The organism is Hydrogenophaga sp., assembly GCF_041913525.1.
Lineage (GTDB): Bacteria > Pseudomonadota > Gammaproteobacteria > Burkholderiales > Burkholderiaceae_C > Hydrogenophaga.
Genome location: NZ_JAYSFD010000005.1, coordinates 113,695 through 170,171, shown reverse-complemented (window position 1 = coordinate 170,171; position 56,477 = coordinate 113,695). Strand labels below are relative to the sequence as shown.

General features: G+C 65.6%; 50 protein-coding genes (2 of these 50 only partly in view). 10 read left to right on the top strand and 40 right to left on the bottom strand.

Annotated elements, in window-relative coordinates; all coding sequences use genetic code 11:
* From ACE3RQ_RS08720 to ACE3RQ_RS08710, 3 genes are all read right to left on the bottom strand, one after another.
* Positions 1-46, bottom strand: partial view of a flavodoxin domain-containing protein gene (locus ACE3RQ_RS08720; RefSeq protein ID WP_374521579.1) — the start only. 431 nt of this gene lie to the left of the window's left edge; 46 of the gene's 477 nt are visible here — the first part of the coding sequence; it begins with the start codon at positions 44-46; its stop codon lies beyond the left edge, outside the window.
* 119 nt (positions 47-165) lie between these two features.
* Entirely contained in the window at positions 166-849 is a 684-nt protein-coding gene (locus ACE3RQ_RS08715) for a ParA family protein (RefSeq protein ID WP_374521578.1), read from the bottom strand.
* 15 nt (positions 850-864) lie between these two features.
* Positions 865-1,878, bottom strand: coding sequence for an NAD-dependent epimerase/dehydratase family protein (locus ACE3RQ_RS08710; RefSeq protein ID WP_374521577.1), 1,014 nt, complete (start codon positions 1,876-1,878; stop codon positions 865-867).
* 182 nt (positions 1,879-2,060) lie between these two features.
* Between ACE3RQ_RS08710 and ACE3RQ_RS08705 the strand changes: the two genes are divergently transcribed.
* Positions 2,061-2,504: a polymer-forming cytoskeletal protein gene (locus ACE3RQ_RS08705; protein ID WP_374521576.1), complete on the top strand. Its 444-nt coding sequence runs from the start codon at positions 2,061-2,063 to the stop codon at positions 2,502-2,504.
* The gene (locus ACE3RQ_RS08700; RefSeq protein ID WP_374521575.1) at positions 2,501-3,589 is read left to right on the top strand and encodes a hypothetical protein; all 1,089 of its coding nucleotides are present in this window, start codon (positions 2,501-2,503) and stop codon (positions 3,587-3,589) included. The genes ACE3RQ_RS08705 and ACE3RQ_RS08700 overlap by 4 nt, the downstream gene beginning before the upstream one ends.
* Before the next feature lie 212 nt (positions 3,590-3,801).
* Here the strand turns inward: ACE3RQ_RS08700 and ACE3RQ_RS08695 are convergent, their stop codons facing one another.
* Complete coding sequence (locus ACE3RQ_RS08695) at positions 3,802-4,449, bottom strand: hypothetical protein (RefSeq protein WP_374521574.1); 648 nt, start codon at positions 4,447-4,449, stop codon at positions 3,802-3,804.
* A 168-nt stretch (positions 4,450-4,617) separates the two neighbouring features.
* On the opposite strand from ACE3RQ_RS08695, the gene ACE3RQ_RS08690 reads away from it, so the two are divergent.
* From ACE3RQ_RS08690 to ACE3RQ_RS08670, 5 genes are all read left to right on the top strand, one after another.
* Positions 4,618-5,178 (top strand): transcription termination/antitermination NusG family protein, encoded by a 561-nt coding sequence (locus ACE3RQ_RS08690; protein ID WP_374521573.1) that lies wholly within the window; start codon positions 4,618-4,620, stop codon positions 5,176-5,178.
* A gap of 104 nt (positions 5,179-5,282) precedes the next feature.
* The gene (locus tag ACE3RQ_RS08685) at positions 5,283-6,428 is read left to right on the top strand and encodes a polysaccharide biosynthesis/export family protein (RefSeq protein ID WP_374521572.1); all 1,146 of its coding nucleotides are present in this window, start codon (positions 5,283-5,285) and stop codon (positions 6,426-6,428) included.
* The gene (locus ACE3RQ_RS08680; protein ID WP_374521571.1) at positions 6,425-6,868 is read left to right on the top strand and encodes a low molecular weight protein-tyrosine-phosphatase; all 444 of its coding nucleotides are present in this window, start codon (positions 6,425-6,427) and stop codon (positions 6,866-6,868) included. The genes ACE3RQ_RS08685 and ACE3RQ_RS08680 overlap by 4 nt, the downstream gene beginning before the upstream one ends.
* Before the next feature lie 88 nt (positions 6,869-6,956).
* On the top strand, positions 6,957-9,242 hold the full coding sequence (locus tag ACE3RQ_RS08675; protein ID WP_374521570.1) for a polysaccharide biosynthesis tyrosine autokinase: 2,286 nt from the start codon (positions 6,957-6,959) through the stop codon (positions 9,240-9,242).
* Between the two features lie 191 nt (positions 9,243-9,433).
* Positions 9,434-10,651, top strand: coding sequence for a glycosyltransferase (locus ACE3RQ_RS08670; RefSeq protein WP_374521569.1), 1,218 nt, complete (start codon positions 9,434-9,436; stop codon positions 10,649-10,651).
* Positions 10,652-10,716: 65 nt separating this feature from the next.
* Here the strand turns inward: ACE3RQ_RS08670 and ACE3RQ_RS08665 are convergent, their stop codons facing one another.
* From ACE3RQ_RS08665 to ACE3RQ_RS08490, 36 genes are all read right to left on the bottom strand, one after another.
* Entirely contained in the window at positions 10,717-11,265 is a 549-nt protein-coding gene (locus ACE3RQ_RS08665) for an NUDIX domain-containing protein (RefSeq protein WP_374521568.1), read from the bottom strand.
* Positions 11,266-11,369: 104 nt separating this feature from the next.
* The gene (locus ACE3RQ_RS08660; protein WP_374521567.1) at positions 11,370-12,146 is read right to left on the bottom strand and encodes a YdcF family protein; all 777 of its coding nucleotides are present in this window, start codon (positions 12,144-12,146) and stop codon (positions 11,370-11,372) included.
* A 45-nt stretch (positions 12,147-12,191) separates the two neighbouring features.
* The gene (locus ACE3RQ_RS08655) at positions 12,192-13,085 is read right to left on the bottom strand and encodes an NYN domain-containing protein (protein ID WP_374521566.1); all 894 of its coding nucleotides are present in this window, start codon (positions 13,083-13,085) and stop codon (positions 12,192-12,194) included.
* A 100-nt stretch (positions 13,086-13,185) separates the two neighbouring features.
* Complete coding sequence (locus ACE3RQ_RS08650) at positions 13,186-13,944, bottom strand: glycosyltransferase family 2 protein (RefSeq protein WP_374521565.1); 759 nt, start codon at positions 13,942-13,944, stop codon at positions 13,186-13,188.
* Positions 13,945-14,379: 435 nt separating this feature from the next.
* On the bottom strand, positions 14,380-15,276 hold the full coding sequence (locus tag ACE3RQ_RS08645; protein WP_374521564.1) for a glycosyltransferase family 2 protein: 897 nt from the start codon (positions 15,274-15,276) through the stop codon (positions 14,380-14,382).
* The gene (locus ACE3RQ_RS08640; RefSeq protein WP_374521563.1) at positions 15,273-15,908 is read right to left on the bottom strand and encodes a class I SAM-dependent methyltransferase; all 636 of its coding nucleotides are present in this window, start codon (positions 15,906-15,908) and stop codon (positions 15,273-15,275) included. The genes ACE3RQ_RS08645 and ACE3RQ_RS08640 overlap by 4 nt, the downstream gene beginning before the upstream one ends.
* On the bottom strand, positions 15,905-16,243 hold the full coding sequence (locus ACE3RQ_RS08635) for a putative colanic acid biosynthesis acetyltransferase (RefSeq protein ID WP_374521562.1): 339 nt from the start codon (positions 16,241-16,243) through the stop codon (positions 15,905-15,907). Before ACE3RQ_RS08635 ends, ACE3RQ_RS08640 begins: the two co-directional genes overlap by 4 nt.
* A gap of 221 nt (positions 16,244-16,464) precedes the next feature.
* A complete protein-coding gene (locus tag ACE3RQ_RS08630; protein WP_374521561.1) occupies positions 16,465-17,646 on the bottom strand; it encodes a glycosyltransferase in 1,182 nt (393 codons plus the stop codon).
* A 41-nt stretch (positions 17,647-17,687) separates the two neighbouring features.
* Positions 17,688-18,956: a hypothetical protein gene (locus ACE3RQ_RS08625; RefSeq protein WP_374521560.1), complete on the bottom strand. Its 1,269-nt coding sequence runs from the start codon at positions 18,954-18,956 to the stop codon at positions 17,688-17,690.
* Positions 18,957-19,371: 415 nt separating this feature from the next.
* A complete protein-coding gene (locus ACE3RQ_RS08620; protein WP_374521559.1) occupies positions 19,372-20,379 on the bottom strand; it encodes a glycosyltransferase in 1,008 nt (335 codons plus the stop codon).
* Complete coding sequence (locus ACE3RQ_RS08615; protein ID WP_374521558.1) at positions 20,379-21,281, bottom strand: alpha-1,2-fucosyltransferase; 903 nt, start codon at positions 21,279-21,281, stop codon at positions 20,379-20,381. The genes ACE3RQ_RS08620 and ACE3RQ_RS08615 overlap by 1 nt, the downstream gene beginning before the upstream one ends.
* Before the next feature lie 100 nt (positions 21,282-21,381).
* Complete coding sequence (locus ACE3RQ_RS08610) at positions 21,382-22,170, bottom strand: DUF268 domain-containing protein (protein WP_374521557.1); 789 nt, start codon at positions 22,168-22,170, stop codon at positions 21,382-21,384.
* Positions 22,167-23,501 carry a lipopolysaccharide biosynthesis protein gene (locus tag ACE3RQ_RS08605; protein WP_374521556.1) on the bottom strand — a complete coding sequence of 445 codons (1,335 nt, stop codon included), beginning with the start codon at positions 23,499-23,501 and terminating at the stop codon, positions 22,167-22,169. The genes ACE3RQ_RS08610 and ACE3RQ_RS08605 overlap by 4 nt, the downstream gene beginning before the upstream one ends.
* Before the next feature lie 206 nt (positions 23,502-23,707).
* A complete protein-coding gene (locus ACE3RQ_RS08600; RefSeq protein ID WP_374521555.1) occupies positions 23,708-24,877 on the bottom strand; it encodes a nucleotide sugar dehydrogenase in 1,170 nt (389 codons plus the stop codon).
* Complete coding sequence (gmd, locus tag ACE3RQ_RS08595; RefSeq protein WP_374521554.1) at positions 24,874-26,007, bottom strand: GDP-mannose 4,6-dehydratase; 1,134 nt, start codon at positions 26,005-26,007, stop codon at positions 24,874-24,876. Before gmd ends, ACE3RQ_RS08600 begins: the two co-directional genes overlap by 4 nt.
* Positions 26,004-26,984: a GDP-L-fucose synthase family protein gene (locus tag ACE3RQ_RS08590; RefSeq protein ID WP_374521553.1), complete on the bottom strand. Its 981-nt coding sequence runs from the start codon at positions 26,982-26,984 to the stop codon at positions 26,004-26,006. The genes gmd and ACE3RQ_RS08590 overlap by 4 nt, the downstream gene beginning before the upstream one ends.
* 301 nt (positions 26,985-27,285) lie before the next feature.
* On the bottom strand, positions 27,286-28,065 hold the full coding sequence (locus tag ACE3RQ_RS08585; RefSeq protein ID WP_374521552.1) for an MORN repeat-containing protein: 780 nt from the start codon (positions 28,063-28,065) through the stop codon (positions 27,286-27,288).
* Positions 28,062-30,242 (bottom strand): YjbH domain-containing protein, encoded by a 2,181-nt coding sequence (locus ACE3RQ_RS08580; protein ID WP_374521551.1) that lies wholly within the window; start codon positions 30,240-30,242, stop codon positions 28,062-28,064. Before ACE3RQ_RS08580 ends, ACE3RQ_RS08585 begins: the two co-directional genes overlap by 4 nt.
* A 272-nt stretch (positions 30,243-30,514) precedes the next feature.
* On the bottom strand, positions 30,515-30,982 hold the full coding sequence (locus tag ACE3RQ_RS08575; RefSeq protein WP_374521550.1) for a hypothetical protein: 468 nt from the start codon (positions 30,980-30,982) through the stop codon (positions 30,515-30,517).
* A gap of 131 nt (positions 30,983-31,113) precedes the next feature.
* Positions 31,114-32,184 (bottom strand): NAD-dependent epimerase/dehydratase family protein, encoded by a 1,071-nt coding sequence (locus ACE3RQ_RS08570; RefSeq protein ID WP_374521549.1) that lies wholly within the window; start codon positions 32,182-32,184, stop codon positions 31,114-31,116.
* A gap of 30 nt (positions 32,185-32,214) precedes the next feature.
* Positions 32,215-33,078: a hypothetical protein gene (locus ACE3RQ_RS08565; RefSeq protein WP_374521548.1), complete on the bottom strand. Its 864-nt coding sequence runs from the start codon at positions 33,076-33,078 to the stop codon at positions 32,215-32,217.
* Positions 33,075-33,902 carry a glycosyltransferase gene (locus tag ACE3RQ_RS08560; RefSeq protein ID WP_374521547.1) on the bottom strand — a complete coding sequence of 276 codons (828 nt, stop codon included), beginning with the start codon at positions 33,900-33,902 and terminating at the stop codon, positions 33,075-33,077. Before ACE3RQ_RS08560 ends, ACE3RQ_RS08565 begins: the two co-directional genes overlap by 4 nt.
* A 6-nt stretch (positions 33,903-33,908) precedes the next feature.
* A complete protein-coding gene (locus tag ACE3RQ_RS08555) occupies positions 33,909-34,919 on the bottom strand; it encodes an NAD-dependent epimerase/dehydratase family protein (RefSeq protein ID WP_374521546.1) in 1,011 nt (336 codons plus the stop codon).
* A gap of 25 nt (positions 34,920-34,944) precedes the next feature.
* Positions 34,945-35,697, bottom strand: coding sequence for an undecaprenyl diphosphate synthase family protein (locus ACE3RQ_RS08550; protein WP_374521545.1), 753 nt, complete (start codon positions 35,695-35,697; stop codon positions 34,945-34,947).
* A 240-nt stretch (positions 35,698-35,937) separates the two neighbouring features.
* Positions 35,938-37,593, bottom strand: a complete 1,656-nt coding sequence (locus ACE3RQ_RS08545; protein ID WP_374521544.1) for a ShlB/FhaC/HecB family hemolysin secretion/activation protein — start codon at positions 37,591-37,593, stop codon at positions 35,938-35,940.
* A 50-nt stretch (positions 37,594-37,643) separates the two neighbouring features.
* Positions 37,644-38,399, bottom strand: a complete 756-nt coding sequence (locus ACE3RQ_RS08540; protein WP_374521543.1) for a type II secretion system protein — start codon at positions 38,397-38,399, stop codon at positions 37,644-37,646.
* Positions 38,400-39,860: a tetratricopeptide repeat protein gene (locus ACE3RQ_RS08535; protein ID WP_374521542.1), complete on the bottom strand. Its 1,461-nt coding sequence runs from the start codon at positions 39,858-39,860 to the stop codon at positions 38,400-38,402.
* Positions 39,857-40,690, bottom strand: coding sequence for an ExeA family protein (locus tag ACE3RQ_RS08530; RefSeq protein ID WP_374521541.1), 834 nt, complete (start codon positions 40,688-40,690; stop codon positions 39,857-39,859). The genes ACE3RQ_RS08535 and ACE3RQ_RS08530 overlap by 4 nt, the downstream gene beginning before the upstream one ends.
* Before the next feature lie 13 nt (positions 40,691-40,703).
* Positions 40,704-42,170, bottom strand: a complete 1,467-nt coding sequence (locus tag ACE3RQ_RS08525; protein WP_374521540.1) for a hypothetical protein — start codon at positions 42,168-42,170, stop codon at positions 40,704-40,706.
* 56 nt (positions 42,171-42,226) lie between these two features.
* The gene (locus tag ACE3RQ_RS08520; RefSeq protein WP_374521539.1) at positions 42,227-42,655 is read right to left on the bottom strand and encodes a hypothetical protein; all 429 of its coding nucleotides are present in this window, start codon (positions 42,653-42,655) and stop codon (positions 42,227-42,229) included.
* Entirely contained in the window at positions 42,652-43,086 is a 435-nt protein-coding gene (locus ACE3RQ_RS08515) for a hypothetical protein (RefSeq protein ID WP_374521538.1), read from the bottom strand. The genes ACE3RQ_RS08520 and ACE3RQ_RS08515 overlap by 4 nt, the downstream gene beginning before the upstream one ends.
* An 11-nt stretch (positions 43,087-43,097) precedes the next feature.
* Positions 43,098-44,672: a hypothetical protein gene (locus ACE3RQ_RS08510; protein WP_374521537.1), complete on the bottom strand. Its 1,575-nt coding sequence runs from the start codon at positions 44,670-44,672 to the stop codon at positions 43,098-43,100.
* Positions 44,669-45,880, bottom strand: a complete 1,212-nt coding sequence (locus ACE3RQ_RS08505; RefSeq protein ID WP_374521536.1) for a type II secretion system F family protein — start codon at positions 45,878-45,880, stop codon at positions 44,669-44,671. The genes ACE3RQ_RS08510 and ACE3RQ_RS08505 overlap by 4 nt, the downstream gene beginning before the upstream one ends.
* Positions 45,877-47,544, bottom strand: a complete 1,668-nt coding sequence (locus ACE3RQ_RS08500) for a GspE/PulE family protein (RefSeq protein ID WP_374521535.1) — start codon at positions 47,542-47,544, stop codon at positions 45,877-45,879. Before ACE3RQ_RS08500 ends, ACE3RQ_RS08505 begins: the two co-directional genes overlap by 4 nt.
* A gap of 2 nt (positions 47,545-47,546) precedes the next feature.
* Entirely contained in the window at positions 47,547-49,085 is a 1,539-nt protein-coding gene (locus ACE3RQ_RS08495) for a hypothetical protein (RefSeq protein WP_374521534.1), read from the bottom strand.
* A 61-nt stretch (positions 49,086-49,146) separates the two neighbouring features.
* Positions 49,147-50,010, bottom strand: a complete 864-nt coding sequence (locus tag ACE3RQ_RS08490; protein ID WP_374521533.1) for a type II secretion system protein — start codon at positions 50,008-50,010, stop codon at positions 49,147-49,149.
* A 197-nt stretch (positions 50,011-50,207) separates the two neighbouring features.
* On the opposite strand from ACE3RQ_RS08490, the gene ACE3RQ_RS08485 reads away from it, so the two are divergent.
* From ACE3RQ_RS08485 to ACE3RQ_RS08475, 3 genes are all read left to right on the top strand, one after another.
* On the top strand, positions 50,208-50,867 hold the full coding sequence (locus tag ACE3RQ_RS08485; RefSeq protein ID WP_374521532.1) for a hypothetical protein: 660 nt from the start codon (positions 50,208-50,210) through the stop codon (positions 50,865-50,867).
* A gap of 108 nt (positions 50,868-50,975) precedes the next feature.
* The gene (locus ACE3RQ_RS08480) at positions 50,976-51,881 is read left to right on the top strand and encodes a SapC family protein (protein WP_374521531.1); all 906 of its coding nucleotides are present in this window, start codon (positions 50,976-50,978) and stop codon (positions 51,879-51,881) included.
* A 93-nt stretch (positions 51,882-51,974) separates the two neighbouring features.
* On the top strand, positions 51,975-56,477 hold the start of the coding sequence (locus ACE3RQ_RS08475; protein ID WP_374521530.1) for a leukotoxin LktA family filamentous adhesin. It continues 18,252 nt past the right edge of the window; 4,503 of the gene's 22,755 nt are visible here — the first part of the coding sequence; the start codon lies at positions 51,975-51,977; the stop codon falls past the right edge of the window.

The window sequence follows — 56,477 nt, the reverse complement described above, 5'->3', positions numbered from 1 at the left end:
CGTAGGTGGTGCCCACAAGAATGAGCAAGCGGGTGGGAGAGGGCATGGTGGGGAGAAGCTCGGGTGCGGGGTGAAGCCTTCAGCAGCGCGTGAGGGTAGCGCCAGTGCGAAAGGGCATGCCGTGGTGTGGTCAAGCGGCCAGGACGCTGCCGCACGGCTACCCGGTCACATCGCGACGGACGCGGACGCCGCCGCCGCCCTGCGGGCCACCTGGGCAGGGGGGCTTTGCCACACCATGTCCAGCCATTGCAGCAAAGGCAGCCACTCGTTCACGCGCCGGTCTCGCTCTGGCCGCTGGGTGTCGAAAAGGCCCATTCCCGCCTCAATGAGTTCCGGGTAGACGGGGTCTTCGGTGATCACGCTCAGCACCGGAAAGGGCGCCTGCAGGGCGGACAGGCGCCGCCGGCCGCTGTCACCAGGGGGCCAGCGCATGCCCACCAGCGCCACCGGGCAGCGCCCGGCGATCACCTTGTGGTGCCGCTCGAGCAAGGCCAGCAGCACCTTGGTGGATTCCAGGTCGAACAGCGAAGGCCCCACCGGCACCACCACCGCATCGGCGTACATCAGCAGCTTGGCCAGGGTGTAGTGGTCCAGGCCACTGGGGGTGTCCAGCACCGCATGCGCCGTGCTGGGTGGGGCGGGAAAGACTTTGCCCAGGTCGATCACCCAGGGCCGGATGGGTGTGCACTCCATCGGGCGCACCTTCAACCACGAGCGAACCGACTTCTGCTTGTCCAGGTCGCCGATCATCGCGCCCGAGTGGCGGCTGGCATACCAGGACGCCAAGGTCGTGGCCACGGTGCTTTTGCCACAGCCTCCCTTGCTGTTGATCACGGCCACGACTGACATTGATACCCCTTGGATTCAGGTCGCTTGAACTCGAGTCTGGTTCGTGAGGAACCAGGCCCAGGTGGTGTCGCAAATCTCTTGCACGCTTTTTCTGGCCCGCCAGCCCAGCACCTCGTGTGCGTAGCTCATGTCGGCCACCAGGCAAGGCGCAGCGCCGGGCGCCCCGAAGCGGCGGCTCCAGGCCAACTCGCGCAGGGTGGTGTGGCCCATGCGCTTGACCATGTCCAGTTCAGACGTGGCCATGCCCGTGCCGACATTCACCGTGAAGGAATCGCCGTAAGTGTTGGCGGTTTGCAGCCCCGCCACGATGGCAGCCGCAGCGTCTTCCACGTGAATGAAGTCGTGCACCCCCGAGCCGTCTTCGGTGGGCAGGTCGCAGCGAATGCTGGTGGCAAGCCCATCGGTCGCGGTCTTGCACAGCTGGGGCAGGAGTTGCTGCAGCTCTCGTGCATCCAGTGGGCCCAGCAGGCCACTCTCATGACCGCCAGCCAGGCTGAAGAAGCGGTACACGCCCACGCGCCAGGCCGCGTCCAGCAGGGGCAACTCGCGCACCAGTTCCTCAAGAATGATGTGGTGCACACCCCGGGGGCTGGATGGCATGCGAACCGATTGTTCGGTGAGCGGGCGCCGGTCGATGGAGCCCGCGTACACCTCGGCGCTGCTGGCCACGTGCAGTTGGAGAACGCCCTGGTTTTCCATCTCGTTGAGCAGACAGGCCATGGGGTCGAGTGTTTGCGCGATGCGGGTGTCCAGGCTGTCGCCGGGTCTGGCGATCGCCACGCCCGGCTCCAGGTGCACCACCGCGTCAAAGCGCTCTGCACCCAGAACGCGGCGCAGCAGTTCCGGGTCTCCAGACCAGCCTTCCACGAAACGGGTGGGGTGCCCCAGCAGTGTGTTCAGGCCATTGAGGTGGTGACGAGTGCCCTCGTCCCACATGTCCATGGCCACAGGCGTCATCCCCTTTTGGCTCATCAAAAGGCACAGATGACTGCCCAAGAAACCCAAGCCGCCTGTCACAAGGACTTTCATGCCTCAATTATGCTATCTTTGACAGAAATATCAGATTAACTGAAAAAGATATTATTCGTTCGGCGTGACAAGCGGCACATCCGGTGCTGCCCGACGCCAAGCCATGGTCCTCATGCGGGAGCGCCGACATGTTTACAAAGCCGAACTCACGGGACACAGCGGCCGCCGGCCTGAAGGGCGCGATGAGCAGCGCCGCCAGCGGCCCCAAGCTGCAGAACGACGAATCGCTGGGTTATGTGGTGGTGGACTCGAAGGCCACCTTCCGGGGTGAGCTGGTCACTGAGGGAGACATCGTGATTGACGGTGTTTTCGAGGGGGTGATCCAGGGCCGCAAGCTCATCGTCACGGCCAATGGTCGGGTGGCGGGCAAGGTGCGGGTGGACACCGCCAAGGTGTCCGGCATCGTGGAGCCAGAGATTCACTGCCGCGAGGTACTGGAGATCACCAGCACCGGCACCGTCAGGGGCAGCGCGGCGTTTGGTGGCCTGGTGGTCGCCATGGGCGGCAAGCTCTACGGGCAGACCGCCGAGTACGTGCCCGAAGCGGGCGCCGAGGTGCACGGCACGCCGGCCGGGCCACGGCGCGGCCAGCTTCAGGCGGTCGAAGTCAAGACTCTGCAGCCATGAACATGACCGTCAGCGACAACCCCATCCTGCCCAGCCGATCGCGCGCCTACTCGTTGCGCCAGCACATGCGTGCGCGCTGGCGGCACAGTGCCCTGCAGCTCATCGAGCACACCGATCACCCTGAGCGCCGCATGGCCCGCGCTTATGTGGACACGGTCGAGCGGCCCCGGCCGCAGGACTACGCCGCCTGTTTTCAGTGGTCGCTCTTGCCCGAAGCGGCCGGCAGGCCCGACGCCCTGGGCGCGCTGGCCACCGATCTGCTCGTCCGTGCGGCCGAAGCGCCTGGCCTGGACTCGGCCATCAATGGCCCGCGCCTGAGCAACTTCAGCAAAGGCTTCTACGGCGATGAGTCCCTCCAGGCCATGGGCCAGTGGCTGGCCAGCCAGTCAAACGAAGGTCTGGTCTTGTCGCGCGTGGACATCGAGCACTACCCCGCGCAATGCGCCATGGTGCGCCGAGCCCTGCGCTGCCTGTCCCAGCTCGCCCCCGAGGTGCACGACGACCTTACCCAGATCGTGAGCGACGTGGTGCTGTGCGTGGCGCAGGCAGACCCCAGCCTCACGCCTGGCCCGGTGCGCTCGCTGTGCTCTTTCGGGGTCTGGGGGGCGGTGTTCCTGAACGTGCAAGCCCACCAAGACGAACTCGACTACCTGGTGTCTGTGGTGTTTGAGGGAGCGCGGCTAGGCCTTCTGGCCTGGAACACTGACCAACCGACGCCGGGCCTGGCCGCAGACGCCAAGGCGAAAGAGGGTGCTGCGGGCAATGGCCTGACCGAACCCGACCGGCGCGTGCAGGCCGCCTTCGCCACCGCGCGCCTGGCGCTGGTGCTTCAGCGGCTGCAAGAGCGCACCGTGTCGGCATCGGTCGGGCAAACGCCCGGCATCACCCGTCGCCGCACCTTCGCCACGCCCTGGACCTCGCAGCGCCTGCTGGCCGAGCAACAGCAGGCGGTGGAGCGTTTCTGGGCGCTGGGCGCTGCCCTTGAGCAAGACAGCGCCCTGTCCCCCGAGGGGCAGGCCTTGATGCACCACTGCTGCAGCTTCATGGCCGACACCTTTGGCTGGCCCGCCGGCCTCAAGGGCTGACGCCGAGCCCGGCACGATGTGTTGTTTAAATGATAAAAACAATAATTGACACTTTAAACAAATTTTGTGACGATATCTCCGGCGCCCGTGCTTGGGCGCCAACCCCTTGAATCTTTCTTTACCCCGAGAAAGTTAAGCCCCTGATCTTGCGATCAGGGGCTATTTTTTTGTGCGAGTCGGTCTTGCGCGCTGCAAGCCCCGCAGGGGCGAATTCAGCGCAGGGCCTGCAGGCGCGAGACCGCACCGCCCAGCCACTGGCTGGTGCTGCCCAGGTATTGGCGCTCTTGGTTCACCCAGTCGGCAATGGTGGCGCGGCTCAGGCACTCGCCTTGCTGGTCGGTCAATTCCAGCAGCGCGCCCAGGCGGCGCACCGAGCCCGACCATTGCTGGCTCGCCTCGCGGCGCAGCTGGTCAATCGTCTCGCGCGTGGCCTGGTTGGTGCGGCAGGGTGAGGAATCGCGGGCGCGCGTGGCGCACTGGGCCAGCTCGGCGCGCTCTTGCCACAGCGCATTCAGCCGGGTGAGCTGGGCGGCCAGTTTCTGCGCCGTGGCGTCCCAGCCCGCCCGAATGCTGCCCACCTCCAGCGACAAGGCGGTGCGGGCCGCTTCGTCCAGCGGGCCCTTGGGTTCAGGGCACTGCTCGCTGGTCCATTGCTGCAGCAGCTGCGCGGTCTGTTCCAGGGCCCGCAGTTCGGCCGCCACCCCTTGGGGCACGGCCAGCCGTGCCTCGGTGGCCTGCGCGCTGGCGCACACCAGCAGCGCACCGACGCAGGCCAGGCGCAGGCGGCGCATCCCGGCACCTTGGCCAGTGGCCTGGGGCAAGCCCGGGGTATGCGACGAACGGTACCGGTCAAAAATCACGCTCAGGTCCTAAAAAACACCATTAGATCATTATTGGTGTTTCGAGGTGGCAAAATCGGCATGTTCTCGAAGGTGGTGTTTTGCATCTCCTTGCGGTAGCCGTGGGGAAACCCTTTTCTCCTCGGGCGCTACCGGCTCCGATTGGCCCCTCCCAGTCCCTTGCCCTCCATGCGTCTTGGTTCCGAGTCCATGTCAGCCCCGGCGGCACTGCCCAGTGACGACTGGGAGCACACCTGGTACCTGGCCTACAGCCAGCCCAGGCAAGAGCGCTTGGCGGCCGAGCAGTTGGCCAACCAGGGCTACCTGAGCTATCTGCCCCTGTGCGCGCCCGCCGGCCGGCGCCGCGGCGCCGAGCAACCGGCACCGGCGCTGGAGCCCATGTTCCCGCGCTACGTGTTCTTTCGGCGTGGCAGCGCGCAGCAGGCCTTGAGCCCGGCGCGCCACACCCGCGGCGTGAGCACCCTGGTGTCGTTCGGCACCTGCCCGGCCACCGTGCGGGCCGATCTGGTGGAGGCCGTGCGCGAGGTGGAGCGGCTGCGCCGCGCGAGCGACGCCGACCCCACCCCCCCGTTTCGCGTGGGCGACCGTGTGCGGCTGTGCGAGGCGCACCTGCAGAACCTGCAGTGCATGGTCACCGCCGTGTCTGGCCAGCGCGTCTCGCTGCTGCTGCAGATCCTGGGCCGCGAGAAAGAGGTTTGTGTCCACCACACCGCGGTGGAGCCCGTTTGACGCAGCAGCCCCACGCGCCCTTGCGCCTGCCCTTTGTCTTGTTTCAACGCCAATGCGTCTGCCCGGGCCTTGCCCGCTGACCCCAAGGCCATTCCCCTGAGCCCATGCCCCGTTTCGTTTCTTCCCCGATGCGCCGCCTCGCGGTAACGGCCGCCCTCAGCGCCACCGCCCTGGGCCTGGCTGGCTGCAGCTTTGCCCCCGGTCTGCCCGCCGCCATGGGCTTCAACCCCGACGCCGTGTCGCGCGCCCAGGCCACGGCCGCGGCCACCGCCGTGGCATCGCGCGTTCAACTCACGCCCATCACGCCCGGGCTGATTCGCGAACAGGCCCAGGCGCAGGCCAAGGTGTCGGCCGAGGTGGAGGCGCTGCTGGGCGGTGCCGACCAGGCCTACCGCGTGGGCCCGGGCGACGTGCTGGCCATCACCGTGTTTGACCAGCCCGAGTTCAACACTGTGCAGGCACCTGGTCAGCCCGCCGGCGCCGGTGGTGGCGGCTATGTGGTGTCGCACGACGGGCGCATCCAGTTCCCCTTCATTGGCTCGCTGCCGGTGCAAGGCCTCACCGACGAAGAGATTCGCCAGCTGCTCAGCCAGCGCCTGGGCCGCTGGCTCAAGAAGCCCCAGCTCACCGTGCGCGTGCAGCAGTACCGCAGCGCCCGCATCTACGTGGACGGCCACGTGCGCACGCCCGGCCTGCAGGTGGTGGACGACCTGGCCATGACGCTGCCCGAGGCCATTGGCCGCTCGGGCGGCCTGTTGCCCGACGCCGACCGCACCTCGGTGGCCCTCACGCGCGACAGCCGCACCGTGCAGATCGACCTGGCCCGCCTGGTGGAGCAGGGCGTGAACCCTTCGCGCATTCGCCTGCAGCACGGTGACATGCTGCGCGTGCTCTCGCGAGAGGAGAGCAAGGTCTTTGTCACCGGTGAAGTGCTCAAGCCCGGCCCGCAGTACCTGCGCGACGGCCGCCTGCGCCTGAACGAGGTGCTGGGCGATGCCGGTGGCATCAACCCTTCTTCGGCCGACCCGCGCCAGGTGTACGTGCTGCGCACCCAGGGCGTGAGCCAGCCCGAGGTCTACCACCTGGACGCCAGTCACCCGGTGGCCTTCGCCCTGGCCGACGGCTTTGCCCTGCGCCCGCGCGACATCGTGTACGTGGACGCCGCGCCCATCGTGCGCTGGAACCGCGTGATCAGCCTCTTGCTGCCCACCGCCGCTGGCCTGAACAACCTGGACGACCTGCGCCGATGATTCGTGAGGTCTTGGTGCTTTGCATCGGCAACATCTGCCGCAGCCCCATGGCGCAGGCCCTGCTGGCGCGCGAACAGCCCAGCCTGCTGGTGCGCTCGGCCGGCCTGGCGGCCGTGGTGGGCGCGCCGGCCGACCCGTACTCCATCGAGGTGGCCCGTGAGCACGGGCTTGACCTGGTGGGCCACCGCGCCCGGCAGGTGGACGCCGAGGCCGTGCAGCGCGCCGACCTGGTGCTGGTGATGACGCGCCAGCAAAAGCTGGACACCGAGCGCCGCTTTCCGCTGGCGCGCGGCAAGGTGTTTCTGCTGCGCCAGCACGACGGCGTCGACGTGGCCGACCCCCACCAGCAACCCCGCGCCGCGTTCGAGACCGCCTACGCCGACATCGCCCTCGGCATCGGGCACTGGCAGTCGCGCCTGCGGGCGCTGCAACCCACATGACACCCGCGCCCCAGCGTTTCGCTCTTTGTTTTCCCTGTCTGGCTAAGGCCATGGCCACGGTGCCATGTGTCCAGCCCCTTGCACGCCCATGACCCCTTCCACCCCCACGCCCCAGCCCTTGCCACAACCCAACGCGCTGGCCGCACCCGCCCTTGCCGACGACGACGAGGGCATCAGCCTGGTCGACCTGTTCGACACCCTGATGGACCAGCGCTGGCTCATTGGCGCGGTGACGGCCCTGGGCGTGTTCGGCGCCGGCCTGTTTGCCTGGACCAGCACCCCCATCTTCGAGACCAACACCCTGGTGCAGGTGGAAGACACCAAGGGCGGCCCGCTGGGCGGCATGCTCGGCGAGGCCGGCAACCTGTTTGACGTGCGCTCCCCCGTGACGGCCGAGATCGAAATCTTGCGCTCGCGCACCATCGTCGGCCAGGCGGTGGAGCGCCTGCGGCTTGACCTGGAGGTGCGGCCCCGCTACGCCCCGCTGGTGGGCGAGTGGCTGGCGCGGCGCTCCAACGATTTGTCAGACCCTGGCTTTCTGGGCATGGACGGCTACGTGCGCGGCAACGAGGCCGTGCAGGTGGCCTTGTTTGAGGTGAGCGAAGGCTTGCTGGGCCAGACCTTCGTGATTGCCGCCACCGCCAGCGGCCTGGCCGTGCAGACCGAAGACGGCCAACTGCTGGCCAGCGGCCGCGTGGGCGAGCGGCTGGTGTTTCGCCTGAACGGCGAAGAAGGCGCGGTGCTGGTGTCCAAGTTGCACGCCAAGCCGGGCGCCCACTTTCTGGTGACGCGCCGCTCCGCCCAGGCCGTGACCCGGGCCCTGCAGAACGACCTGCAAATCTCGGAGAAGGGCAAAGCCTCCGGCATCATGAACGTGAGCCTGGAAGGCGACGACCCGCAGCGCATCGCGCAGGTGCTCAACCAGATCACCGAGCTGTATGTGCGCCAGAACGTGGACCGCAAGGCCGCCGAGGCCGAGAAATCGCTGGCCTTCCTGAAAACCCAGTTGCCCATGCTGCGCCAGCAGCTGGAGGCCGCCGAAGACCGCTTCAGCCGCTTTCGCAACGAGCGCGGCACCTTCGACCTGGGGGCCGAGTCGTCGGCCATGCTGGGCCAGATGGTGAGCCTGCGCACCAAAGAGCTGGAACTGACGCAAAAGCGCAAAGAGCTGGACGAGCGCTACACCGCCGAGCACCCGCAAGTGGTGGCCGTGGAAAGCCAGCTGCGCACCGTGCGCACCGAAATCTCTCGCCTGGAGCGCAGCGCCCGCCAGCTGCCCGCCACCGAACAAGAGCTGCTGCGCCTCACCCGCGACGTGAAGGTGAACAGCGGGCTGTACACCAACCTGCTCGACAGCTTCCAGCAACTGCGCCTGGTGAAAGAAGGCAAGGTGGGCAATGTGCGCGTGATCGACACCGCCACCGTGCCGCAGTACGCCATCAAGCCACGCAAGGGCCAGATCGTGGGCCTGGGCCTGCTGCTGGGCCTGCTGGCCGGCGCCGGCCTGGCCCTGCTGCGCAACCAATGGCGCCCGCAACTGCGCAGCCCCGAAGAAATCGAGCAGGCCACCGGCATGGGCGTGCTGGCCACGGTGCCCCTCTCGGCCCGCCAGGCCACCCTGGCCGGCCCCATCGCCCAAGGCACCCCGGGGCTGCACCTGCTGGCCCTGAAGCACAGCGACGACGCCGCGGTGGAAGGCATGCGCAGCCTGCGCACCGCGCTGCAGTTCACCATGCTGGAGGCCCCCAACCGCCTGGTGATGGTGACTGGCCCCACCCCCAGCATCGGCAAAAGCTTCCTGAGCGCCAACCTGGCCGTGGTGCTGGGCGCGGGCGGGCGGCGCGTGCTGCTGATCGACGCCGACCTGCGCAAAGGCCACCTGCACAAGTACTTTGGCGTGGACCGGGGCGTGGGCTTCAGCGACGCCGTGGCCGGCCGCACCCCGGTGAACGACACCATCTTCCAGTCCATCGCCCCGGGGGTGGACTTCATCACCACCGGCAAGCTGCCACCCAATCCGGCCGAGCTGCTGGGCTCTGCCCACGCCGACGAACTGCTGCGCGAACTCACCAGCCGGTATGACCTGGTGATCGTGGACTCGGCACCGGTGCTGCCGGTGGCCGACGCGCAAGCCCTGGCCCCGCGCGCCGGCACTGTGCTGATGGTGGCCCGCGCCGAGCAGACCTCGCTGGGCGATTTGATCGAGTCGCGCAAGCGCCTGGCCCAGGCCGGCGCGCGCGTGCACGGCGTGGTGTTCAACGGCCTTGACCTGTCTCGCCGCCGCTACGGCTACGGCTACAGCCAGGGCTACCGCTACGGCCGCTACCGCTACCGCCAAGACCACTACGGCAGCTACGGCCAAAACGCCTCCTGAGGCCAGGCGCACGGCGCCGGGCCTGTGCATCGCCACTTCGGTGGCGGGCATCCACACGGGCATGGGTTTTCACACAAGCCGATCCACGGGCGGCCCCACGGTCACCCGGGGGTGTGTTCGCCCTAATGCCCGCGCCAGCCATGTGCTAGGGCGCCACTGAGCCGCCCTCAACCCCTAACCCACTACCCGCCATGACACCATTGATCGCCGCCCTGGTGGTTTCGTTTGGCGCCTGCCTGCTCATCGTGCTCACGCAGCGATGGCACGGCCGCTTCACCCACGACCTGGCCGTGGGGGTGCAAAAGTTCCACACCCAGCCTGTGCCCCGCATCGGCGGGCTGGGCATTTTTCTGGGGCTGGTGGCGGGGTGGAGCGTGGGGCCCGAGCAGGTGCACGACACGCTGGAGCCCATTCTGCTAGCGGGCCTGCCGGCCATCACCGCCGGCTTGCTGGAAGACGTGACCAAGCGCGTGGGCGTGACGCCCCGCCTCATGGCCACCATGGTGAGCGGCCTGCTGGTGTGCCTGCTGACCGGCCACTCCATCGACCGGCTTGACCTGCCCCTGCTTGACCCGCTGCTGGCCCACCCCCCCGTGGCCATTGCCTTCACCGCCTTTGCGGTGGCCGGGCTGGCCAACGCCATCAACCTGATCGATGGTTTCAACGGCCTGGCCAGCGGCACCCTGGCTGGCTGCTTCGCCACCTTTGCCGTGGTGGCCCACGGCGCGGGCGACGCGCACCTGAGCGCCGCCGCCGGCGTGCTGGCCGCCGCCACCTTGGGCTTCTGGCTGGTGAACTACCCCTTTGGCCGCCTGTTCATGGGCGACGGCGGGGCCTATTTCGGCGGCTTCGCCCTGGCCTGGCTGGCGGTGCTGCTGCCCGCGCGCAACCCCAACGTGTCCCCCTGGGAAAGCCTGCTGGTGTGCGCCTACCCGGTGATCGAAACCCTGTACACCGTGTACCGCCGCGTGCGCGCCCGCCAGCACCCCGGCCAGCCCGATTCGCGCCACCTGCACAGCCTGCTGAAAACCCAGTGGGTGATGCGCGTGGTGCCCCACTGGCCCCGCTGGGCCCGCCACGCCCTGGTGTGCCTGCCCCTGTGGGCCTTTGCTGCCCTGCCGGCCGGCCTGGCCATCGCCATGGCCGAAAGCCCCACCACCCACTTGATGCTGGCCTTCGCCGGGGTGGTGCTGGCCTACCACCTGTTCTACCAGGCGCTGGCGCGCGACGCGGTGGACCACCCCGTGGCCGACACCATGCCTGGCGAGCTGCCGCCCGCCCCGCCAGAGCCCGGCGCGGCCACATCGCCCGCCAAGCGTGGCGCGAGCCGGCCCGCGCCACCGCCCGGCCGGCGAGACCCGCCCCCGGGCAGCCCGCCGCCTATTTCGGGCGACCTGTTTGGCAAATAAGGGGTGGGGTAAAGGTAGGTAGGGCGCTGCCCAACCGTGGCGGCCGGTGGCCAGCGCGCCTGCGCTCAGCCCCGCAGCAGGGACAGCACCGCCTTCACGTGCGGGTGCACGTCTGGCGCCTGGGCCAACTCAGCCAGTGGCCACCAGCGCCAAGCCAGGTGCTGGGCACCCTGGCCCACCGGCCAGGCGTGCGCAGGCGGTGTGCCGGCCGCGCTGCCGCTGCACCCCTGCCCAGCCACGTCGTTCCACGCCACTTGGTAGGCCAGGTTCACGTAGTGCGTGGGCACCGCTTCGTCAAAAGCGCTGTCGGGGTAGAAGTGGTCCCACGCGCCCAGTAGGCGCGCGTGGGCAGCCCATGCGCCCGGCAGCCCCAGTTCATCAGTGAACACCCGAGCCAGGGCTTGGGGCAAAGCCTCTTGCTTGCGAATGCGCCCACCTGGCGTGAACCACCAGCCCTGCGCCGGCCGGTTGGCCCGATGGCCCAGCAGCAAGGCCGTGCCACCCCCTTGCTGGCGGGTGAGGTACACGTCCACCGACACCAGGGGCAAGGCCGCGCAGGCCGAGGTGAAGGCATCTGGCGAGAGCCAGCCAGTGGGAGCGGTGGAACAGGGCATGGGGGCGGTGTGCAGGGAAGGGCGTGCAGGCCAAGAGCGGTGAGGCCGGCAAGCAGGGGCAGGCCCGTCTATAGGCCTACCTGCAGGCCCATCGACGGGCCCATCTATCGGCCCGTCAACTCGGCCACCACTTCCTTGATGGCGCGCGCGCTGCCCTCCAGCGCGTCGGCCTCAGGCCAGGCGTCTTGCGGCAGCAGCCGCAGCCGGCCTTCGTGGTCGGTGGGGGCGGGTATCACGTCAAAGCCCTGCGCCTCAAACAGGCGCACCGCCCGGTGCATGTGCAGGGCAGACGTCACCAGCAAAATGCGCCGCTGCCCCTGGGGCAGCAGCAGGGCCGCGGTTTCGCTGGCGTTTTGCCGCGTGTTGCGGCTGCGCTCTTCCAGGCGCATGGCGGCCTGTGGCACGCCCAGGGCCAGCAGCACCTGCTGCATAGCCTGTGCCTCGCTGGTGGCACTCTCAGTCGGGTTGCTGCCACCGCTGAGCACCACCACCGGCGCCTTGCCCGCGCGCATCAATTCGGCCGCCATCCACAGGCGGTCTGCTGCTGCGCCCATGTTGGGGGCAGAGCCGTCCAGGCCAGCAGGCCGAATGCCGCCGCCCAGCAGCACCACCGCCTGCGCCTGCGGCGCACTGGCCGCCACCACGGGCGGGTAGGGCGCTTCCCACCACCAACGAAACGCGTGGCTCACCACCGGCAGTGACCACAGCGCCAGCCAGGCCAGCACCAGCCCCAGCAGCCACGTGCGCCAGCCGGGTTGCCCCAGCGCGTGCAGCCGCTGCCGCCGTGCCGAGCGCGACCGGGGCCAGCACAAGGCCAGCGCGCCCAACAGCAGCGCCGTGCCCAGCGGCGACACGGCCGCAATCACCAGCTTGTCAAGCATGGGCCACACTAGGCACCCGGGCCAGTGCCGTGCAAGGTGCGCGCATCAGGCGTACGCGTCGCTGGGGCCGTGAGCCAGGCGCAGCTTCTCCTCAAACTCGTCTTTGATCAGCCCCTGAAACTCGCGCCGCAGCTCGCGCTTTTCGGTCTCGGTGAGGGCGCGGCCCAGTTCTTCGCGGCCCACGGCCAGTAGGGCGCTGTCAATCTCGCGCGGCAGGGCGCGCACGCCCGGCTTCAGCGCCGCAAACACCATGGCCAGGGGGCCGTCTTTGATGTGCGCGCTGGCCGCCTGTGCCACCGCCACCAGCGAAGGCGCCTCGGCATCGGCCACCGGCGGCGCCCAGCCCATGCTGCCGCCCTGCGCCGTGCCCAAGTGGGCATCAGGCCCCAGCTCTTGCGCCGGGCCCAGCCAGGTGGCGAAACGCTCCAGCTCGTCCAGGCCCCACACGCGCTTCATGTCAGCCTCGGCCGCCAGGGCGGCTGGCACGGCCTGGGCGCTGCCCAGGCTCAACAGGTGCACCCGCAGGCCCATGCCCTGCACGGCCAGCAAGGCCGGGGCCAGGTCGGCACTGCCCGACACCACCAGCGCGTGCGTCATGCCGCGCTGCTGCGCCAGGCCCATCAAATCGGTGATCAGCAGGCTGTCCAGCCCGCCTTGCTGGCCCACGCCCGCACGCGTCGCCAGGCGCAGCTTGAAATCGTCCAGCTGGTCGATGGCGTGGTGCTCGGCCGTCTTGCCCGAGCGGGCCGGCACGTCGTACCAATACACCCGCAGCAAATCGCCATCGGGCAACTGGTGTTCGGCCTCGTTCAACAAATGCTCGCGAAGCGACTGCAAATCCATCTGCACCTGGTTGCGCGGCGCGTGGCGCCCAGCCAGCAGGTGGCTGGTTTGCGACCAGAAATAGGGGGCGTCTAGGAAGATAGCGATGCGTTTCATGAAATAAGTGGCCATTGAAGGCCATTGGGTAGCAATAAAGAAAAGAAGTGGCCGAAAAGCGGCCCAAACTGAGCGCCAAAAGGCGCCGAATCATAAGCTTCTACACAAACTGGCCCAGCTTGCTGAGGTTCTTCCACACCAGGGCACCCACCCCGCCCAGCGCCCCCACGCGAGCCTGCCGAAGCGCCCGCCAGTCTTCACCCGTTTTGCGGGCAATGTTGCGCAGGCTGCGGTTGCTGGCCCCACCCAGGCGCATGGTCACCAGCACCTCTGGCAGGTACACCGCTTTGAAGCCCGGCTGGCTGAACAACTGCAAGATGCTCAGGTAATCGGCCGCAATGCGGTAGCGCGTGTCAAACCCGCCTATGCGTTGGTACCACTCGCGTCGCACATACAAGGTGGGGTGGGGCGGCATCCACCCCCAGGCCAGGCGGCTTGGCGAAAAAGGCGAACTTTGCCAATGCCGCACCACTTGCGTGGTGTCGTGCTGGCGCACGTACTGCAGGTCGCCATACACAGCACACACCGACGGGTCGGCAAAGGCCGCAGCCACTTGGGCGAGAACGTCCGGCCCGGCGAACAGATCGTCGGCATGCAGGAACCCGACCACGTCGCCGCTGGCGCGGGCAATCCCTTTGTTCAGCGCGTCGTAGATGCCGCGATCTGGTTCGCTTATCAGCACCGCCAACTGCTCGCGGTGCGCCTGCAGCACGCGCAGCGTGTCGTCTCGGCTGGCGCCGTCGATCAGCACGTGCTCGCGATTGGCGTAAGACTGCCCGACGACCGATGCCAGGCAATCGGCCACCGTTCCAGCGCAATTCCACGTTGCCGTCACCAGCGAAATCTTCACTCCTGCCATCGCCTCATCAATCAAAACGCTGCCCAATCCATTCTTTCATCGCCCGCGCACTGCGCACCCGATCAGCTGCGTCGCTCTAGTGCGGAAACGGGTGCACCCTATCCGGCGGCGTCATCGCGCCACCGAGAACCACGATCGCCTGCGCCTTCGGCAATGCATTCAACGCCTGCGCAGGAAACTCGCCCTCAATTGGTCCGCGCAACCAGGCTCCTGACACCGGTAACGATCACAGCCAAAGCCATGCCAGAGCCATCCCGGCGAAACCGCGGGCCCAGCGCCTGCGACCGCGAAGCCCGAGCAGCAGTCCGACGCAACCAGCCGAAGGCGCATTGCCGAGCGGCGAGTTCAGCGTGATGCGCAGTTTGTTAACGAGCAAACGAACCCGAATCCGTCTGCCGCAAACAAAACCGCCCTTGGATGGCTTTGGCCGGGACCTCACACTTTGATGCCCAAAACCTGCTGTATGGCATCCTGAATCCCTACGTCTCTCTCCCGCATGAAACGCTTCACTTCTGCCACCTTGGCATCCACCAGATATCGGTACCAAAACCCCTGCAGAAAGTGAAACGCCGTGCCGGCCTTCCCATCCAGAAATCCCAGCCGAATCACGTAGCGGTAGAAGAAATAGGCAAACGCTCTGAAGCCACCTGGCAGGCGGGCATAGACCACCTCTTTCAACCAGCGCTTTACACCAGCCTGCTTGCCGCCCCGTAGGCTGGCGACGGAGTCGTGAGGCATGAAGTGATATTCCAGATTCAGCAGATCCACTGCCTCGCGGCTGGCGTACTTGTTGTGTTTTTCGGTCCACCAAGTTAGGGAGTTAAGGTTGTCGTCAATCATTTCTCCGGCGAAATCTACCGTAGGGCCGGCCACCTTGATGTGTTCATCCATCCAGCGGTTTTCGCACTGGCCTTTGCCGAAGCGGAAAAGGCGCAGTACTCGAATGGGAAAGACGCCGCCATGACGAATCAATCTTCCCTGGAATGTCATTCGACGGCACCAATAAACACCATCGATTTCCGGCCCGATTTCTGGTAAGCGGCGCTCAATCTCAGTAACCAGCGAAGGGGTCAAGACTTCGTCGGCATCGATACGCAATACCCAGTCGGTCGAGGCATCGAGCTGGGTCAGCGCCCAGTTAAACTGGGCCGCATGGTTAACCCATGCACGCTGAATCACTCGCGCGCCATGTGCAGTAGCAATATCGAGTGTTGCATCGGTAGAAAAACAGTCGACCACCACGACTTCGCTGGCAAGACCTTGCAGACTGGCGATGCAGCGCGCCAAGTGCAACTCTTCATTGAAGGTCAGGATGACGGCGACCAGCTTCATGGTTTGCGCGCAATGGCGATCATCGACTTGGCCAGCGCCGGTATGCGCCCAACCCGTTCAAAGCGGATGTCCTTGAACCCAGCCTCGCGCAACAGTTCACTCAACGTCTTGACCGACCAAAACTTAATGTGGCCGTGATCCCACAGCGCGGTAAAGTGTGCGTCCATCTTGCCGGTCAAAGCCAGCGCCAGATTCTTCCAATACCCGTGATAGGGCGTAGACACAATAGCTGTGCCGCCTGGCTCCAACAGAGAGTAGAGTGTGGCGGCGTACTGCCGCGGGAAGTAAACGTGCTCCACGACTTCCAGACTCGTCACCACCGGAAAACGGCCGAAGCGTGTTACCAAATCGTCGTAAGCAGAGCCTTCAAAAAGCTTGAGCTGCGGCCAATTCGCATTGGCCTGGGCAATGCCTTCGCTGGACGGATCCACACCCGTCACGTCCCAACCTTGTTGCGCCAGCACGCGTGCCACACTGCCGTTACCGCAACCCAGTTCAAACACTCGCCCCCGCTCGGATTCGCTAACCCCCAAGGCTGATAACTCACGCAACAAAGCGGGCAGCAGGTAGCGGTGACTGTGGGTCAAAGCTGCACTGGACCAACGGTAACCAGCCATTACATCGGTATTCATTCTGCTTTCTCGTCAAATCGTCGAGGCTTGACCGGCACAGCAGGATTGCCTCGCGCCACCATCCAAGGCGGGAGGTCGCTGAACACGCTGGACCTTGCTGTGACCACTGCACCATCGCCAATCGTCACTCCAGGTCCAACAAACACGTCGGCGGTGACCCAGACTCTTTCGCCAATCGTGATGGGTGCGACCACCAACGGCATCGACCCCTTTGAGTGGTCATGGCTAGCCGTACAGAGAAAGCTGTATTGGCTGACGGTGGAATGCGCACCTATGCGGATCTTTGCGACGCAGTAGCAATCGACACCCTCACTCAAGCAGGCGTAATCGCCCATTTCGAGATTCCATGGCGCCCAGATACGGGCCGATGGGTAGGGGTGCACAGCCTTGCCGATTTTGGCACCGAATAGTCTTAATAGTAAGCACCGCCAAAGGTGGAGCGGACGTGGTGTAGGTCGATAAAGTAGTAGCCAGACAAGCTGCCAAACTGCACGGGCGAGCTTGTTGCCAACGGTAAGATGATGCCTGCGAACGAGTTCTGACACGTCGGACCCGATCAGTTTAATTGTACACAATCAGGCTTGTCACCTAGTTTCAGAACCCACCGGTATACATCGACAGTCTGCTTCGCAATCTGATCCCAGTCGTATCGCTGCACATAAGCACGGCCACGCACACCCATGGCCTCTCTTTCAACATCGCTCAGTGCCATGGCAGCATGCAATGCACCCGCGAGGGGCTCAACGCCAATGTCGATCCACCAGCCGCACTTGTACGTTTCCAAATCTTCCCATGGGGCGCCGCGCGTGGTGATCACGGGTACTCCGTGGGTCAGTGCCTCAGCTACAACCACGCCAAAGTTTTCAGTAAAGCTGGGTAATACAAAGAGGTCGGCAGCTAGATAAAGTTGACTCTTTCTATCGCCTTCTACTTCTCCAACATACTCAATTGAGTGGGCTATGTCGAGTTGTTTTGCGCGCAATAGTACCTCTTTTAAATGACCGTCCTCATCTGGTCCAGCTATTTGTAAGCGCCAATTATCCTTTCTTAATATAGCCCAGGCGCCAATCAAATTCATCAAACCTTTGACTGGGTGAATGCGTCCCAAAAATAAAACTACTCTTGTTTTTTTCTCGATCGATTTAGTAGGGAGCGTAGCCCTAGTCGTGGACATCTGTTTAAATTCGACCCCGTTCGGGATAATGGCGATCGGATGTTTCAAGCCAAACTCGCGAATCTTTTTATACTCAGGTAGTGACGTAGCAATAAACAAATTGGCATGCTGTAGGTTTCGATGTTGATATAAAAACAATGCAAGACGCTTTTTCCAGCCCCTATGATTCAACGCCCACGGCATAAGCATTCCATGGGGTTGAATAATCATCGGAATCTGATAATTCAGCGAGATGCTTGACATCCAATAATTCACAGGAAGCCACAATCCGTGGTTATGCATTAGATCGGGCTTATTTTTTTTAATGCTATCTTTTAATAACTCGCGAAAAGGAAGGCCCAGAGCTAAATTCAATGTTGATTTCGAAGTTGCAGTTATGCGACTAACTGCAGTGTGATTTGCAGAGAGAATTTTGTTCCCTGCTTTCGATTGTGTGGCCAAGCCAATAGAAATACTGATATTTCTCGAAATCGCATCTGTCAAATTAACCGCGACGCGGGATGGTCCGCCAGACGTGACGTCTAGGTCTGCAATGCCATGCATTACTGTTAAGACTTTTTTCATTGGCTTGATGATGTCTAATTAAATTATTAAAAATGATTTGATTATTTTTTTGCCCTCATATGCTTTTCATTGAGTATCCTGTATGCTATTGCTGAGAAAATCAAGGTAAGCAGAAGAGAAGAGTTGGTAGAATATATAAATGGCGAGATACAGAATATGCCAAGTTGCAGTGAAAATTTAATTCTTCTAATGATCAGAAAAACGAATGCCATAATTAGGATGGCTCCGCCGCTTGATCCGAGCCATATTATGCCTATGTTAGGAATAAGCCGAAAACCATCGGGCATAAACTGAGAGAAATAGGAGTAGCCGTTTCCAAATATTAACGAGAGCGGATGGCTTATCCAATCATCTAAGTAAAACTCTTCATGAGGCTCCATTACTCCTCCGACAATTTCAACTCTCTTGAGGTATCTGTCATTGTAAATCTCTTCGAAAGGAATATAGTTGGACACGACTGCCCCAATCAGGATTATTGAGAGCACAGCATAAGTTTTTGTTTTATTAAACTGCATAAATAACATGTAATATAGAGTGATGCAGATAAGTGATGCTGCAGCACTTACGGATGCGGTAAGAATGATCAAGGCAAATGCGCCTACACCGTGTGCAATTAGTTTGTTGAGCGAAATCCGATCAATGGAAAAAAGAAACAAAGAAAAGGAATAAATTGAAACAATTACCGCCCCAAGAAATTTTGGTTCGCCAAATAGTGCATATGGTCTGAATAGTGAGACGCCGCCTAGTGTATAGCCTGCCCATCTCACTTCGCCCCCCATTGATTCTGTGTACAAGTTTCTAATGCCATTTATTGGGAGGCCGTATAAATGAGCGACGAACTGATATGAGCAAAGGGCTAATGAGATTGCAATAATATAGTCGGCTGTTCTTATTAGCATCACAGTGGACTGGTTTGTTGTTCCAAGCTGCGACATAATAGTTGCTAAATAGATTATACCAAATTGAGTAACATACAGCTGAAGCGAAAATCTTAGATCACCAAGGCTGGTATCTTGTGTGATTAAGCTTGCAACATCTCGAATTATTAATATAAGAAGATAAGCAATAGATACTTTGGTAAGATGTTTGAATCTTTCGGCAAGAGCTAGAGGTAGCATTGCCAATGCGATTATCTTTATTGGATCAAAGAGTGAGCCGATTAATGCAAAATTAAACTGATCAAAAAAAATTAAGCAAAGGGAGAGTGAGGTAAATTTACTTTGTAGATTTAAATTTTTAGATGTAAAAACAATAAAGAAAAAAAATACAATCAGTGGGGCTGCCCATTCAGGAATTGAAAAAAGATTCATTTTTGAATTCGTTGACTCAGAAAGCCAAGGGTAATACCTGTAGTATTAAATAGAAGAATCTGGATAAATGCGTTTCTCCCAGCAATGCCAGGTAAACGCTGCTTGGCAATGGCAACGAGCAGTTCATGGCTAAAGACCTCTTGGCCTGTTCTTTTGTGCACTCGGTCGTAGCCACCGTGATGAAGGTTTAAGTTCGCACATGAAAGTGAAGGCAGAGGGATGCCGAAGAACTCTCGATTCGGCGAGCAGAAGATCCCTCGTTCCTGTTCACCATGATCGCGGCTTGCTTTTAATGGTTAGGATTTTCAAAGTGTTTTTCTGTGGTGGCGCCTTGTTGGATGGGTGTTGCACTTTATTATTGATTCGGCTCGGTACAGCATTGGATAATCATTTTTATTTTCAGAATCCGACCATATTATTTTCCCTCCCTGAGGATTTTATGAATACCCATCCACTGAAGAGCCAGTTGTCGATTAATTTTATGAAAATAATGTCTATCTCTAATGTGTAGAAAAATCAACCTTGGGTTATTGAAAATCTTAATTAGAATATATAGACAATTTTTAATTGTCAAAGGTCTTTCATCAAGGACAGTCTTAAGTTGGGTTATCAATTGACGCGACTTCAGTGTGCGAGTTTTGTCAAATTTTGACTTAACCCATCTATGAAAATCCGAAAATTCATGTTCATGTGAGGCATCAACCGGATCATTGAAATTGAACTTTCTCAATTGATGACTTATGTGCGCCATATGGGCGAAAATTTTTTGATTGTATCCGCCTTCGATTTGAGATACTTGATTTGAATGAGTTCTTATTTTTACAAGAGGTTCTTTGATGCAGATTATATTGCCAACAAGCCCGATTCTTAGCCAAAGATCATGATCCTGCGCATTTTTCATTCTTACTCTATAGCCGCCGACCGACGTAAATAAACTTCTGTTTATTAGGGCTGATGAATGCGGAAATATTGATTTCCCAAGTAAAAGTCTTTTTTTATAATCGTTGTCACTGTAATCATATATGGTATTTGAAATTGGAAGCCCTTCTTCATTAATTAAAATCGCGCCCGTACCTACGACTGCAATTTTCTCGCTTGCCTCTGCTATTAAAATCTGCTTTTCGATTCTTTCAGGGTGGCTAACGTCATCGCAATCAATTCTTGCGAGCCATTTGCCTTTTGCATTGCCTGCCCCGAAATTTAAAGAGTCGGTTAACCCAGTGTTTTTTTTATTAATTAAAATTATGCGCGAGTCAATTTTTCCAAAGTCTTTTATAATTCTCTCTGTGTCGTCAATGCTGCCGTCGTTAACAATAATGAACTCAAAGTTCGAGTAGGTTTGGTGAAGGATGCTTTGGATTGATTGTTCAAGCCATTTTTCACCGTTATGTACCGACATTAATACGGTAACCAGTGGCTGCATTACAATTGTCTCCATGATTTCGGTATTAATCCCTTAAATCCCCAAGAGCCTTGACCTCCAGTTTTCTCAACGCCTGGTGCAATTACAATGGCGTCGGGTTTATCAGATAGCCACGCTCCCCACCAGCTGAATGTGCTGTTGGCAATTATGAAGTGTTTGCACTGCGACATGAGCCAAAGATCCGCATAAGCTAAAGAGTCACCAACGTTGTGGTCAACGATGGTGACTGATGCTGTTGAATTTTTAAAGAGTTGAATTGCGCTTCTTGGATCATCAGAAAATATAAAGAAATGAGGGTTGTCAATCTCTCTGCTTATTATTTCAATTGCTAATTTGTAGTAGTTGGGTTGTGTATTGTTGGAAATCCTGCTATCTTCAGTTAATTCGGGTCTGTCAAAAAATCTAACGTGGATTGCCACGGCATTCTTTTTTTCAATGAGTCTGGATGTTTGATGATTCTCTATGCCTGGAGGTGTTTTAATTATTAAGTCGCTTCTAAGTTTTTCTTTAATGTCGAAAAAGTAATTTTCGCTTTGCCAGTACCCCTCAAGGTATACACTTCCATTAAATCTTAAATGAAGCAATCGTTCATCAAAATCAAGGTTCTCCTGGAAAATATAGTTTCGCGAATTAAAGTCGCGGCGAGAATTTATTTTTTTTCTTATATATCTCTGTATCCTTGGAAATGGGTGCATCCTCTCCAAATCTGTCGCGTGTCTACAATTGATATTAAATTTATCAAGTTGAAAAGTTCTTCTGTATTGGTGGTCTCTTTCGAATCCGCTGACACTGTCCAATACAATTTCTGCTGCATTCGCTAGCGCCAGTCTTTTTGCTGCCGCATAAATAAATAATTGATTTCCTATTCCGCCGATTATCCTTGCTACAACTTTATTTGACATTTTTCACGTAGTTTAAATTGATTTCTTTGTTACAAAGTGAGGCAACAAGGCCTAGCATTTTATTTCGGCTAAATAAGTGGTGAGCATCAATATCAACTATTTACAATTTCAAAAATATGAACAGGCCTAGCTGATAATTCGGCAAGGCCAGTGCTGCTAGCGACTCGGCATCAACCTCAGATTGTTGCGCTCCGTTTGCGGCAGTGATCACAGTTAATTGTTTCAATACCAAGCCTTGGGCTTCTGCGCATCTCACGATACTGCGCGGATCAAAAACCCAGTTGGCATTAAATTCTACTCTCTCATGCCCAATCGGCGTAGAAAGATAGAAGGTGCCGCCTGGCCGCAGCAACTTGGACATATTGGTTAGACCAAGCTTATAACCCTGCGGATTGATTGGATCGCCGTACCTCCCCAGACCAAAGTGCTCAAGGGTATGTAAACATGATAGTGAATCACAGTAACCGTCATCATCAGTTATTGGTAAGGAATTTTGATCCATTAAATCTGCTTGGCGGAATATCACACCTGGGACAGTAGTGTTGATTGGTCTTACATCAAAAACTTCGCACTCACGAAAGCTTGCAACATGTGCGACAAATCCATCCACCCTTGAACCGATATCGACATGCTTAAGCGGATTTGCTTGATAAATAGCTCGTGCTACCAGCAAGTCCTGCCAAAAGTATTCGCTCTTTGTGGCACCACCCTCTTCATAGCGATCATGAAGACATGGCTTGAGCTTCATCTCGCCAGCGAAGGCCTTTCGGAACGCCGCCCTATCGTTCAGGAAAGCGGGAAGTCCACGAATTGAGCGAATGAGCCGCTGCGGGTCGAGACCAAATAGGTTGGAAGAAAGCCAGTGGAGCTTTATAAGTGTTGCCTTCATATCTCTGTTGCCTTTGAATCTATGCGATTTGCTAAGATCGCCATCCAGATAAAATAAATACTAGAAAAACAAACCATCGCCCACACTACGCCATGCAAGCCGCCAAGCGCTGCACCAATCGCATTAAGCAGAGCGCCGAGCAGGGCGGTAGCGATTTTTGGTGTTGTCATTGCTGCTGGTCTCATTTCGCTCATTAGCTTTAATGCAAGTATCTGGCCGGCTGCGAAAATGCCTCCAGCAAGCACAACCCACGGTAGCAGGTGAGAATTTTCTCGATATTTAGGGGCTACCAGCATTCCAAAAAGCCAGTCGTGCATTGTGTATGTAATAACAAATACGAGCAGGGTGACGATGAAGGAAAACTTGGCTATTCTCCAGCCTATTCGGTGGACGTATGCGTTTCGGCTTTCGTCCGTCGCATTCCCCGATCGTTGGTAAAGGATTGGCGCTAATAAACTTATGCTCATTCCGGTTATTAACGTAGTGGGTGTGAATCCCAATTGAAACAGTACAGCATACTGGCCAACATCGCTGGTTGATGCAAAGATCTTTAATGCCCAACGGTCGGAAATCTGCTGCAACCATGTGAAGGCTCCCCAAGTGGTGAAGGGTAAGGAATAGGCCCATATCTGTGACATCCACTGTTGGCAATTGAATCGGGTGTGGTGCTGCTTTGGGATGGCGCGGCGCAGAAAGATGATCTGCGTAAAGGTGATTACTAAAGATGAGCAGATGTACCCGATAATGACCGCTGTGCTGGATGTGCCCAGCCAAAGCATGGCACCTATGGCCAGAAGAATTTTCAGCCAGGCATCTAATCCACCATTAAAGGCTACGATGGCTCTCTGTCTGGCTGCATTTTGAATTCCGTTTAGCGTGCTGTTGTAACCGTTCAATACGGCTAGCAACAACGCTGCAACTGCCAGACTTATCCATTGCGGATAACCTATCCAATACAGGCTTGCTGTAAGAACAAGACCGATGACCACTACCACCGCTGTGGCATAGACTAACAATTCACGCGTGGCATGCAGATAACAACTCAATTCCTTTTTTTCGGCTGCGATGGAGTAATAGCGCCCGATGCCATTAGCAATACCTCCCATTACAACTTGATTCACGAAGCCTGCGACGGTAAGCCCGAGGGCAAGCTGACCGTATTGTGCGGAGTCGAGGTGTTCGGTGAGTACGCGTACCAATACTAATGCTCCAATTACGCTCGCGACTTGTCCGGCTATTACCCAGCCCCCCTCGACTGATAGGCGATAGATGCGCGTTTTGTGTGTTTGGTAGTAGCGATTGAGCGTTTGAAGCATGCCCAGTACAGTCATCGCAGGTGCAGGGTTGGAAAATATGTGATAGCGTTACCGGAAAATGATCGCGAAGCCATGCGATGGGTTTTGCGACGCCTTTCTCGACGAGTGTTGAGGGTCGGCAGTGAGACCGTTTCACAATTTCTGTGACGTCGTTGTAGGTACAGGCAACGGCGATGTGAGAGCTGATCAGATAAAGGTATCTGAACCAGTAACTAGGACCCTCATGAGTCGCTCCCGAAAATGTCACGCGTATAGATTTTGTCGGCTACGTCTTCCAGTTCAGTTGAACGTCGGTTAGCAATGATCACGTCGGCCTGGACCTTGAAGTCAGCAAGGTCGTGCACCAGCGGTGAATTGAAGAATTGTTCCCCTTCCATCGCTGGCTCGTACACGATGACGTTTACCCCCTTGGCCTTTAGCCGCTTCATCACCCCCTGTACACTGCTGGCGCGCCAGTTGTCGCTGCCGGCTTTCATCACCAGGCGGTAGATGCCCACGGTTTTCGGGTTGCGACGCAGGATGTCTTCGGCAATGAAGTCTTTTCGGGTGCTGTTGGCACTCACAATGGCCTGGATGAGTGTTTGCGGCACGTCGGCATAGTTGGCCAGCAGTTGCTTGGTGTCTTTGGGCAGGCAGTAGCCGCCGTAGCCAAAGCTGGGGTTGTTGTAGTGCTGGCCGATGCGCGGGTCCAGGCACACCCCATCAATGATTTGTCGCGTGTCCAGCCCGTGGCTGGCGGCGTAGCTGTCCAGTTCATTGAAGTAGGCCACCCGCATGGCAAGGTAGGTGTTGGCAAACAGCTTGATGGCCTCGGCCTCGGTGGGGCCGGTGATAAGGGTGGGCACATCGGGCTTCAGCGCTGCTTCTTGCAGCAGGCCGGCAAAGGTGCGGGCACGGTCACTGTCTTCGCCCACCACAATGCGGCTGGGGTACAGGTTGTCGTGCAGGGCCTTGCCTTCGCGCAGAAATTCGGGGCTGAACAGCAGGTTGTGGGTGCCGTACTGCTGTCTTGCCTTTTCTACAAAGCCCACCGGAATGGTGGACTTGATGACCATTACCGCCTGAGGGTTGGTGGCCATCACGTCGCGTATCACCGCTTCCACCGAGCCGGTGTTGAAGTAATTGCTCATCGGGTCGTAGTCGGTAGGGGTGGCAATGACGACGAAGTCGGCCCCTTGGTAAGCCTCGTTTTTGTCCAGCGTGGCGCGCAGGTTCAGCGGCTTGTTCTGCAGGTAGTCTTGCAGCTCGGCGTCGTGGATGGGGCTTTGCCGCTGGTTGATCATGTCCACCTTGGCGGGCACGATGTCCAGGGCCACCACTTCATGGCGCTGAGACAAAAGCACGGCCATGGACAGGCCCACATAGCCGGTACCGGCAATGGCAATCTTCATTCAACGCTTACCTGCACGTTATAACCATTGGCCTTCAGCAGCGCATGGCGCTGGGCTTCTTGCAGGTCGGCCGCCACCATTTCGGCGCACATCTGTTGCACGGTGATTTCGGGTACCCAGCCCAGTTTCTGCTTGGCTTTGGACGGATCTCCCAGCAGGGTTTCCACCTCGGTGGGGCGGAAGTAGCGTGGGTCAATTCGCACCACCACCTGGCCCGGCTTCAGTGCCGGGGCTTTGTCGCCGGTGATGCTGTCCACGATGGCCACTTCGTCCACACCTTGGCCTTCAAAGCGCAGGGTGATGCCCAGTTCTTCGGCGCTCCATTCAATGAACTGGCGCACGCTGTATTGCTGGCCGGTGGCGATCACGAAGTCTTCTGGCTTGTCCTGCTGCAGCATCATCCATTGCATGCGCACGTAGTCTTTGGCGTGGCCCCAGTCGCGCAGGGCGTCTAGGTTGCCCATGTAGAGGCAGTCTTCCAGGCCCAGGGCGATGTGGGCCAGGCCGCGGGTGATCTTGCGGGTGACGAAGGTTTCGCCACGGCGCGGGCTTTCGTGGTTGAACAAGATGCCGTTGCAGGCGTACATGCCATAGGCCTCGCGGTAGTTCACCGTGATCCAGTAGGCATAGAGCTTGGCCACCGCGTAGGGGCTGCGGGGGTAGAAGGGGGTGGTTTCCTTCTGGGGAATTTCTTGCACCAGGCCATACAGCTCGCTGGTGCTGGCTTGGTAGAAGCGGGTTTTCTTTTCCAGACCGAGGATGCGGATGGCTTCCAGCAGGCGCAGGGTTCCCATGGCGTCCACGTCGGCGGTGTATTCGGGGCTTTCAAAGCTGACGGCCACGTGGCTTTGGGCGCCCAGGTTGTAAAGCTCGTCGGGCTGGGTTTCTTGAATGATGCGCACCAGGTTGCTGGTGTCGCTCAGGTCGCCGTAGTGCAGCTTGAAGCGGCTGTTGGGGATGTGCGGGTCTTGGTACAGGTGGTCGACCCGCTGGGTGTTGAAGCTGCTGGCGCGGCGCTTGATGCCGTGCACGGTGTAGCCCTTTTCCAGCAGAAATTCGGCCAGGTAAGAACCGTCCTGGCCGGTAATGCCGGTGATGAGGGCAACTTTGCCGTTGCTGGGGGAGGTCATGCGTGGTGTTCCAAAAAGTCGGCGTAGGCCTGTTGCAGGCCTTGAACAAGGGGCACCTGGGCTTGCCAGCCCAGTGATTGCAGGCGCTGGCTGTTCATCAGCTTGCGGGGGGCGCCGTCGGGTTTGGTGGGGTCGGAGCGCACTTGGCCGGTGTAGCCCACCACCTGGGCCACGGTGTGGGCCAGTTCGGCAATGCTCACGTCGCTGCCAAAGCCCACGTTCAGGTGGCTTTGCTGGGGCAGGGTGTGCTGCCGGTACACGGCGGCGGGCAGTTGCATCACGTGCAGGCACGCGGCGGCCATGTCGTCTACGTACAGAAACTCGCGGCGGGGGGTGCCGGTGCCCCAGATGGTCACCTTGGGGGCGTTGGCCTGCTTGGCCTCGTGGAAGCGGCGAATCAGCGCGGGCACCACGTGGCTGTTGTCGGGGTGGTAGTTGTCGCCGGGGCCGTAGAGGTTGGTGGGCATCACGCTGCGGTAGTCCACCCCGTGGCTGTCGCCGTATTGGCGGTTGTAGCTTTCGCAGAGCTTGATGCCGGCGATCTTGGCCACGGCGTAGGGCTCGTTGGTGGGCTCCAGCGGGCCGGTGAGCAGGGCGTCTTCGGCCATGGGCTGCGGCGCCAGGCGGGGGTAGATGCAGCTGCTGCCCAGAAACAGCAGTTGCCTCACGCCGTGCCGAAAGGCCGCCTCGATCACGTTGGCCTGAATCATCAGGTTGCGGTAGATGAAGTCGGCCGGGTAGGTGTGGTTGGCGTGTATGCCGCCCACGTGGGCGGCGGCCAGGTAAACCTGGTCGGGCCGCTCGGTGGCGAAGAAGGTGCGCACGGCTGCCTGGTCGGTCAGGTCCAGCTGGGCGTGGGTGCGGGTGACGATGCGCTCGGCCGGGTGGCCCTGGGCCAGCAGCTGGCGCACGATGGCCGAGCCGACCATGCCGCGATGGCCGGCCACGTAGATCTTGTGCATGGGGGTGTGCGTCATGAAGGCAGCGCCCGGCGGGCTGGGCCGGTGGGCGGGGCTTCGGTGGGTAGCGGAGGCTGGGAATTCGTGCTCGCCCTGGGGGCGGGCAGGCTACCGCAGGGCCTGACGGGTGTCGGGCCTTGGCAGGAGTGTCGCGGTATTGGCGATTTAACTGACAGGTGTCAGAAAAATCATATTTTCGAGTATAGGTAGAAACCGCAGACGCCCTGGGTGAAAAATGTCACGCCCCGTGGGGACAGCCGGGTTTGGGGCTTTGTTCAGGTGGCGTTCAGGTTGGGCCGGCCTCGGGGGTGTGCGGGCCTTATGGCGCGCAGGGGCGCCAGGCGGCGGCGGGGCTCCAGAAGGGGGCGGCGGGGGGGGCCTGGGTGTTGGCGCCGGCCTGGGTTGGGGCTTGTGGTTGTGGCGGCTGCTGCTGTGGTTGCGGTTGCGGTTGCAGTTGCAGGCGGTCTTCCACCACCGAGAGCACGCGGGCGCGGGCGGGGGTGCCTGGCTGGCCGGGGGTGGGGGCCAGGGCGCAGACGTGGTGTTGGGTGGCGGGCAGGGCGTTCAGCAGGGCAGCCAGGTAGGCTGCGCGGCGTTGCTGGCCAGCGGTGGCGGGGCCGGTTTGCTGGCCTTCTTTCCAGGGGCCTTCGTAGACGTCGCCGTGCACCCAGCGGTAGCGGCCTTGGCCGTGGAACTGGTTGGCCTGCCATTGGCCTTCGTAGCGGTCGCCGTGCCAGGGGGAGGCGGGGCCGAAGTCGAGGCGGCCTTGGCCGTGGCGTTGGTCGCGCTGCCACTGGCCTTGGTAGGTGTCGCCACCGGGTGGGCTGTAGCGGCCTTGGCCGTGGCGGTCGCCTTGGTGAAAGTCGCCTTCAAATAGGGTGTGGCCGGTGGCGGGGTCTGTCACGCGGCCGGGGCCATGGGCGCGGCCGTCCTGGCAGCCGCCGCTGTGTTGGCCGGCGGCCAGGGCGGGGGCGTTGACGGCGCAGGCCGGGGTGGCCGCCGCGGTGGCTGGTGCCTGGGCCTGTGCCAGGGCCTGTGCCTGGGGTAGCCCGGTGGCGAACAGGGCGGTGGCCAGGGCCAGGGTGTGGCGGGGCCTCATGGGCGTTCCTCGGCGTCCACGCCGCCCAGGGCGGCGAGCGGGTTGTCGGATTGCAGGGTGCGCAGGGTGCCGCGCTCCAGCACCAGGCGCAGGTCGGCGGGGGATTCGACCATTTGGCCGACGTCGCGCGTCCAGGGGGAGATGGCGATGCTGGCCACGCGGCTGGAGTGTTTGCTGCCCACGGCGTCGAAGGGCACGCTGATGAACACGCCTTTGTCGCGGTAGGGTGAGCTGGCCGAGCCGGGCGAGGTGATGTCGCGCCCATTGGTGTGCGAGTACCACAGGCCCACTTGCACGCCCGAGGCGAATTCGCGCTTGATCTCTACGCGCGCGCCGCTGTCGCCGGCCAGGAAGCGGCCGGCGCGCAGGGTGGTGGTGATTTGCAGGGGCCACTCGCGGTGCACCGAGGCCAGGGCGGTGGTGGTGCGGTAGTCGCGCAGCTTGAAGGGTTGGCGGAAGTCGCGCTGGGCCAGGGCGTCGACGGCGAGGTCGGCGCTCCAGCGGGCGCGCTCGGGCACGTACATCACCTGGGCGCCGGTGCCGGCGAACATGGTCTCGTACAGGCCGGCCGAGGCGCGGGCGTACCAGTGGTCGGCCGGGCGCCAGAAGTGGTTCACCACGGCGCGGTCGAGCTTGAGGCGGCTGCCGCGGAAGTACTCGGCCACGTCGGAGCGAACGTGGGGCAGCAGCGAGTTGGACGGCTGGGTCACGTCGGAGATGTTTTCCAGCACGCGGGCGCTGGCGCTCACGTCGAAGGCGGTGGCGGGGCCCAGGCGCAGGCGGCCCTGGGCGCGGGCGTTGATGGAGGCCTTCAGCGCGCCGCTGGGGTCGTTGAAGAACACCTGCAGCTGCGGGCCCAGGCGCCAGCTGTGGCCCTCGGGGGTTTCGCCGCCCAGGGCGCGGTCCAGCGGCACGCCGGTGTCTTGCCCGTCGGGCAGGGGGCGGTTGGTGGGCAGCAGGGTGTGGATGCGTGCGTCGTCCAGCCAGGCAGTGCGTTCGGCGGGCGCGGGGGGGGCGTCGTCGGGGTTGGCCTGGCGCACGGTGACGCCGGTGCCCAGTTCGTCCAGCCCGGCGCCGCCGGCGAAGAAGCGGGCCAGGGCGGGCAGGTCGTCCACGCTGTAGTGCAGGGTGGGCATGCCTTCGGTGAGGGTGGTCACCTCAATGCGCTGCATGCTGGCAGGGCCGTGGGCCAGCAGCACGCGCAGGGCGCGGCCCACGGCGCGGCTGCTGTCAAGGTAGCGGTTGCTGCGCCACTGGGCGCGCAGGGTGGTGCCGTCCAGGTGGATGGCCACGTCGCGCAGGCCTTCTTCGCGCAGGGCCAGGGCCATCTGGGCCTGGTTCACCAGGTCGGTGTCCCAGCGGGGGCGGGCCAGGCGCTCGCCCAGGTACACGTAGGGGGCGGGCTCAGTGGTTTTGGGGCTGAAGCTGCGCTGCCCCAGGGGAATGCTGAGCGACACCTGCACGCTGGGCTGACCGTCGCGCTGGCCCAGCTGCACGCCCCAGCCGCGTGGCGAGTGGTATTCCACCGCGCCGTTCCAGCGGCCGATGCGGCGCTGGTCAAGCCCTACCTGGCGGGCGCCCACGTCGCGGCGGAAGTCGATGCGGTCGTAGTCGATCACCAGGCCCCAGGCGGGCCAGCGTTCGTGCTGCAGGCGCACGCCGCCAAACAGGCCGTCGATGCGCTGGCGGCCGTAGCCCACCGAGCCTTCGGCGCGCAGCTGGCCCAGCTGCCACTGGCGGCTGGCCACCAGGTATTGGCTGGCGAACACCTCGGTGCCGATGCCGGTGTCGTCCACGCCCACGGCCACGGCGGGCAGGCCGCCCAGGCCGAAGGCGTCTTGCTGCCACAGGCGGGCTTTGAGGCCGACGGCCTTGTCTTTGTAGCTGCCGTAGCCGGCGCCGTAGCGCGGGTCAAAGCCGGCCACGCCGCTGGTTTGCTGGTAGCGCCCGGTCACCTCCAGCCAGGGCAGGGCTTGCAGGCCCACGAACAGGGTGGTGTAGGGGCTGGCGTGGGCCAGGCCGGCCACCCAGTGGCCGTCGGGCCGCATGGTGGCCGAGGGGGTGTTGATGTAGCCGCTGGAGCCTGACCACATGGGCGAGGCGGCGGCCATGTCTTGGGCGTGGGCGGCCAGGGGCAGCAGCAGGGCCACCGCGCGGGCGATCGGTTGGAGCTTCATGCGGATGAGGGCTGGGAAAGGCGAAGTGTGATAGGTGTGATAAGCAAAAAATCACGAACGTGATTCATTGCGCCAACCCACCAACCAGGCGCCAAGGTGGACAGGGGGCCATGTCGGTGCCATGTCGGGGCCACACCCCGGCACAGCGGCCCAAGCGGCCAAAGCGGTGCAAGGGCAGTGCACAGGCGGGGCGGCACCACGGCGCCGCCTGTGGAGGGGTGCGGCAACTGGCGCTACCGGGCGTCGGGGCTTGGGGTCTTGGGCCCCGCGCCTTAGCGGGGGGTGCCGCCGTGGGTGACGGTGGAGCTGCTGCCGCCGCCGCCGCCGCCCAGGGCCAGGGCTGCGCCCAGGGCCACGGCGCCGATCAGCCCGGGGCTGACTTGGCCGGTGGTCATGCTGGCGCCACGGGGGGCGTTGTCGGCGGTGGGTTGCAGGGGCACCAGCGTGATGCTGGAGGTGATGGTGCCGCCCACGGGCAGGCCCTGGTTGTCGCGCTGCACCTGGCCCACCACCACGTCGTACACCACTTGGCGGTTGGGCAGCACCACGGTGGCGCCGGCAATTGAGGTGCCCAGGTCGGTGCCGCCCTGGATCACGGTGCCCAGGGGCAGGGCCTGGCGCCCGGCGCTGGGTTGCACCAGGGTCTTCACGGTGCTCTCGCGCTTTTGTTGGGCGGTGGCGGGCAGGGCCAGCGTCAGGGCGGCGGCCATGGCGGCCGCGGTCAGCACGTGTTTGATCATTGCTTGCTCCATTTAGATGCGAAAAATATCGCCAACTATCAAAAGTGGTATGGCTGGATTATTCGCGAAATTCCAGCGCGGGCGGCGGTTTTTGCGCGCGGGGTTGACGGGCGGGGCCGCGCCGGCGCGCCTCAGTGCACCGCGCCACGGTCGCGCCGGCGGGTGCGCAGGCGCAGGTCCATGCCGGTGAGTTCGAGGCCGCATTCCAGGTCGATCAGGGGTTCCCAGGACAGGTCGCGCAGGCGGCGGGTGCACAGGCAGCGGCTGGTGGCGGCCAGTTCGGGGCTGCTGTGGGTGAGTGGGTCCAGCAGGCCGAAGTAGCCCACCGCCAGTGCGGCTTGGCGGATGAGGCGCTCCATGTGTGTGGCCACGCCCGAGCCCACGTTGGTGTGGCAGGGGCCGGTGGTGATGGTGGCGCCAGCGTTGGTGTTGGCGTTGGTGCCGTTGGTGCGGCCCGCTGCGGTGAGGGATTGGCGGGGCAGCTCGAGCAGGTAGACCAGGGCCTCGGCGGCGTCGTCGGCAAACAGCAGGTCCAGCGCCATGGGGGTGCCGGGCGGCAGTTGCAGTTGCAGGCGGTTCTCGGCCATGTCTTCGGCCTGCAGCAGCTGGCGCAGCAGGTGTTCCACCAGGCCCATGGGCGCTGTGGCCAGGGGGCGGTGGCCGTCGCCCCGGCCCAGGGGGCCGTACACCTCGCTGACCACGGCGCCGCGAAAGTCGGCGCGCGGGCCCGAGCCTTCGCCGTGGCTGAGCGAATCGCACAGGCGCAGGCAGTGGCGCTGCACGCGGGCGGCCTGGCTGTCGGCCTGGGGCGAGGCGGGGGCGGCGCACAAGAACCACTCGGCCACGGGTTGTGGCGCGGGGGCGGGGTACACGCGAGAGTCGGCCACGTAGATCAGGCGCCGCGCGCCGCACAGGTAGGCGGCGCGTATGAGGGTGGCGTCGGCGCTGGCGTCGGGCAGCCAGTTGTCGCAGATCTTGGGCTGGGAGTGGTGGTTATTGAGGTCTTGCGCGATCACGTACACCTGCTCGGGCCGGTGGGCTTCCAGGAAGGCACGGGTCTCGGCCAGGTTGTGAAAGTCGGGCAGGGGCGCGCCGATGATGTGCGAGGCCGGGTGCCCCAGGTGCAGCAGTTGGCGCTGCAGGGCCCGCCCGAGCAGGTGGTCGGGGCGGGAGATGAGGATTTGTTCCGCACAGTGAATCATGGCGCGTCTCGCGGGGCGGCTTCAGCCCGGCTAGGTCGAGGGGGTGAGGTGGTCCGGCCGGTAGGGCACGGTTTGGGCCCAGGGCATGCGGTCGGGGGTGTGCACATGGCCCAGCTCGGGCTGCACGTCCATGGCCAGGGCCTCCAGGATCTGGCCCAGGTCAAGCCCGTGGCGGTTGGCGTAGCTGGCCACCTCGGCTTGTGACAGGGTGCCGCCCAGCAGTTCGCGCTTTTGCTCGAACAGAAACACGGCCTCGGCCTCGGTGGCGTGGGTGAGCACGTAGGGCACGCCGGGGCGCAGCAGGCAGTCGCGCAGCAGCAAGGCCAGGTACACCGCGCGCTGCGAGCACTCGCCAATCACCAGGCGCTGGGGGTGCCAGCGGTCCTGGAACACGTGGCCGGGGCGCAGCGGGGTGGGCAGCACGATGGGCGGCGAGGTCTCGCCCGTCAGGCGGGTGCGGTACTGGTTGTAGCCCACGGGGGGGTTGGAGGCCAGCACCAGCGTGGCGCCGGGGTTGATGAGCCGCACCTCTTGCAGCATGGTGTCCAGCGCGGAGGTGTCCACCGAGCCGTAGGCCTTGTCAAAGCGGGTGGGTGTGGTCACGAACACGTAGTCGGCCTCGTCCACCGCCAGTTCCAGGTCGGTGGTGGCCTGCAGGCCATCGCAGTGGTGGCTCAGGCGCTCTTGCAGGCCGGGCTCGTCGGGTGGCAGGTGGCCGGCGTTGATCTGCTCCACCCAGTGTGTGCGCGCGTCTTGCAGCCTCACGTCGTGGCGGCGCGCCAGCAGCATGGCGGTGGCCAGGCCGATGGGGCCGGCGTGCACCACGGCAATGCGCTTGCGCGCGCTGGGGTGGCGCAGCCAGTCGGGGATGAGGGAGTCGGTGGGGTCGTTCACAGCAGGTGGTTGAGTCGCAGCAGGTTCTTCCACGCCAGGGAGCCGAGCCCGCCCACCCGGTGGCGGCGCATCACGCGCCACTCTTCGCGCGGCTGGTGGGCCAGGCGGTGCAAGGCTTCGCGCCAGCTCAGGCGCAGGCGGTGGCGCACCAGTGGCTGGTTGAGGTAGTTCAGGCGGAAGGCGGGTTGGGCCATGAGGCGCACCAGGTAGTCGTAGGGCGCGGCCAGCCGCAGGTCGGTGGACATGCCGTTGAGGCGTTCGCACCAGTGGCGGCGGATGAAGGTGGCGCTCAGTGGCGGGGCCCAGCCCCAGGCCACGCGCGATCGCGAGAAGGGGCCGATCAGCAGCGCGCGCTTGACGTGGCCCAGGTCTTCTTGCGCCACGCCCAGCAGGTCGCCATAGATGGCGTCAACCTGGGCCGTGCCGAGGCTCTCGCACACGGCTTGCAGCACGCCGGGGTGGGCGTAGGCCTGGGTGCCCGAGAGAAAGCCCACCACCTCGCCGTGGCTGTGCTGCAGGCCGCGGTTGTAGGCGGTGCCGAAGGTGTCGCGCGCGGTGCCGGGCACCACGGTGATGCGGTGTCGCCACGAGAGAATCTTGGCGAAGGTGGCTTCGTCGCACCCGCAGTCCACCACCACGTGCTCCACGGTTACCTGGGCTTGCTCGGCCACCGATTGCAGGCAGGCCAGCACCGTGGGGCAGTGGCCGAACACGGGCGTGACCACGCTCACCTGGGGGCGCCGGGCCTGCTCGGCCGGGTGCAGACCATCGACGGGGTCGCCTGGGTGGCCGGGCAGCTGGTGAGAGGGGAAGAAGGTGCGCATGGACGGTCAGCCAGCGGCCGTGGCCAGCTTGGACTTGAGGTAGCCGTCGTAGGTCTGGCGCAGGGCGTCTGTCAGGCCCACGCGTGGTCGCCAGCCGGTGCGGCGCAACCGGGCGTCGTCGATCTTCTGGTCGGGGCCGATGGAGGCGCCCGGCGGCTGGGTCGTGTGCGTGGCCAGGTGGCCGTGGTAGCCCACCGTGCTGGCAATGGCCCCGGCCAGTTCCATCAACGACAGGGCCTGCCCGCTGCCGGCGGCCAGGTGGCGCAGGCCGGGCAGGGTGAGCTGGCGGTAGCTCTCGCGGGTGAGGCTCAGGGTTTGCAGGGCAGCCTCGGCGGCGTCGTCGGCGAACATCCAGTCGCGTCGCTGTGAGCCGTCGCCCAGGATGTCCACCTTGTCCAGGCCTTGGCGCTTGGCGCGGTGCATGCGGTCGATCAGGGCATAGACCACCTTGGTGGGGCTGTGCTCGTAGGGCTCGCCAGGGCCGAACACGTCGGCCAGCACCAGGCTGCGGAAGTCCACGCCCTGCTCGGCGTGTTGCTCGCTGAAGGTGGCGCACATCTGCAGGCAGGCCAGGTGGCCGGTGGCCAGCTCGGAGGCGGCGTTGCCCTCGCGCGGCAGGCGCACGTCGTCTTCGGCGTTGGGCACGGTCGGGCCGCCGGGGTAGATGTCGTGGCTGCCCACGAACAGCAGCCGGCGCACGCCCGAGGCCAGGGCCAGCTGGATGGCTTGGGTGGGTGCCAGCAGGTGGGCCTGCAGCACCTGCGAGGGCACGCGCAGGCGATCTGCGCGGGTCATGGTGGCCGATGGGCTCACGATCACGTAGGCGGGTTGCTCGCGCTTGAGCGCCACCTCAAGGTCGAGCAGGTAGGGCAGCAGCGGGCCGCGGCGGGTGTCGGTGCGCACCCACTTGACGTCAAAGTCGGCGCACACGAAGCGGTGGTGCAAGGCCTCGTTCAGGGCGCAGTGGCTGCCCACCAACAGCAGCTTCGGGGGAATCAATGCCTTGTTCTTGCCCATCGTGGTGCTCCGTTGGCGGTGGTTCTCAGGAAGTGGTCCGTACGTGCACCCAGTGCCGGCGTTCGCGGGTGCCGAACCACTGGAGCGCCCGGTCCAGGGCGGCCGCGTTGAAGTTGGGCCAGAGGCAGTCGGTGAGGTAGAGCGCGGTGTGCCGCGTGTCCCACAGCAACCCGGTGCAAGACGACAAGGTGCCGCCAGTGCGGATCAGCAAATCGGGGTCGGGCCGGCGTTTCGGGGCATGGCCGGCGCCGGGGCGCTGGGCTTTGCCGGGCGGTGGCGTCGGGCCGGCCTCGGGCAGCCAGGGCTGGCGGTAGTCCATGCCCAGCACCAGCAGCAGGCCGTCGTTGTATTGGGTGGCGCGCTGAAGGCGCTCCAGCAGGGCCAGGGTGGTGGGGTCCAGGCAGGTGGCGTCGCCGCGCAGCTGCAGCCGCACCCCCAGGGCTTGCAGTTTCAGGGCGGCCTGCCACAGGCCATCGCGAAAGGCGCTGAGCATGGCCGGCGCGCTGTGGTCGGACATGAGCCACAGGTCATCGCTGTGGCCGCAGATGGTGAGCTGTCCCACGCCTCGGTCCACGCAGCGGGTCACCAGTTCCATCAGCTGCGCGATGCCCCCGCCAAAGAGGTTGCCGTAGGGCAGGCCGTTCTCCCTCGCCCAGCGGCGGTGCCCGGCCGCCAGCATGGCCAGGTGCTGTGGTGCCCGCCACTTCGGGGGCGCAATCGCCACCGGTGCCGCGCTCAGGGGCACGGTGAGGGGTTCGATGTGAGGGCCTCGTTCCATGGTGTGGCTTGGGGTGTCGGTTCGTCTGCCCTGCGCCGGGGACGCGGGCTTTCAAAACCATTGGCTTGCGGTTTTGAATACTCTAACTGACAACAGGCATTTTCAATCCATAAAAACGCCAAAAATGGTACCTTCGCGTGACAGATTCCCGATCGCCGGTGGTCCAGACCACAGGCGGCGGGGTGGATGAGGGGGGCCGCCGGCGGGCGGCGAGGGCGCAGGGCGCGAGCGGTCGGCGGCTTACCAGCTGGCCAGCAGGCGCAGCGTGAGGCGGTTGGGGGAGCCGCTGCGCTCTTTGCGCTGGTGGCTGGCGGTGAGTTCCATGCCCAGGCTGGCGTTCAGGCGGGCCTGCAAGCCCAGGCCCACGCTTTCCAGTGGCACGGCGGCGGCGTTGCTGTGCTTGGCGCGCCCCTGGTCCCAGAAGGCGAACACGTCCACGGTGCTGGTGGTCTCGGCCAGGGCGCGGTAGCGCAGTTCGAGCTGCACGGCATGGCCCTGCTCGCCAGAGCTGCTGCCGGCGTCGTAGCCGCGCACGGTGTCGGGACCGCCCAGCACCAGGGTTTCGCTGGCCAGGGGGGTGCCGCTGTCGGCGCCGCGCAGCACGGCGTTGACGCGCCATTGCCAGCGCTTGGCCTCGCCCCACGATTGCAGGTGGCCCATGCCCAGGTCAAGGTAGCGCAAGGTGTCGCCCTTGCTGCGGGCGTTCACCCACTGGGCGCGCAGCACCGAGCGACCGTTGCCCGTGTCGCGGCTGAGGTTGGCGCTGAGCTGGGCGCGGTTCACGCGGGTGTTGAACACGCTCACCTCACCAATGCTGGTGTCCGAGTGCATCTGGCCCAGTTGCGCGCCGAACACGCCCAGCCAGGGGCCGCCCAGGGCCACGGTGCGCGACACGTCAAGGCCCCAACTGCGCGACTGGCCGTCGAGCGTGAGCGTTTTGCCGTCCTGGCCGGTGAGCACGGTTTCTGAGCGCGAGCTGGCCAGGTTTGCACCAGCGCGCCAGCCCTCGTGCCCCAGGGGCACGCTGCCGCTGAGGCTGAGCGTTTTGCCAGCGGCGCTGGAGAGCAGGGCGGTTTCCAGGCGGCCGCCACGCGCGCCCAGCGGCGCCCAGCGCAGGCCCACGGCGCTTTGCAGGCCGGTGCTGTCCTGGCCTTGGGTGCTTTCCACGAAAGACCAGGCCTGCCAGCGTGGGGTGGGGGTCACGTCGAGCACGAGGTCGGTGACGCCGAAGACCTCGCCGGCCTCGAAGGCGGCAGCGGCGCTGCGGTCGCTGCTGGCGTTGAACACCACCAGGCGGTCGCGCACCGCGTCGTTGCGCACCACCTCGCCCTGGGGCAGGTCGAACCAGGCTTGCACCCACTGGGTGTCGATGGTGTCGTCGCCCTGTACGCGCACGCGACCGAGCTTGCCTTCCACCAGGAGCACCCGCAGGCGGCCGCTTTGCAGGTCTTGCTGCGGCAGCACGGCTGCGGCGGTGAGCACTTCTTTGGCCTGGTAGAGCGCGCTGATGCCGTCGAGCAGGGCTTGCAGGTCTTCGGTGGTGAGGGGGCGGCCCACGTAGCGCTGGGCCAGTGCGCGCAGGTCTTCGGGGTCGAGCAGTTCGGTGCGCGAGAACTCGATGGCCTGAAAGCTCACCTGGGCGCGCACGGCGGGCGCCTCCGTTGGGGCCACGCGGGGCTCTGCGGGGTCGGTGTCCACCCGTGGGCGGGGGGCGGCGTTGCCCAGGCGGCGCAGTTGCTCGTTGAGCACCACGCCGGGGTCGGGCACGGGGCCGGGCAGGGTCTGCGCGGCCAGCGGGCCACCCATCAAGGCCAGAAGCGCCACGGCCAGCCGGTGGGGCTGGCGCGGGCGGGTGGGGCGCAGGGGACGAGCGGGGCGAATCAGGTGGTCTGGCATGGCAAGAGTGGGGTAAGCAAGGCTGAAATCAGGCCGGCAGGGGAGCGGCGTCACGGCGGCACCCGGTCGAAAAGCACCACCACGGTGATGCGCTTGAGTTCGGTTTCGCCGCTGGCGGTCCACAGGGCGTCGAAGGTGCCCAGGGTGGTGCTGCGGCGCACGCGGCCGGTGTCGCCGGCTGAGCCGTCCTGGCCGTTGATGGCCACGGCCAGGCGGCGCGCGGCCACGATGGGCACGTCGGTGAGCACCAGGGCGTTGAACTTGTCTTCGAGGTAGCTGGTGCCTGAGTTCACGTCGAGCGTGCCCAGGTGCATTTCGCCGCCCAGCCCGTGGTCGGCCGATTTGCGGTTGGTCTCGCCCATGGGCAGCAGGCCGGCCAGGCGCAGCTCGTTGTAGGGCACGTTGCCGTTGGCAAAGGGGGTGAGGGTGCTGCTGGGGCAGGTGTTGCCCAGGGCGTAGGTGGCACTGCTGCTGGCGGCAGGGGTGAGGCTGGTGGGCACCGCGTATTCCAGCGGCTCAAGCAGGGCCACGGTGTTGAAGCTGGGGTCGATCAGGCCGTCGCGGTTGCAGTCGCCGGGCCAGCGGCCCCAGGTGCGGCGGTAGCTGCCGAGCTGGCTCACCAGGGTCTGCACTTTGGTGACGAACTGGGCCTGGCGGTAGTTCTCCACCAGCTCTTGCGATTTCAGGGCCATGGCGGCCAGCACGCCCACGATGGCCAGGCCGATGGCGAGTTCCAGGATGGAAAGCCCGCGCTGGGCGCGGGCGCCCACGCTGCGCGTGCGGATGGAGAGGGGGCGGGGCAGCACTCAGTTGTCCTTGGTCAGGCGGGCCTGCACCCATTGGCGCTGGGTTTGCAGGTCGCCGCGTTGCTCGCTCAAGGCCAGGAAGCGCTGGTAGGCCTGGGCGGCCTCGCTGGGGCGGCCTTGCGCTTGCAGGGAATGGCCTTTGTTGAGCCAGGGCTCGGGGGCCTGGGGGTGGCGCTCGCTCAGGCGGGTGAGCACCTCCAGCGCGGGCCCGTGGTCGCCGTTTTCTTGCATGGCCACGGCCAGGTAGATGCCCACGCGCAGGTGGCCAGGGTTGCGTTGGTGTGCCTGCGCCAGCACGGTCACGGCCTCGGGCCAGCGCCCCAGGCCCGAGAGGGCCACGCCGCGCAGGTAGTGGGTGCGCCAGGTGGCACCCACGTTTTGCTCCAGGCGCAGGGCGGCATCGAGCGCACCGGCGTGGTCGCCGGCGGCGAGCTGGCGCTCGACGGCGATGAAGGCGTTGTCGATGGCCTGTGCCGCCGCGGCGCTGCGCTGGGCATCGGTGGGCTCGGGGCCCGACTGCCGCACCACGGTGGGGGCGTCGTCGGCGCGGGGAGCGGACTTGGGGGTGGCGGCCACCAACGGCGCCGGTACCGGATGGGGCGAGGCCGATGGTGCGGGCGTGGTGGGCTTGGCGTTGGCCGGTGCTGGCAGCGAGGGCGCCGGGCGGGGGGGCGGCGCCGCGGCGGGCGCGGGTGCTGGTGCTGGTGCTGGTGCTGGTGCTGGTGCTGGTGCTGGTGCTGGTGCCACAGGCGCTGCCTGGGCCAGCGGGGCCGGAGGTTCGCTGGCGGCGGGCGTGGCCTGGGCCAGGGCGAGCGGGTTGATCCACTCGGCCATGGTGGCCCACACCACCGGGCGCTGGGCGGCCTGGGCCAGTTGCTGGCGGGCGCGTTCGAGGTCGCTGGTGGCGGGCACGGCCAGCACGAGCCAGCGCGCCTCACCCATGCCCTGGCGGGGCAGCACCACCACTGGCCATTGGCCGGCCCATTGGCGGTGCAGTTCGCGCGCGCCGGCCAGGTCCTGGTGGTCGGCCACCATCAGGGCGAGCTGGTGCGGGGGCAGGCCGCGCAGGCCGGCCACCCACAGCCGGGCGGCTTCGTCGTGCAGACCGGCCAGCCACACGTGGCCGGCTTGCACCAGCCATTCCTCGCCCACCAGGGGGCTGGCCGCTGGTCGCAAGCCGGCCTCGCCCAGGGCGCTCGGGGGCGCAGGGTTGGCGGGCGTGGTGGCCGTGGCCAGTGCCGGGTTGCCGTCGGCGGGGGTGTGCCACCAGACGGTGGCCACCCAGCCGGCCAATGCGCCAATGGCCAGCAGGCCCACCCAGGGCAGCAGGCGCCCGCGCGGGGCGGCTGGGGGCTGCAGGGGCAGGTGGGTAAGGGCCAGCGGGTCGTCTGCAGGAGTGGCGGCGTCGCTGGGGTGGCGGCGGGCGTCGATCTCGCGCAGGGCTTTTTCCATCACGCTCATGCCCAGGCCTCGGAAAACTCGCGGCAGGCTTGCCGCATCATGGAAGCGGTGACCCGCCGGGTGCTCATGGCGAACGCCAGCAACACGGCGCGTTCGCAGGCCAGGTTGATGCGCCTTGGCACACCGCGGGTCTGCCATTGCAGCCACCACAGGGCCATGCCGGTGAACTCGAAACCGCCGTCGCGGTGGGTGCGCTTGATGCGGTGGCGAACATAGGCCGCGCACTCGTCGCGGCTGAGCGGCCCGAGCTTGAGCCACACGCCCACACGCTCGCGCAGGGGCCGCATGGCGCGCAGCGCCAGGGTGCGCTCCAGCTCGGGTTGGCCCACCAGCACCAGGCCAATGAGCTTGCTGCGCTCCGTCTCCAGGTTGGAGAGCAGGCGCAAGGCCTCCAGGGAGTCGCCGCTCAGGCGGTGGGCTTCGTCCACGATGACGACAAAGCGCGCACCGTCGCGAGCGCCTTCCAGCACGGTCTCCACCAGGTGGTTGTGCAGCACCGACAGCGGGGCGTTGTTGGGCAGGGCCGGGCCGCCAAAGTCGCGCCCGATGGAGCGCAGCAGGTCGGGCAGGTCCATCAGGGGGTTGATGAGGTAGGCCACGCGCACGGTCTCGGGCAGGCTGCGCAGCACGCAGCGCACCACCAGGGTTTTGCCCAGGCCGATCTCGCCCGACAGCACGGCGATCACGCCGGTGGTGCAGGCGTGGTAGAGCTGCTTGTAGGCGGCCACGTGCCGGCTGCCGGGGTAGAAGAGCCCGGTGTCGGGGGTGATGGAGAACGGCGCCTGCGTGAAGCCCAGGGCTTCGTAGCAGGTGCGCAGGGTGTCTTCCACGGTGGGCCGTTCCTTACTGGCCTGGCTGCACGGTGGGCGCCAGGAAGATCACCAGCTCTTTGCGCTTGCCTGCCTGGTAGGTGCTGCCAAAGGCCTTGCCGATCAGGGGCACGTCGCCCAGGCCGGGCACGCGGCGGTTGGTGTCGCTGGTTTCTTCCTGGATCAGGCCGCCCAGCATCACCAGTTCGCCGCTGCGCACGCGCACCATGGTGCTGGCTTCGCTCACGTCCAGGATGGGGGCGTTGCTGTCGCCAGAGGGCGAGGTGGCGGTGCCCACTAGGCGGGTGACGGTGGGGGCGATGTTGAGCATGGCCCAGCCGTCGGCGGCGATTTGCGGCGTGACCGTGAGGTTCACGCCCAGGTTCACCGTGCGGGGCTGTTCGTTCACCGTGTCGAGCACGCCACCGCCGCCCTGGATGATGCGGTTGGTGGAGCGCAGGAAGAAGGTCTCGTCGGTGCCGACCTTCACGTGCGCGGTGTGGTTGTTCAGGATGCGGATGCGCGGCTGCGAGACCACGCGCACATCGCCTTGCTCGCGCAGGGCCTCGATGAGCGAGGTGTAGCGGTCGCCGGCCAGGCGCAGGGCCATGGTGGGCTGAGCGGGCGAGACGCCCTGTGGCGAGGTGACGCGGGTGTTGAACTGCACCGAGCCCTGCAGCGGGTTGGCGCGCAGGCGGCTCCAGTCCAGGCCCAGGGCGAACTGGTCGCGCAGGGTGACTTCGACGATGCGCACCTCGATGTCGATCTGGCGGTACATGCCGCTGCGCATGAGCTCAATGAAGCGCGAGACCTCGTCGACCTTGGCGGGCAGGTCGGTGACCATGATGGCGCCGGTGAGGCGGTTGACCGTGAGGCGGCCCTTGGGCGAGAGCAGCGAGCGGATCTGGGTTTCCAGCTCTTGCCAGAAGGCCACGCTGTCGCCGCCCTGGTTGGCGCCGCCCGACACCGAGGCGGTGCGGGTGCTGCGGATGTAGTCCACCTCGAACGTGCGCGTGACCGAGGCGCGCACGCGGATCACGCCGCGGTCTTCTTCCCACGAGTAACCCAGGCTGGAGAGCAGGATGTCAAAGGCGCGCGAGAGCGGCACGTCCTGAAAGTCCACCGAGACCTGGCCGCCCACTTCGGGGTCGGCCACGATGTTCAGGCCATGCGCCTTGGCCAGCATGCCCAGCGCGTCGCGCAGGGGCAGGTCACGGGCGCGGAAGGAGTACAGCTCGGGCTGGCCCGAGCCTTTGTCGTCGCGCGCATCGAAGCTGGGCAGGCGCTTCTCGGGCGGCAGTTCCACGGCGGTGCGCGCGGCTTGTTGCTGGGCCTGGGCTTCTTTCAGGCGCTCGTTCACCGGACCGTAGGCGGTGGGCGGAATGGCCTCGGAGCCGGGCAGGGGCTTGACCATGGGCGCGCAGGCGGTCAATGCCGCGGCCGCCAGCAATGCCAGGGTGGGCCGCAGGGTGCGCAGGGTGGCGGGGAAGAACGTGTTCATGGTCTTGAAGGGTCTGGGCTGCGGCGGGCGTGCGGGTGGGGCGCGTCGGGCATCGGTCATGGCGCGTTCACGTCGATCCAGTGGCGCTGGCCGAGCACGGTTTGCACGAACAGCACGCGGTGGGTTTCGATGGCCGTGACGCGGTAGGCGCCGTGGCGGTCACCCACGGTGAGCACCTGGCCGTCCACTTGCGCCACGCGGCGCGCGCCGTCCACCAGGATGGCGTTCACCCGCGGGGGCTCCTGGCGCACCTCGCCCTGGCGCGAGGCCTGGGGCACGGTGGCGGGGGGCAGCAGGGCTTTCATGTGCACGCGCACCGGCTCGCCTTCTGGCGGGGGCGGCACGGGCACGCCCAGCAGCGGGGGCGCTTCGATGGTGGTGGCGCTGGGCAGGGTGGGGCCGGCGGGGGCGGGCAGCCAGGCACCGGCCACCCAGCCCGCGGTGGCCAGCACCGGCACGAAGAGGTAAGGAATGAAGGCTTTCATGGCCGGTCCAGCACCAGGATGTTGTCGCCCTTGACCGTGACCTTCACGGCGGGCTGGGCCTGCGGCCCGCTGCGCAGCGCCTCGATCTGCAACGAGCGCAGGAAGAACTGGCCCTTGCCCACGTGGTTGGCGCGCAGGATTTCGTTGAGCCGGTCGCTTTCGTGGTCGGCGATCACGGCGGTGGTGTCAATCGATTCGTGGCGCAGGTCTTGGCCCGGGCGCCAGCCGATGTGCTCGATCAGCCGAGCGTAGGCCTCGGTGCGCTCCAGGCCGGTCTGCACGGCCTTCTGGGCGTTGCGCAGTTCCTCGGCCTGCGCCTGCGCTCGTTGAAGGTTGGCGTGGCCACTTCGCGCAGCCACGATGCCCAGACCCAAGGTCAGGGCCGCGGCGGTGAGCCAGATGGCGCTACGGGTGTGGAAAGAAAGGCTCATGGTGCGCAAGCTCAGGGAAGCTGGGTGACGGTGCAGGTGGGCAGCAGCGGGCCCGCCGGGTTCAACTCGCCGGCCAGGCCGGCGGCGGTGACGGTGTGTTGCCCGGTGCAGCGCACGGTGACGGTCTTGCCGCCTTCGGCGGCCGACAGTGCGCTCAGCGGCCGCCAGCGGTTCACGCCGGCGTCGGCGGTGCTCTGGTTCGGGTTGGGGTCCACCAGCAGGCCCCCGCGGTACCAGTAAATGCCGTTGGTGGCGGGGTTGTAGCCGGTGGAGCCGGCGGGGCTGATGAAGCTCACCCGCAGGTAGCGAGAGCTGGTGGTGGAGGCGTTGTCGATGCCAAACGCGTCCAGGCAGACGCCGGTGGAGGTGCTGCCGGCCGAGACGTCGCCCGTCTGGTGGACGGTGGCCAGCGCGTCCACCAGTTCCCAGCGCAGGGTGAGGTTGGTCACGTCACCAGAGGGCGGGGCCGAGCGCACGTTGTTCTGAAAGCGCACGTAGAGCTGGTTGAGGGTGCAGGCATCGGCTGGCTGGCTGCAGGCGCTGGCGCGCGCCAGGGCGCTGACCACCTCGTCCAGCGAGGCCGCGGTGGTGCGGCCGGCGTAGTCGTTGGTGTCGCTGGTGGTGTTGTCGCGCGCGGCCGTGAGGGGGTTTTCGTAGATGCGGTGGCCCTGGTTGTCCAGGATGGTGGTGCGGCTGGCCAGGGGCACGTCCAGCCCGGTGGTGCCGGCTTGCTGGTAGACGATGTTCTGGCGGTCCAGCCGTCGCTGGGCCGGCGGGTTGCGCCGGGCCACCACGAAGGCCGCTGCGTACGAGTTGTCGAAGGAGTGCTGGTCGTTGGGCAGGGCGCCGGTGTAGCTGGCAGGCGGCGTGACGGTGGCGTAGCCCAGGCCGGGGTCCCAGCTGAAGCGATCGTCCAGCCCGGTGGCCCACACGCGCGGCCAGGTCAGGTCAATGAGCGACCAGTCGTATTCCGAGGTGGCGCCACTGGTGTAGGCCCGCATGCGGGTGTCCAGCGTCTGCAGGGTGTTGACGTGGCGACACAGCTGGCTGCGGTTGCCGCCGGTGGACAGCTTGGTGTTGATGGCCAGGTCGAGCTGTTCCTTGATGGGGCGGAAGGCATAGAAGGTGTCGCTGCCCACGGTGCTGCTGACGGTGGCGGGCACGAAGGCAGCGTCGGCGTCGGCGCGCAGCGCGGGGTGGGCGTCGTACCAGTAGGCCGTTTGCAGCGACGACACGGTGGGCACGCCCAGTTCGGTGCCAGGCAGGGCCCCGGGCCACGCCAGCCCCAGCGGGGTGAGGGCGCTGTCGAGTTCCACGTGGCTGCTGGCGGTCTGACCCGTGCCGATGGAGCTTTCGGCAAATTTGATCGGCGCCGGCAGACCGTTGGCGGTGAGCAGGCGGCCCAGCAAGGCCTGCTTGGCCTGCTCCAGCACCGCCACGTCTTGCTGCTCGCTTTGCTGGCTGTTCTGCAGGGCAAACAGCGGCAGCAGCGCGGCCACCAGGCCGCCCACGATCACCAGCGCCAGCGCCAGTTCCAGCAGCAGCATGCCGCGCACACGAAGAAGGACTGTGGGCCGCTGGCTCATCGCAAGATCCCCGCCGAGGCCTTGGCCGCGAGCTCGTACACCGGGCCCAGCAAGGTGACCCCGATCAACAACAGGAAGGCCGCCAGCACCAGCAGCACGATGGGCTCGAACAGGCGCGAGCCGGTGTCGATCTGCTGCTTCACGCGCTGGGCGTAGTGCTCGCTCAGGCGCTGGCTTTGCTGGTCCAGCGTGCCGGTGGTTTCGCCCAGGCGCACCAGGCTCAGGGCAAAGCGCTCGAAGGCGCCACTGCTGGCCAGCCCGTCCGAGAGCGACTGCCCGCGCAGCGCACCCAGCGACAGGCGCGCCATGCGCTGGCCCAGGTGCCGGTTGGCCGGCTGCTGCAGCAGCACCGAGAGGGTTCGGCTGATGGTGAGGCCCGCGCCGTGCATGGCGCCCAGGTGGGCAAAAAACACGTGGTAGGCCCGCGCGCGCTCAATGCGCTTCCAGCCCGGCAGCCACCACAGCAGGGCGTGCCAGGCGGTGGTGCGCGCGGCCAGCCGCGCGCCAAAGGCACCCAGCAGGCCCAGCACGCCCAGCACGATGAGCAGCCAGGCGCCGTTGCCCTGCAGCCAGCGGGCGGCGGCCAGCACGTTCACCGTGGCCGCGGGCAGATCGAGGTTGAGCGAATCAAACAGCGCGGTCATGCGCGGTATCACCACCATCAGCCAGAAGGCGCAGCTGGCCAGCAGCACCACGGCCACCAGGGCCGGGTAGACCAGGGCGCGCAAGATGGCGCTGCGCAGCTGGCGCACCTGCTCGAACTGCGCCGCCGCCACGCCCAGGATGTCGCCCAGGCGGCCGGTCTCCTCGCCCACGGCCACCAGGTGGCGCAGCATCACGGGAAAGGCCTGGGTGTCTTGCACGGCCTGCGCCAGGCTGTCGCCGCGCTCCACCGCGCGGCGCAGGCGGGCGCACAGCATGCGCAGGCGCGCCCGCGAGGCGCTGTGGCTGGCCTCGGTGAGGGCCAGGCGCAGGTCGGCGCCGGCCCGCAGGTGCTGGCCCACCAGGTAACAAAACTCGGCCACCAACGCCACGCCCAGCGGGCGAAACAGCAGGGCGCTGAGCCACACCGGCAGCGACCACACCCGAAACGGCTGCAGCCCCTGCACCGAGAGGCTGCTGATCAGGTCGCCCATGTCGGGGTGCTCGGCCGAGCCGGACACCACCGCACCGTCCGCGTTCATGGCGCGGTACCAGAACAGCTTCATGGCGACGCCCCCAGCACGCGCTCAAGCTCGGCCTCGTCGGTGGAGCCGTGGTCCACCAGCTGCTGGGCCCAGCTGCGCATGTCCCGAAAACCAGTCTGCTTCAGATGGCGGCGCATGGCCGACTCGCCCGCTTCCTGGTCGATCAAGGTGCGCAGCGCGTCGTCCACCACCAGCACCTCGCCCACGGCCAGGCGCGAGCGGTAGCCGGTGCCGTTGCAGCGATCGCAGCCCACGGCGCGGTAGCGCGTGGTGCCATCGGGCGAGGCCACGGGCGCGCGGCAGTGGCCGCAGAGTTTGCGCAGCAGGCGCTGACCAATCACCCCGCGCAGCGTGGCGCTGAGCAGGTAGGCCGGCACGCCCAGGTCGCGCAGGCGGCTGATGGCGCCAATGGCATCGTTGGTGTGCAGGCTGGCGGGCACCAGGTGGCCGGTCTGCGCGGCGCGCACGGCCATGGTGGCGGTCTCGGCGTCGCGAATCTCGCCCACCAGCATCACGTCGGGGTCTTGCCGCAGAAAGCCCCGCACGGCCGACGCGAAGGACATGCCGGCGCGCTCGTTCAGGCGCACCTGGCGCACCATGGGCATGTGGAATTCCACCGGGTCTTCCACCGTCATGATGTTGCGCTCCAGCGCGTTGATCATGCGCAAGCCCGCGTAGAGCGTGGTGGTCTTGCCGCAGCCAGTGGGGCCGGTGGCCAGCACCAGGCCGTCGGGCGAGCGCATCAGGCGCTCGATCTGCTGCACCTGCTCGGGCCACAGGCCGGTGTGGTCCAGTGGCAGCACGTCGCCGCGCATCGACAAGATGCGCACCACCAGGTTTTCGCCATGGGTGGTGGGCATGGCCGAGACCCGCAGGTCAAAGGGCTGGCCGGCCACGGTGACGGCATAGCTGCCGTCTTGCGGGCGCCGGGTTTCGGCAATGTCCATGCCGGCTTCCACCTTCACGGCCGAGGCCACGCGCGCGTGCAGCGCCGCGGGCAGCACGTGCTGCAGCTGCAGCACGCCGTCAATGCGGTACGACACCATCAGCGCAAAGCCGGTGGGGGTGAAGTGCACGTCGCTGGCGCCGCGCTCAATGCCGTCGGCCAGCGTGAGCTTGACCAGGCGCCCACCGTCCAGGTCGCCGCCCAGGCGGCTGAGCTCGCGCTCCAGCTCCTGGGCGCTGGGGTGGGTGGCCGCGTGGTAGGCCATCTCGATCACAGCCGAGAGCGCCCCCTTGGGCGACACCACCCACGACACCGGGCCCGGCACGTGGCGGCGCAGGCGCTGCTGGGCCTCGTGGTCGGTGGGGTCGGCCGTGGCCACCACCAGGGTGGTGCCGTCGATCTGCAGGGGCAGCACGCGGTGCTGGCGGGCAAAAGCAAAGGGCACGCGGGCCAGGGCCGGCGATTCCACCTGCGTGGCGTCGGGCCACCAGCCCGGCAGGCTGTGCAGGCGCGAGAGGGCGCGCGCCACGTCCACGTCGCTGGCCAGGCGCAGCAGGCTGAGCACGTCGGTGGCGGTGCGGCCCAGCGAGCGCGCCACGCGGCGGCTGTAGCCGGCCTGCTGCAGCGACAGGCAGCCACTGCGCACCAGCTCGTTGAGCAGGGCGTCGTCGGCCGAGGGGGCTGGGCCGGAAGAGGGGGCGGCCAAGGTGGCCGAGCGTTCGTTCAGGGTGGGCTGCATGGTCAGAAGGCACCCGCGGCGATGGTCAGTCGCGTCTGCAGGCGTGCGCCCGGGGCCAGCGGGCCCTGGTCTTCAAAAATGAGCCGGGTGTCAGACAACCGACCCAGGCGAGAGAGCTGCTCGGCCAGGGCCTCGGCGTTGAGCTTGGCGCTGGCGTAGCCGCCTGAGAGGGCAATCTTCAGGTCCACCTGGTAACTCGGGTCGCCCGGGTTGGGCATGCGCCGGGTGGGCGCGGCCGGCTTGAAGCTCAGTGGCACGCCGGCGGGCTGCAGGCCCTCGGGTTCGCTGGCGGCCAGCTTGGGCTCTGGCGCAGGGGTCGCGCGCTGGCGCGCCACCCGCTCGGGTTGGCCGTTTTTCAGTTTCACGCGGTCTGAGGCCGCGTCGTCGCGCACCAGCTTGATCTGCAGCACCTGCGCGCCCGCGGGCACGTGGCTGAAGAGTTCGCTCAGGAAGCGGTCGGCCCGCAGGTTCACGCCCAAGGCCTTTTCGCGCCAGGCGGCCGAGCGCAGCGCGGTCATGGCCTCGGCCGAGGGCCGCTGCTGGGCCACCAGCTTGGCCTGGGCGGCCATGGCATAAGCGTCCTGGTACTGGGCTTGCGTCAGCTCGGTGGCCTGGTGGTGCCACCACCAGCCCAGGCCCATCAGGGCCGCACCGGCCACGCTGCACACCGTGGCCACCGCCGGCGCCCAGCGCCAGGCCTGCACGCGCTGGCGGTAGCCGTTCACGATCAGGCTCTGGTGGTTCTCCACGAAGGCCAGGCCAAAGAGTTGGGGGGCCGAGAGCAGGTCGGCCGGGTCCACATCGCGCAACAGCGCCGCGATGCGGTGAATCAATTCGCGCGAGCCATTGCTGGCCCACTCGCCACCGGCGGCCCACGGGCCTGGCCCCAGCCGGATCACGTTGCCGTGGGTGCCGCCGAACTCGGTCGGTGCCGAGGCGGTGGCCGCGTCCAGCAGCGGGCGCCAGATGCCTTCGTCGTGCGCGGTGAGGCCCGGCTGCACCGGCTGCACCCACTGCCACAGCACACGGCCCGCGCGCACACCCAGGCTGCGCAGGCCGGTGTCGCTCCACCAGTGCACCAGCACCGGCTCGCTGGTGGCGGCACCCACCAGCGCGGCCACGGCGCATTCCGCGCTGACCAGGTGGGTCAGCGGGCGCTCGCGCGTGGGGAGCAGTTCCTGGGCCAGCTCGGCATCGTCTTCGAGCATGGCCACCACGTCCACTTCGGCTTCTCCTTGCCGAAGGGACACCACATGGGACCGAGCGCGAAAGCGCTCGGTGAAAAAACCACCGTCGGCCAAATGGCGCTGCACCAGCACCGGCACAAAGCGGCGGGCGAGCGCGCGAAGCCGCACGCGCTCGGTCACGTTGGATGCCGAGTCCATCGCCACCCGAAGCGACCCCCCCGCCACCTTGGCCAACTCATCCGCCACGCCATCGCCCCCCTCCACCACCCGCCGCCCGTCCAGCACCGCGTACTGCACCGGGTGGGTGCCGTAGACGGTGTCGGGGCGGGAGAGGGAGATGAGGAGAGTGGTCATGGGCAGGGGGGTGTCAGGCGTTGGCGATCACAGGCGACGGGTCAATGGCCACCAGCCAGACTCAGTTAGGGGCGGTGGCGGTACCGCCTTGCTTCGACTCAGGCACCCGGTCGAAGAAGTAGGCGACGGTGACCATGCCATCCCGCATGGCTGTGGTGTCGACCGTGCCAGTGTCCGGCTCAATGCTCTGCCAGGCGCTGACATATGTGCCGTCTGTTTCGCTGCGCGCCAGCTGGCGCACGCGGCTGCGGTCGGCACGGGCGTCTTGCCCGTTGATGGCGGTGGCCAGGCGACGGGCCATCCACTGCGGCACGTTGTGAATCACGATGGCGTTGTACTCGGCGCCGTTGGCCGATGCACCGCCGTTGTCGGTGACGCTCCCCACGAAGGCGAAGTCTTCGTGCACCAGCTTGGCCAGCTTGCGGTTCGACGCGCTGTCGCTCACCACGCCAGCCACCTTCAGGTCGTTCAGCCAGACGTTGGCGTTGGTGGTGTTGGTCGTCACGTCGTACATGGCGGCCGTGGTGCCACTGCCCATGAGCGCACAGGCGGCGGTTTGCGCCGCTGCGTCTGCGCCGTCAGCCGGAATCGTCGGCAGCACGACCGAGTACGAGTACTCCGACGCACGGTTGTTGTTGGCCACGTCGGTGCGCAGGCTGGAGACGAGGTTCGTGTCCGCCGCGTAGTCAATCACGCCGTCGGCATCGCAGTCGCCCGGCATGCGGCCCTTGAACTGGGCGTACTGCTGGATCTGGGCTTCGATCGTCTTGACGTCGTTGACCAGCTTGGCTGCCTTTGCTTGGTCAACCAGTTCTTGGCCGGTGGTGACAGCAGCGAACAGCAGGCCGGCGGCCGCCATCGTCACCGACATCTCCACCAGGGTGAAGCCGCGCTGCTTTTTGGCGCGGAGGGCTTGTCGTTTCATGGGTTGCTTCCTCATTGGTAAAGCGGTGGGTTGAAGCCAGACCCCAGACACCCCTGGTCGCCGGAGTGCAAGGTCTTGCAAAAACTTGCAAAAACTTGCAAGCGAGCGCATGGTATCAATAAAATATGGCCCAATCAACAAAATTGATACTACCTTTATTTTTTTCAATTACTGTTCGGAATATGGTGAGATTGGCCGTGCTTCGTGACGAAATGCCGCTGCTGCGCCGGGCGATGTGGTGCCTGTGCCTGCTCGCTGGCGTGGTGGGCGCCATGGCCTGGCCGGGCCATGCCTGGGCGGGCGAGATGTACTGGTGCCCGGGCAACCGCTTCACCGACGCCCTGAGCCCGGCCGAGGCCAAGGCGCGGGGCTGCCGGCTGGCCGCCAGTGGGCGTTTGTCGCAGGTGTCGCCGCCCGCTCTGCCCCCGCCGGCGACGGAAGGGGTGGCGGCGACGGGTGCGGGCGAGGGTGCCCCGCTGGCTGGGGCGGCAGTGGCCTTGGCCAGCCCTGCGGGCGCCCCGCCGGGCCAACCGCCCGCAACGCCATCACCTGCACCTATCAGTTCTGGCAGTTCGGCGGCCCCGGTGGCCGCCGCGGGCGTTTCTGGGCCCGCCAGGGTGGCGGCGGCGGTTGCGCCCGCTGCCGCTCAAGCTGCCCCGCTTGCCCAGGTGGCGGCGCCGCTGCAGACGGCCCGCGACCGCGACGCCCGCCTGATTCTGGAAGCCGAGTTGAACCGCACGCTGGTGGCGCAGCAGTCGCTGGTGTCGCCCGCTGGCGTGGCCGACCCCACGCGCCTGCACCGCTTGCGCCAGGACGAAGCGGCCCTGCGCCGGGAGATTGCCCGCCTGGCGCCCTAGCGTGGCCCTGGCGCTCACCGATCACTTTTTTTGCCCGAATCACCCACTTTTTTCACCGCCATGAGCGCCCCTGTTTTGCACCCCCCCGGCCACCTTGGCCTTGACACCATGACCACCACCAACACCCCCGCACCTCGCCCCGCCCAGAAGTCTTCCACCGAGGCCGCGCCGGCCCCGGCCAAGGCGAGTGCCCCGGCCCCCGTTGCGGCAGCCCCAGTGGCGGCGGCGCCCGTGGCCGCCGCCGCGCCCGTTCCCACGCCGGCGCCGGTGCCGGTGCCGGCACCTGAGGCGGGCGCCGCGGGTGGCCTGGCCATCCTGCACCGCCAGACGCACGGCCACCTGCGGCTGGACCGCCAGAACCTGCGCTTTGATTTCGTGCGCGGCGCGGTGTCCACCTCCATCGGCACGGCCGAGCTGGCCGCCGCCTGCACCGAGTTCCCCTGCGTGATGGCCCGCAGCGGCCCGGCGCGCTGGAGCCTGCTGGCCATCACCGGCCTGGAGGCGGGCAAGAACCTGTTCGTGGGGCCGCAAGGCGAGTGGCTGGCCAGCCACCTGCCGTCCACCCTGGCCACCTGGCCGTTCCGGCTGGTGGCGCAGGGCGCCGAGCCTGGCCGCTTCCTGGTGGCGGTGCACACCCCGGCGCTCTCGACCGACAAGGGCGAGCCGCTGTTTGACGCCAGCGGCAACGAATCGGCCTGGCTGCAAGAGCAGCTGCGCCTGTTGTCGGCGGTGGACGCGAGCATGAATGAGACCTCGCGCCAGATTGAGCTGCTGGAGAAGGCCGGGCTGCTGCAAGAGCGCACCTTCCAGGCGGTGCTGGCCGATGGCCGCGACGTGGAGCTCAACGGCTTCTGGGCGGTGGATGAGCTCAAGCTGGGCCAGCTGGACGCCGCCACCGTGCACGAGCTGCACACCAGCGGTGCGCTGGTGCTGGCCACGCTGCACCTGTTGTCGCTGCGCCGCCTGCGCGCCCTGGTGTCGCGCGCCAGCGCGCCCCCCGCTACCACTGCCTGAACTTGAATCGCCCACTGCGGTGGGCCCTGCCGCCCATCACCCGTGGGCGAGCGACGCCGCCCTCTGGGGTGTGCGACCCAACCGAGAGCTGCCATGAACCGTCCGCTGTACCCCGCCAACGCCAAAAACCGCCAGCTTGCCTCGGTTGCCCGTCGCCCCGCACCGGCCCCGTCGCCCCGGCTGGCGCCGCTGCCGCTGGCCGCTGCCCTGGCACTGGGTGCCAGCACGCCCTGGGTGCTGGCGCAGACGGTGGTGCAGCCGCTCAGTGGGCCGGCGGCCACCCAGACGGTGGTGACCACTTTGCCCGCAGGCCAGACGGTGGTGACCACCGGTACGCTGCGCGATGGCAATGCCTTCAACCACTTCTCCACGCTGAAGGTGGGGCAGGGCGACACGGTCTCGCTGGTGGTGCCGACCGATGCGAACTGGCTGGTGAACGTGGTGCGCGACGAGCGCCTGCAGGTGGACGGCCTGCTGCGCGGCCAGCTGGCCAGCGGCGCGGGTGGCGGCAATCTGCTGTTCATCGACAGCCATGGCTTCGGGGTGGGGCCGCAGGGCCGCATTCAGGCGGGGCGCCTGGTGCTGGCGGCGCCGTCGACCAGCGTGGTCGAGGGCCTGCTGGCCGATGGGGCGGGACTCACGTCCACGCGCGTGCAGGGCCTGCTGGCAGGCGATTTCGAGCGCTCGGCCACGGGCTCGGTGAGCATTGACGGCGTGCTGCAGGCCGACGAGGGCGTGCAGGTGATGGCCGGCGCCGGTGGCGGCGCGGGCCCGGCGGTGCAGATCAATGGCCAGGTGATCACCGGGCCACGGCGCACGGCCGCGGCCGTGAACCTGGGTGGCCTGCACTCGCTCACGCCCTGGCAGGAGCGCGACGGGGTGATCGACATCACCACGCCGGGCGATGTGCGCCTGAACGGGCGCCTGATTGCCGATGGCGACCACTGGGCCGGCCCTGGGGTGGTGCGTGTGGTGGCCGGTGGCGACCTGCACCTGGGTGCGCAGGCCGTGTTGTCGGCCTCGGGCGCCGAGGGCAGCGGGCAGGCCGGCGGCGTGGTGTCTACCTACGCCCAGCGCAACGCCGACAACGCGGCCGGCGCGGTGATGCGCGCGCGCGGCGACGGCGCCGGGGCGGGTGGTTTCATCGAGTTCTCGGGTGGCCAGACGGTGAACATCGGCGGCATGACGCTGGACGCCAGCAGCGACAGCGGCGCTGCGGGTCGGGCCTACATTGACCCGACCGACCTGGTGGTGAGCGCCACCAACCTCACTGGCGGCACCAATGTGCATTACGACGCCACCAACTCGGTCACCATCGCCAGCGGCGTGACGGTGAACACCCGCAAGGTGGCCAGCGGGGCGGACGCCACCAACAGCGCGGTGGCCTCCACCGGCGACAGTGGCGACATCCTGATCACGGCGCCCAACATCACGGTGCAGTCGGGCGCGGTGCTCGACGCCAGCGTGGTCAACAGCGGTGGCACCACTTACACCGCTGGCGACGTGACCCTCACGGCCACCAAGGCCACCGAGAGCACCACGCTGGTCTCGCTGGCCAATGCGGATGCGTCGATCGACGTGGCCGGCACCATCAAGGGCGGCAACATCACGCTGGAAGCCTCGATCGCGTCGAGCGCCACCTTTGGCGGGTCGGCGGGCACCATCCAGCAGGAGTTCCTGAACCTGGCGCTGGAGGGGCTGGACGCCCCCATCGGCCTGAGCCTGGCCTATGTGGAGGCCAAGGGCGATGCGAAGGTCAAGGTGCGGGGCACCGGCCTGCTCAACGCCAGCGGCAACTTGAGCCTGACGGCCATGGGCGAGCGCTCGGCCTCGGCCGAGCTGCAGGCCGAGGGCTCCACCAAGGCCAACCTGAGCGCGGGCTTTGCCAGCGTGACCGGCTCCACCCGGGTGGACATTGAATCGGGCGCGCAGCTCACGGCCGGCGACACCCTGTCGCTGGTGGCCGCGTCCAAGACGGCGGTTGGCATGAACGCCGCGGCCTCGGGCACCACCGAGACCGACACCGCCACCAACACCACGACCAACAACGTGGCGTCCATCGTGTTTGCCGGCGCCCGCTCCGACATCACCACGGCGGTGACCGTGGCCAGTGGCGCCACCCTCACCAGCACCGGCGCCACGGGTGGTGTTGACGTGCAGGCCTTTCACGCCAGCCAGTACGAGACCGCTGCCGAGGTGAAGATCTACGGCCAGGCCACTGCTGGGGTGGTGGGCGCCTTGTCGCTGCACAAGTCCACCACCGAGGCGGTGGTGGGCGGCACGGTGAACTCGCAGGGCTATGTGCGGGTGATGGCGATGAACGCCTCCAGCAAGAACGTGATCTCGGCCAGCGCGGCCTACGCGACGGAAGAGGAGGAGGAGAACGCCCTGGCGCCGCCGGAGTCGCTGGAGTTCGCCAAGGACGAAGCGGGCGAGGCCGCCAAGAGCGCCTTGTTCTCGGGCTTCTTTGCCATGGCCGCGGCGGCGTCGGAAAAGGCTGACGAGTCGGCCACCGCCACCGACCCGGCGGCCACCCCGGCACCCAGCCCGGCACCCGCCCCGGCGGCCACGCCCGCGCCGGCGCCCGAGCCCGCGGCGGCACCCGCCTCGGCCGCCGAACCCGCGCCGGCTCCTTCGCCGTCGCCATCGCCCGCCCCGTCGCCCACGCCGGCCCCTCCCGCACCGCCCCCGCCCGCCCCGGCGCCCGCGCTGGCGCTGGCCGGGGCGCTGACCTGGTCGCAGTCTGACCACACCACCCGCGCCGTCTTGAGCCCCGGCGCCGTGGTGAACGCGGTGGGCGATGTGGTGGTGGACGCGCAGGCCCTGGTGGGCATGTTGCAGAGCGTGGCCGAGACCGAAGCGGCCGGTTCGGTGGAGAAAGACGGCCAGCGCTATGGCCTGGCCATGTCGGTCAACTACGCCAGCCACACCAACACCACCCGCGCCCTGGTAGGCGCGGGCGCGCAGATCAACGCGGCCCACGTGGCCGTGAACGCGGCCACTCACCTGCCGCAGTTCTACACGGCGATGTTGCCGATCGACCCCCTGGCGCCCGAGCCGCCGCCGCTGGAGTGGGAGACCTTCACCGGGGCCTTCGAGACCTACATGGGCGGCACCGACGTGCTGTTCGAGGGCTTCAACACCCGCGTGGGCGCCACCTCCAGCGCCCAGGACCTGGCCGCCTCGGGTGCGGTGAGCCTGTTCTTCGTGAAGAACGACACCCGCGCCTGGGTGGACACCGACGCCAAGATCACCACCAGCGCCACCGATGGCGCGGCCTGGACCTATGGCGTGCGGGAGGTGAACTTCGAGTCCGATGTGGTGCAGACGATCACCGTCTTGCCGCCCGCCATCAAGTACACGCTCGACAAAGACCTGAGCGTGCTGGGCGACTTCGTGGCGGAAACGCGCGAGGCGCCCGATGGTTCGCCGCTGGAGCAGATCGACTTCGAGCGCAGCTTCAACGCCGCCGTGGTGGTGCGCGCCCAGAACCACATGCAGACGCTGCACTACGCCGGCGGCAACGGGCCGGAGTCGGCCGGCGCTGGCAAGGCGGTGGGTGGCACCTTCTCGATGGTGAGCCACGACAACACCACCATGGCCGGCATTGCCGACCGGGCCGAGATCAACACCCAGCGCCTGGACGTGAAGGCCGAGACGCAAGACTGGGTGTGGTCGCTCTCGCCCACTTCGGGCCAGGGCGCGGGCCTGGCCGCCAACGGCATTGCCTCGTACAACACCTTGCGTGAGACCACGCGCGCCTCCATCAGCCGCGAGGCGCTGGTGACCGCGCCCGCGGTGAACGTGGACGCGCGCCTGGCGGTGGGCGTGGTGGCCGTCACCGGCGCGGTGACGCAAAGCGAGAGCTCTGGCGTGGGCATTGGCCTGGCCATCAACGAGGTGAGCGGCGACACCCGCGCTTACGTGGGCGACAACGACACCGACGGTGGCGGTGCCCAGACCGCAGAAGGCGCGCAGGGCTATGTGCGCACCGGGGCCTTGGGCGTGAAGTCACGCACCGAGGGCATGTTGCTGGCCGTGGGCGTGGCCGGCGCACTGGCGGGCAAGGAACCGCCGCCGGCCGAGCCCGACCCGGGCGACACCCCGGCAGCGCCGGCCCCCGCACCGGCTCCGTCGCCAGCGCCAGCGCCAGCGCCGGCCCCCGCGACGGACACCACCACCGAGACCCCGAGCACCGGCGACAAGCTGGCCGAGAAGGTGGCCGCCAAGTCGGAAGACGAGCAAAAGCAGCTCGACGGCGATGCCGCCACCACCAAGCCGGTGGACGAGGCCGCCGCACCGGCCAAGGGCGAGGGCACCGACCAGGCCGCTGCCGATCAGCCCGCGGCCGACAAGCCGCCGAGCATGGCCATTTCCGGGGCAGGGGCCATCGTCACCAACTTCAGCGACCTGGACACCACCGCCCTGGTGGACGGCGCCATGGTCACCGGCATCGGCACGGGCACCAGCACTGTGGCCGTGCGCGCCCTCTCCGACCTCACGCAGGTGAGCGTGGCCGGCGGTGGGGCACTGTCCGTGGCCAAGAACACCTCCACCACTTTCTCGGCGGCCATTGGCGGCGCGATCGCCATCCAG

Excerpts from the sequence above, each read along its gene's own strand:
- ACE3RQ_RS08640 (WP_374521563.1), bottom strand. The coding sequence starts at position 15,908 with ATGAATACCGATGTAATGGCTGGTTACCGTTGGTCCAGTGCAGCTTTG.
- ACE3RQ_RS08675 (WP_374521570.1), top strand. The coding sequence starts at position 6,957 with ATGACCCCTTCCACCCCCACGCCCCAGCCCTTGCCACAACCCAACGCG.
- ACE3RQ_RS08700 (WP_374521575.1), top strand. The coding sequence starts at position 2,501 with ATGAACATGACCGTCAGCGACAACCCCATCCTGCCCAGCCGATCGCGC.
- ACE3RQ_RS08660 (WP_374521567.1), bottom strand. The coding sequence starts at position 12,146 with ATGCTTGACAAGCTGGTGATTGCGGCCGTGTCGCCGCTGGGCACGGCG.
- ACE3RQ_RS08630 (WP_374521561.1), bottom strand. The coding sequence starts at position 17,646 with ATGAAAAAAGTCTTAACAGTAATGCATGGCATTGCAGACCTAGACGTC.
- ACE3RQ_RS08645 (WP_374521564.1), bottom strand. The coding sequence starts at position 15,276 with ATGAAGCTGGTCGCCGTCATCCTGACCTTCAATGAAGAGTTGCACTTG.
- ACE3RQ_RS08510 (WP_374521537.1), bottom strand. The coding sequence starts at position 44,672 with ATGAGCCAGCGGCCCACAGTCCTTCTTCGTGTGCGCGGCATGCTGCTG.
- ACE3RQ_RS08495 (WP_374521534.1), bottom strand. The coding sequence starts at position 49,085 with ATGACCACTCTCCTCATCTCCCTCTCCCGCCCCGACACCGTCTACGGC.
- ACE3RQ_RS08505 (WP_374521536.1), bottom strand. The coding sequence starts at position 45,880 with ATGAAGCTGTTCTGGTACCGCGCCATGAACGCGGACGGTGCGGTGGTG.
- ACE3RQ_RS08670 (WP_374521569.1), top strand. The coding sequence starts at position 9,434 with ATGACACCATTGATCGCCGCCCTGGTGGTTTCGTTTGGCGCCTGCCTG.
- ACE3RQ_RS08570 (WP_374521549.1), bottom strand. The coding sequence starts at position 32,184 with ATGATTCACTGTGCGGAACAAATCCTCATCTCCCGCCCCGACCACCTG.
- ACE3RQ_RS08515 (WP_374521538.1), bottom strand. The coding sequence starts at position 43,086 with ATGAGCCTTTCTTTCCACACCCGTAGCGCCATCTGGCTCACCGCCGCG.
- ACE3RQ_RS08680 (WP_374521571.1), top strand. The coding sequence starts at position 6,425 with ATGATTCGTGAGGTCTTGGTGCTTTGCATCGGCAACATCTGCCGCAGC.
- ACE3RQ_RS08605 (WP_374521556.1), bottom strand. The coding sequence starts at position 23,501 with ATGACTGTACTGGGCATGCTTCAAACGCTCAATCGCTACTACCAAACA.
- ACE3RQ_RS08590 (WP_374521553.1), bottom strand. The coding sequence starts at position 26,984 with ATGACGCACACCCCCATGCACAAGATCTACGTGGCCGGCCATCGCGGC.
- gmd (WP_374521554.1), bottom strand. The coding sequence starts at position 26,007 with ATGACCTCCCCCAGCAACGGCAAAGTTGCCCTCATCACCGGCATTACC.
- ACE3RQ_RS08715 (WP_374521578.1), bottom strand. The coding sequence starts at position 849 with ATGTCAGTCGTGGCCGTGATCAACAGCAAGGGAGGCTGTGGCAAAAGC.
- ACE3RQ_RS08655 (WP_374521566.1), bottom strand. The coding sequence starts at position 13,085 with ATGAAACGCATCGCTATCTTCCTAGACGCCCCCTATTTCTGGTCGCAA.
- ACE3RQ_RS08580 (WP_374521551.1), bottom strand. The coding sequence starts at position 30,242 with ATGAAGCTCCAACCGATCGCCCGCGCGGTGGCCCTGCTGCTGCCCCTG.
- ACE3RQ_RS08555 (WP_374521546.1), bottom strand. The coding sequence starts at position 34,919 with ATGGGCAAGAACAAGGCATTGATTCCCCCGAAGCTGCTGTTGGTGGGC.
- ACE3RQ_RS08650 (WP_374521565.1), bottom strand. The coding sequence starts at position 13,944 with ATGGCAGGAGTGAAGATTTCGCTGGTGACGGCAACGTGGAATTGCGCT.
- ACE3RQ_RS08520 (WP_374521539.1), bottom strand. The coding sequence starts at position 42,655 with ATGAAAGCCTTCATTCCTTACCTCTTCGTGCCGGTGCTGGCCACCGCG.
- ACE3RQ_RS08480 (WP_374521531.1), top strand. The coding sequence starts at position 50,976 with ATGACCACCACCAACACCCCCGCACCTCGCCCCGCCCAGAAGTCTTCC.
- ACE3RQ_RS08585 (WP_374521552.1), bottom strand. The coding sequence starts at position 28,065 with ATGAGGCCCCGCCACACCCTGGCCCTGGCCACCGCCCTGTTCGCCACC.
- ACE3RQ_RS08710 (WP_374521577.1), bottom strand. The coding sequence starts at position 1,878 with ATGAAAGTCCTTGTGACAGGCGGCTTGGGTTTCTTGGGCAGTCATCTG.
- ACE3RQ_RS08610 (WP_374521557.1), bottom strand. The coding sequence starts at position 22,170 with ATGAAGGCAACACTTATAAAGCTCCACTGGCTTTCTTCCAACCTATTT.
- ACE3RQ_RS08545 (WP_374521544.1), bottom strand. The coding sequence starts at position 37,593 with ATGCCAGACCACCTGATTCGCCCCGCTCGTCCCCTGCGCCCCACCCGC.
- ACE3RQ_RS08615 (WP_374521558.1), bottom strand. The coding sequence starts at position 21,281 with ATGTCAAATAAAGTTGTAGCAAGGATAATCGGCGGAATAGGAAATCAA.
- ACE3RQ_RS08625 (WP_374521560.1), bottom strand. The coding sequence starts at position 18,956 with ATGAATCTTTTTTCAATTCCTGAATGGGCAGCCCCACTGATTGTATTT.
- ACE3RQ_RS08685 (WP_374521572.1), top strand. The coding sequence starts at position 5,283 with ATGCCCCGTTTCGTTTCTTCCCCGATGCGCCGCCTCGCGGTAACGGCC.
- ACE3RQ_RS08635 (WP_374521562.1), bottom strand. The coding sequence starts at position 16,243 with ATGGGCGATTACGCCTGCTTGAGTGAGGGTGTCGATTGCTACTGCGTC.
- ACE3RQ_RS08690 (WP_374521573.1), top strand. The coding sequence starts at position 4,618 with ATGCGTCTTGGTTCCGAGTCCATGTCAGCCCCGGCGGCACTGCCCAGT.
- ACE3RQ_RS08620 (WP_374521559.1), bottom strand. The coding sequence starts at position 20,379 with ATGCAGCCACTGGTTACCGTATTAATGTCGGTACATAACGGTGAAAAA.
- ACE3RQ_RS08600 (WP_374521555.1), bottom strand. The coding sequence starts at position 24,877 with ATGAAGATTGCCATTGCCGGTACCGGCTATGTGGGCCTGTCCATGGCC.
- ACE3RQ_RS08490 (WP_374521533.1), bottom strand. The coding sequence starts at position 50,010 with ATGAAACGACAAGCCCTCCGCGCCAAAAAGCAGCGCGGCTTCACCCTG.
- ACE3RQ_RS08560 (WP_374521547.1), bottom strand. The coding sequence starts at position 33,902 with ATGCGCACCTTCTTCCCCTCTCACCAGCTGCCCGGCCACCCAGGCGAC.
- ACE3RQ_RS08665 (WP_374521568.1), bottom strand. The coding sequence starts at position 11,265 with ATGCCCTGTTCCACCGCTCCCACTGGCTGGCTCTCGCCAGATGCCTTC.
- ACE3RQ_RS08575 (WP_374521550.1), bottom strand. The coding sequence starts at position 30,982 with ATGATCAAACACGTGCTGACCGCGGCCGCCATGGCCGCCGCCCTGACG.
- ACE3RQ_RS08535 (WP_374521542.1), bottom strand. The coding sequence starts at position 39,860 with ATGAGCGTGATGGAAAAAGCCCTGCGCGAGATCGACGCCCGCCGCCAC.
- ACE3RQ_RS08525 (WP_374521540.1), bottom strand. The coding sequence starts at position 42,170 with ATGAACACGTTCTTCCCCGCCACCCTGCGCACCCTGCGGCCCACCCTG.
- ACE3RQ_RS08550 (WP_374521545.1), bottom strand. The coding sequence starts at position 35,697 with ATGGAACGAGGCCCTCACATCGAACCCCTCACCGTGCCCCTGAGCGCG.
- ACE3RQ_RS08500 (WP_374521535.1), bottom strand. The coding sequence starts at position 47,544 with ATGCAGCCCACCCTGAACGAACGCTCGGCCACCTTGGCCGCCCCCTCT.
- ACE3RQ_RS08705 (WP_374521576.1), top strand. The coding sequence starts at position 2,061 with ATGAGCAGCGCCGCCAGCGGCCCCAAGCTGCAGAACGACGAATCGCTG.